The following is a 43,897-nucleotide window of genomic DNA, read 5'->3' as shown; positions in this document are numbered from 1 at the left end:
GCGCCTGGGCGGGGATGAGCCTGCCCGCAGTGGGCGCCTGGGGGCTGGAGGCCGGCCTGCGCATTCCCTACCTGCACGTCCTCCTCCTCGGTGGCGCCACTCTTGGGTTGTGGGCCGCCGCGCGATCGGCCTGGGGCGCACGGGCCACCCCCGGTCACGCTTTCTTCGTGGCGGCGGCGGTGCTCCTCCTCGTTTCCCTCTGGCCGCTGACCGGCCTCTTTCCCGGCGCCTGGCGTGGAAGCTGGGGGATGGATGCCGTCCTCACGGGCGCGGCCGCCCCCGTCGTCGTGGCGGCCATCACGGTACTCCGGCTGGCGATATCCAAGCGAACTGCACCCACGGGGCATTGAGCCGGCCCGTCGATAGGCCGGTTGCTGCTTTTCCTCCCGAAAACCGTGTGCGCAGCTACGCCGCTTCGGCCACCGCGGTCGATTCCACAGCGGCATGCAGGCTCCACACGCCGAGGACGCTCAGCACGGCGAGGTCGACGAACAGCAGGGGCGCGAAGACGGGTGCGCCGAAGACGATTTGATCCCATAGCGAAGCGCCGCTCGGTTCGGTCCAGATCGGAGCGATATGAAGGATGAAGCCGAGCACCCCGACCGCGGCATTCAGGCCGAGGACGAGGTAGGAGAACTGAATGTCGCGATCGTTCGGGCGTTGTACGAGAAGCATGGCCAGGGCGCCGACCGCGAGCGCGCTGCTACCAACCGGGATCCATTCGGTCGCGTAGAAGAACGCGTTCTGCGCGTGATCGATGAGGCTGAGAGCGAAGTTGCCGACCCAGCCGCCCCAGGCCATAAAGACGACCCACTGCGCCCAGTCCACCGTCGAACTGCCGATGCGCCGGTTCATGATCAGGAGAAGACCCAGTCCGGCGAAGGCCAGCGGGGCCACGAACGGCGCCGAATAGACAAGGCTCTTCAGCGTGGTGGCTTCGAAAAACCATGCCTCCAGGTGCCAGCCCAGACCGATCACGCCGACCGCCACGCCGGCCCAGCCGACGATTTCGCCCGTCCACCAGGAGGCATTCGGGAATCCGCCACTGCGCCCCCACTGCAGCACCACGCTTACGGCCAGGGCAACGGTTCCGGCCGCCGCGTAGTAGAGCGGCACGTACTCGCCCCAGTGCGCGAAGTCGTTGAGCGAGTGCGCGACGTAGATGTCGGCGATCAGAAACGCAATGTTCGACAGCACGAACGCCTCGAGAAGAAACGTCCGGTCCGTCAGCAGCGGGTGATCGAGCAGGGACAATCGATCGGACATGGGGTCTGCAGGCGGATTTCAGGGACGCGGGAGCCGGGGAGCACGCACACAGCGGCTACTTCGATGACGAAGCGGACGGCGTTTTGTAGCCGATGTCGTATTCGTCGACCGAGATACCGTTTTTCTTCGCTGCATCCCGCAGTTTCACCCAGTAATGCAGGAGCTCGTAGTTTCCGTGCCACTGCACGTAGTCGGCGCCGTTCATGAAGGCGCCGTGCTTCGCCGTCCGGCCGTAGTAGTGCCAGTAGTCGAAGATGACGAACTCGAGCTCTTCGTCGAACGGTTGCTCGGACAGAACGCCCTCGTCCCGGAGCTTCTGCGCGAGGTCCATGAACGTCTCCACCTTGTCGTTCGTCGCCCGGACGACCGCCTCGGCGTCTTCGTAATATTCGTTCGTATGATCTTGCGTATGGCAGTTGGAGCAGGCCTCCTTCATCGCCGCCTGACCCTGCAAGTACGTCGGGCGCTTGTCCGAGACCGGCGCGAAGAGATACCAGGAGAGGCGTTCGGTGACGTCGTGCGTTGCCGACAGGTTGCCCTGTCCGCTCATATGGCAGGTAGCGCAGGTCGGGGCCGGCATGTCCTCGACGGTGAGCTCGGACGGGTCGGCGTCCATGTTGAACTCGTCCTTGTAGGTCGAATAGATCACGCCGTGCTTCGACTCGCGGTAGATCTCAAGCTGCGAGTGGTCCGGCCCCATGTGGCAGGAGCCGCAGGTTCGCGGCTGACGTGCGAACTCGACCGATGCCCGGTGCCGGGTGTGGCACTGCGTGCACTGGCCGATCGACCCGTCTGGGTTCGGTTTTCCGATCGAGTGGCAGCCCTCACACCCGACGTTCGTGGCCGCCTCCCCCTCCAGCGTGGCCAGCACGTTCGGCGGGCGCTCGACCGCTCCCTCGTGGAATTTCTCCGCCCGCTCGATTTGCTCCTCCGTGAAGTCCTTGCTCCCGTTCACAGCGGCCCAGGCCGGAGCGCCGTGGCGGCTGCGCGTGAACTGGCGGTAGGCATCGGCGTGGCACTGCTGGCAGTTCTTCGACGTCAGCGACTCGGCGATCTCGAAGCCCCGGTGCTCAAGGACGTCCTGCTCCTTCTGCGGGCGGTGGCAGTCCAGGCAATTGACGCCCTCCTGCACGTGGGGGCTGCGCTCGTGGGCGGTCACGATGGCCGGGGTTTCCTGCCGGTGGCACGACGCGCACTTGCCCGTCGCCTTGACGAGCTCCGCCGTGGGCTGCTCGGTTTCGACCGCCGGCCGTCGGGCTGACAGGAAGAAGGCGGCGATAACCAGGCCGCCGGCAATGACGACGGCCAGGAAGATGGAGCGGAACGAGCGCATGGCGAGGGCGGGCTGGCGGACAGAAATACACGCGAGCAACCGGCGATGCCGAATGAGACCGTTCCCGGGCAAGCGGCGGCCCCGAAGTTGAAACCGGAGGGAGGGTGCTGCTGGTGAGGGGCCTTAATGTATGAGGTTCGTTGCAGAAATGCAGACTCTGAGAAGGCGGTGGGGCCAGTTTAGAATCGGTTTATGGGAAAGGTTCAGCGTTCAGAGTTCAAGGTTCAGAGATTGTGGGAGACCGATCCTTTCGTTCCTATTCCGCGATTGTTGATTTAGAGCCGCACGCGGTACCCGACGTTCATCTCATCCTTCGATGTTCGTATTGCCAGGCCTATGACAACAAACCGTCATAGCCCGTCGGCGATAGATGTGGCGCCGAGATCACGTCGGTGACGAGATGGCAGGAGCAGGTACGCGGCGGAAAAAGGGCCTTACGCCCGCCAGGGCCGGACTTGCCGAAGGGGCGGTTGCGTTTTCGAGGCGTGACTGACATAATGCGGTAGGGATGACCCCGCGCAAGCGGGGATAGACTCGAGGTGAGGTGTGGGGAATGGGGAAGGGGTGAAAGAGGGCGGAAGCCCGAGGGGCTTGCTCCGTCAGAGGGTGTCCGCTGTGACGTGTGCGCTGATCCGTTGCGAGATTGATCACTGCATGAGATTGAGGTGCGCCCTCGACCGCGCCGTCCATCGCGTCCGACGGATCTCGCGTGTTCTACGACCAGACGTCCACTCGTGACTGCGCTTTTCGACGGTTGCACTGAACCAGGACTCGAATCAGCTGGGAGAACGTCGGCCCGAGGTGTGGAGCGCTCAGGGTTGAGCGTTCAGGGTTCGAAGAGTACTCCTCGGGCACAGGGTGAGCAGATCTGTTCCACGAAAGAGACGCCAAGCGGCAGGGCGTAGTGGGAAATGCGAAGGCCGAAGCGGCTTAGGGTTCAGCGTGCTCGATCACGACTGTCCTGAATTCTCAACTCTCAATCCCCAACGGATCAAGGAACCAACGCATGACCGCATCAACGCCGCTGAAAGCGGTGCCGATTGCGCGGAAATGCCGGATCGGGGTCCGGTGTGACGTGCTACGCAGACGGGACGCCGTTTCCCCAATCCGCAATCCCCAATCCGCAATCGTCTAGTCCTAATCCCCTGTCGCTTCGAAGCGCACCGCCAGGCCGCCGCCGGGGGCGAGGTCGATGGTGAGGCGATCGGCGGCGGTCACCTCCTGCGTGTCGATTTCGTAGGCAACCGGGTTGGTCTGCCAGTCCGCATCGTCAGCGTCGCGGTAGACGGTGGCAATATATGTCCGGTCGGTGGTGAGGAAGTCGAGCGATACGTCGACGGTGCGCGCCGTGCCGTCCGTTTTGGCGCCCAAGTACCAGTCGGCCGAGTTCCAGTCCCGGCGGGCGATCGTGACGTGGTCGCCGATCCGACCCTCGAGAACATGCGTCTCCGCCCAGTTCACCGGGACGTCCTTAATGAACTGGAAGGCATCCATGTGCGGCGAGTAGTTCTCGGGCAGGTCCGCCGCCATCTGCAGCGGGCTGTACAGCACGACGTAGAGCGCGAGCTGTCCCGCGAGGGTCGTGGGGACATCGTTGGCACCGTCGCCGTCGGCCGTCAGGTCGAAGATGCCTGGCGTAAAGTCCATGGGGCCTTCCAGCAATCGGGTAAAGACGAGCGTGGGGACATGATCGGGACCGTTGCCGCCGCCCCAGGGCGCGTTAAACTCCTGCCCGCGAGCGCCCTCTCGGGTCAGCAGGTTCGGATAGGTGCGCCGGAGGCCGGTACCCTTCATCGGTTCGTGAATGTTCAGGGCGATCTCGTGCTCGGCCGCCGCTTCCAGCGATCGGCGGTAGTGATTGACCATGTACTGTCCGTAGTTCCACTCGCGTGCGGTGTCACTTTCCGCGGTGATGCGGGGGAAGTTCATGCCGTAGTTCACGTAGCCGGTCTTGATGACGGACACGTCGTGCGATGCCATGAGCGCATAAGCGGTGTCCATCTCCGCCTCGTACACGGGCGCATTCCCGCCCGTCTCGTGATGTCCGATCAGGCGCGTGCCGTTCTCCCGCGCATAGGCCGCGACGGCGGCAAGGTCGAAATCGGGGTAGGGTGTTGTAAATGAAAAATCCCAGCCGCTCGCCGCCCAGGTACCGTCCCAGCCCTCGTTCCACCCCTCCACGAGGACGCCGCTGAATCCGTGCTCGGCGGCAAAATCGATGTAGCGCTTTGCATGCGCGGTGGTCGCACCGTGGCGCGGGCCGCTGCCCCACGTCCATTCGCCGAGATGCATCGCCCACCAGATGCCGATGTATTTCCCGGGCTGGATCCAGGACGGGTCATCAATCCGGCTTGGTGGGCTCAGGTTTAGCGCCATGTTGTTGGTCACCAAATCGCCGGCCGTGTCCCCCACGAGCACCGTTCGCCACGGGGAGACGAACGGCGTCCGGGCGTAGACCCGCGTGCCGGTAGACCAGGGGGCGAGATCAGCTTCAAACGCGGTCGGTCCAACGCGGCGAAGCGACATGGCCGCGTAGTCGAGCAGGGCCGCTTCGTGGACCGCGACGTGCGGGCCGGCCTCCGGCGTGCCTGTATGATCGGAAAAGGCAAGCGTGAGCGGTGTGTGCAGGGCGTATCCGGCGTCGCTCAGGCGCGTCTCCTGGTATAGCTGCTCGTATCGATCGGCCTCGTACGCCCGAATCCACCACGCGGTCGGGTTGCCGGCGAAGCGAAAGGTTGTCAGCTCATCCTCAATCTGAAATCGACCGAGACCCGTCTGCTCGGGCCATTCGTATCGAAGGCCGAGTCCCTCGTTGAACATGCGGAGGACGAGGACCATCCGACGCGAGTCCGGTTGGTCGGCGGATTCGGTCAGCCGAATGCGTGCCTGGCGGTGATGATCTCGAACCGTACGCGTCGCTCCCCAGGGTTGCGTCCACGTTCGGTCGCGCGTCACCGTGTCGACCCCGGCGATCGTCATATCGACGCCGAGCGTGTCACCGTCTGCGAGTACGACGCCAAGGCGGGAAGGGGCGATGATCCGACGGCCGTCCCGGGTAAGTTCATACCGCAGGGCGCCGTCCGACTCGGTACTGACGATAGCTTCGAGCCGTCCATCCGGCGAGGCCAAGACGACGCGACCCGCCTGGGCATCGGCGCAATCCGGCGTGTACCCCATCGCAATCATTAGAACGAGAAGGAGAGACGAGATGAGACGCATGGTGAGCGATCAATTGGCAGGGAGACTGGGGGCTTAATGTCGAATACCGACATACGAAAGTCGAATGATGTGCGCTGAATCGTGATTGTCGACGTGAGGAACAGGGAAGGAAACGGGGGAGGAACCAGCGCTCCGGGCGTTCGCGTCACGGTCCCTGCCATCGACGATGGTGAACGGTGGTTTTCAATTCCCGAATCCATCCCAGCACCCATCCCTGAATCCATCCCCCATCCGGTTCGTAAGGGCGATTGCACGCCGGCTGGACCGATTCGTGTCCCGGTTCCAGCGTCGATCCCTTTCTGTGAATCCAGACGTTCTTATGGCTCCTTCCCCCAACACCCCACCCCCACTGAGCCACGAAGAGGAAACCATTATCGCGTTCTCCCACCTGCTGGAAGAGGAAGAATTGCCTCCTGAGGCCCGCGCCTCCGTACCGGTGCCGCCGCCGTCGACGGACGATGTCGTGACGCGCGGTGTGGACGAGCTAAGCGCGCAGATCTGGGACTGGGCCGAGCAGTTCCCTGCTGTGGATCAGGCCCTGACGGATCGTCTGGCGGAAATGGATCCTGGAGAAGAGGATGACTCGTCCGTGGCCGGCATGGACGCTGGCGATATCTCGCTCCCCGGAGAGGGGGCGGGAGGGCCCGCGAAGGCTCCAGAAGCGGATCGGCCCGGTGTTGACGAGCCCGGCACGAGTCAGGTCGGAGGCCAGGGCTTCCGGCAGCCTGGACAGGGGGGACGCGGCACACGCAGCGGGCGGAGTGGAATGACGGGCGATCGCCCGGGCTCTCCCCGTGACGCCGCCGCTTCGGATCTCGAGGATACGGAAGGGCTGTACGTCCTCCGAAACGCCGTCAACCTCGCCCGCGACCTGGCCCGGGGCATGCGCGACCGCGGGTAGCCAAGGATCTGTACCCCGTCAGGCGGGCCACAAACTCCGAATCACCCCGGCACCTTTCTACCTCACCCCGCGCGCACGCATCTCCGCCGTTTCTTCCTGCACCTTCTCCTCAGTCTTCCCCTTTCCGTCCTCGTTCCCGGCCTTGCCACGTCGTCGGACCTGCCGGAAGGGCGCTGGACCGGCACACTCACGCCGATGAATCACCCGGAGATGAACATGCCCATCGGATATGACGTGGCGACCCGGGAAGGGAGCCTGCACATCGACGTAATCACCGCGGAGGATCGAGCTCTGCCGGCCAACGACGTTCGGATAAAGAGGATACCCTTCTGTTTTGCTTTCGCGAGCCGGAAAAACGGATCATACTCTCGTGACGCCCGGGTCGAATCGGCGCGGATTCGATTGCCTTCGCCGGGAGGTGCCGCGATGCTAACGGGAAATGGGCGCGATTCACGATGCGCCTGCCGGGACTGGCAGGCTCCGATGAGAGCTGACGCACCCCGTCCGCGACGAGTCATGCATCCACACCCCCCCGGCCGGCCCAGAAAACCCAAACACCTGAACCCCCAACCCACCCGCAGTTTCTACTTCGATGCCGGATTCGAATGTACATCCAGCGGACTGTTTCAGGTAAAAAATACCGATTTGAGTGATGTTCAATGCATAGAGAGGCGGATTTTCCACCATCCTCTTCGGTCTTCGGATGAATCCAGGCGTGGCAGGAATGTTGAACCTGTGTCGGGCGACTCTCTCCGTGTAGACTTACGCCGCGCTTTGTATGTCCCGTTCGACGTCGTCCTCCGAGTCACAGACTTCTCGCTCCGTGCCGTCTGAAGGCTGGCGCAGATACGTGCCGCCGATCCTTCGGTCAACCGACGGACTGCTCCGGTACTACGTGGCGGTGCTACCGCTCGTCGTACCCGCGGCGCTGCTGCTGGTGATCGGTGGGGAATACGCCCTGTACGGAGCGTATGCGACCGTGGCGATCTTCGTGGGGGTCTCGATCGCGTACTCCGTGTGGCTCTGGCGCTCGCTTCGCGCAGTGCAGGACCCCGACGAGGCACAGCGGTCGCGTGGGCGAATACGAAACGACCGGCCGGGACACCCTTCATCGCCCCGAGGCCCGGGCGATCGGCCGCGCGTCCGACAGTAGCAACGGCATCCACCGCTACGAGACTCATCCAAACCTCCATAGCCACGGTAGAGAAATGGACTAAGCCTGTGATCCGGAAGGATGATGCTCGAGGTCCGCGGGCAGGGGATGTTAGAGGCAGTTTCCCCCCTCGCCCCCCTGAAGCATCCCCCCTTCGGCCATGTCCGCTTCTGCCGCTTCGCGGTCGCGATCCTCGGACGCGTCCCGCCGCACGCTCTGGCCCGACCCTCCCGCCTCTGCCGTTCGGTCCGTGCCCGTACGCACGGGCACGAATCCATCGGTCGCCCGAACGGCAACCGCCCGTTCTGGCACTGCTCCGGCCGTCGGCGCCTCTCCCGAGGCGTCGCCGTCATCCTTCCTGCATGACGATCCGAGTCAGCGGTCGTCTGCGCTCCTGCTGATGTCCGTTCCTAAAATCATTCGCCGGCTTCCCGGGCTTTCGGATCGCCAGCGGGAGACGTACCCGAGATGGGCTGTCGAATACCTTCGGTGGCTGGCGTGGCAGGACGAGGTGCCCGGGTCCGCAACCACGGAGACATTCCTCCGGCGAATGCGGACGCGTGGCGCGATTGAGGACGCCATTCTGGCTGCACGCGAGGCGCTTACGTTTCTCCACGACGTGGTGCTCCGCGTTCCGTCGCGGCGACCGTCCGTGCCGGCGCACAAGGACGAGTGGAGCCGGGACGCGCGCGAGATCGTGCTACGGCAACTCAACAGACCGTATCGGCTGATGGCGAGGCTCATTTTCGAGGCCGGGCTCTCCCCCACGGAGGCGGCGCATCTTCGAACGGGTGACGTTCACGTGCAGCCGGCCATGGGCGGCGACGCGGAAATAGTGGTCCGCGATGTCCGCGGGCGGTGCGACCGGATCGTAAGGATCAGTTCCGAACTGGCCGACGCCCTGCGCGTGCAGCTATCCCGTGTTCGCACGCTGCACCGGGACGACCGCGAGGCCGGCCACGGATGGGCTCCCGTGCCGCCCAGCGTGGAAGCGCATTTTCCCGGTACAGGCGACGGGTGGGAGTGGCAGTTCGTCTTTCCTCACGACCGCCGCGAGATGAATCCGGCGACCGGCCGGGAGGAACGGGGCACCGTCGGTTCGCGGCACGTCGTCGCGACGATGGAGGCGGTGCTGCATGCCGAAACCCGGGCAATCAAGGTCGACGCGTAAGAAGGATCATACCCGGGATGCCGCCCCAGTCCTAACGCATGCTCCAGGCGGAGCGTGGCCGTCGTGTGAGGCATTATTCGCGCTGCCACATGCGCGTCAGTCGATATCGATTTTGACCTTGATCCCGCTGCGTTTGAGCTGCTTCTGCAGATCCTCCGCGATCTTCTTCTCGACGGTCCCGGTAAAGATCTTGCTGAAGAGCCAGGTCATGATCCCCTGCTTCCGGGCGGCACGACTGGTGTCTTTCAGGTCAATTTTGATCCGGTTCGCCCCGCTGGGCGTCACGTCGGCTTCAATATCACCGGATTCCAGGCTCTGTTTCAGCCGTTTGGCGATCTCGTTGCGCACACGGCCGCCGATGTCGACGCCCATCGACTGCCCGGCCGACACGGACACGTGCCCGGAGTGACGGTTGGCGATCTCTTTAATATTGCGGATGGTTAGCTCAATCATGCGGACGTACGGCAGGAAGAGTCGAAATCGGGAACGATGATGTCACGCGCATCCGGGAGATGCGTTCGGACGGTCCTTCTCTACGCAGCGTTTTGACGGCGGATTCGCGTCCAGACCGCGACGGGCCGCCTGTGTCTTCAGGCGACAACGGCGGCGTACCGGAATCGCGGCGTAGAGCGACGCGGAACGGAATCCAGAAGTGCGTAGGGCATGCTCCAAACCCCTTGTCTTCGAGCCCTTTGGCCGATTTGTTACCGATTCTCGGTGAACGCGCGCGGGTACCCTGCGTGTATATGCTACCAGCGTTCTGCGCACCGTCCAGTCCCACTGTCCCCGGGGAAGGAAGCGCCTTCGTGTCGCTCGGTCGACTCTGCACACTCACTGGGCGCAACCGTTTCTATGCCTCGTTCGACCACGCGGAACGCGATTACGTTTGGCGGCCTCATTCAAGGGTCCGACGACTACCAGTGGCTGATCGCAGATGCGATCCGCGATGTCGACACGGGTGGCCGTGGAGGGGTCCCGCTGCACCGGTGGACGGTCACCACGGAGTCCGAGCACACCGCCTCCGTATACTATGTGGCCCGTGCTCACGGTGCGCGATGGCACGCCTTCGCTCCCACCCCGCACCTTCTCGCACATGCCATCCGCGTCGGCTTCCCACGCGCCATGCGCCGGCAGCTTCGTCCCGACGTCGCAGAAACCGGTCGCCCCGGCGGCGACGGAGGCAAGGCGACGGACGCGCCACCGCACGTCGCGCCCTGACCGCTCCCGCTCCGTCTCACCGTCTGAACGAACGTCTCGGTACATTCAGTACCGAGGCGTTTTCTTATGTCGCGTCTACGCCGTTGGCACGGAGCTCCACCGCCCGTTCGTACGGGCCGCGAATGGCTACGCCGCGTCCCTGAATGACCGTCGAGACCCGGGGAAACGTTTCCCCGGGCGAACGTTCGACGCCTATAGCTTTCCTGTCGCGCACACCGTACCTATTCACGCGTTCGCCTCAATGTCCGACGCCGCCCCGGACGACGATTCCGTGCACGAGTCCTCCGCGTCCCAGGAATCCGTGTCGCAGGAATACAAGGCGCAGGACAGCACATCTCCGTGGAGCACCGCTCCGTCGTCGGCCACGCCGGTGAAGCGGTCCGTGCCCCAGGGTCAGAGAGAACCCGACTGGCGAACCCGACTTCGCAACCGGTGGCGAGAGGTGACGCCCCCACAGTTCTTCGTCGGGTCCTTCCTGCTTCTCATTGTGCTGGGGACCGTCGGGTTCCAGGTGCTTCCGGGGCTGTACACCGGTTCGGGGCTGTCCTGGCTCGACGCCCTGTTCACAGCAACCAGCGCCGTCTGTGTGACCGGCCTGATCGTCGTCGACACGGCGACCTACTTCACCACATGGGGGCAGGCCTACATTCTGATTCTGATTCAGCTCGGCGGCCTCGGAATCATTTCGTTTACGTCGATTATCATCGTGGCGCTCGGCAAACGCATGTCGCTGCGCCAGGAGTCGATCGCCACCGGCCCGTCGAGCGTCGTTCGCGACATCGACTATCGCGACCTGACGCGCGCGGTCTTCCGCTTTACGCTCGGGATCGAAATGGTCGGTGCCCTCGGCCTGTATGCCGCGTGGGTGCCGCAATTCGGGTGGGGCGGCGCCGTCTGGCCGTCGATCTTTCATTCCGTCAGCGCCTTCTGCAACGCCGGCTTCTCGACGTTCACGACGTCGCTAATGGGGTTTCAGATGAACGTACCCCTGCTTATCATTGTGATGATTCTCATCATCGTCGGCGGGCTTGGCTTTCTCACCCTCGAGGAGCTCTACCTCTGGAACCGAGGCCGTTCGCCCGACGGCGGACGGTTCCGCCTGTCGATTCACTCGCAACTGGTCCTCGGCACGTCCGCTCTGTTGATTGTCGCCGGCTGGTTTGCGTTCACCGTGTTCGAGTGGCACAACACCCTCGCCGACCTCCCCTCCTGGGCTCGGGTGACGAACGGTCTCTTCGCCAGCGTGACGACACGAACGGCCGGGTTCAACACGATCGACTACGCTGACACGCGAGCTCATACCAATTTCCTCACGATCCTCTTCATGTCGATCGGCGGGTCGCCGGGGTCGACGGCAGGGGGGCTCAAGACCACGACGTTCGCCATCCTGGGCCTCGTGGCCTGGGCTCGCCTGCGGGGGATGGCCACGGTGAGCATCTCAAACCGCTCGATCCCGGAGCCCACCATTCAAAAAGCGGTTGGACTGTTCGTGACCGGCCTCGCGATTCTGACCGTGAGCATCTTCCTCTTCTCCATTTTCGAAATGAAAGGCATCGGCGAGGCAGTGTCACACGGCACCTTTCTGGCCGTGCTGTTCGAGGCGGTGAGTGCGTTCAACACGGTCGGTCTCTCCGCCGGCATAACCGGCGACCTCACGATTTCCGGTCGGTGGACGACCATCGTCCTCATGTTTATCGGCCGCGTGGGCCCGCTCACCGTCGCCGCAGCGATGTCGCAGCCCCGGAAACCCATCGTCGGCGGCTTCCGGTACGCCCACGAAGACGTCGCCGTCGGGTAGTCCTTTTAGGTGTGAATGTATGAATGTGCTAATGTGTGGATGCTTGTAGATTATTGTTCTGGCTCGTCCGTTTCGGCCGCAACGCCCAAACGCCCCAACGCCTAAACGCCCCAACGCCCCAACGCATCAACGCCCAACCGCCCACCTATGAAGCGATTCGTCATTGTCGGTCTCGGAAATTTCGGATCGGGCGTCGCAGAGGCGCTGTATCGGCGTGGGCATGATGTGATTGCGATCGATGTCAACGAGGATGCAGTCGACCGGATCGCGCCGCATGCGTCCCGTCCTGCGGTGGGCGATGCGCGGCAGAGCGAGGTCCTCAAGCAGGCGGGTGCGGCCGATGCCGACACAGCGATCGTGAGCACGGGCGACGACATGACGGCATCGATGCTCGCCGTGCTGGCGCTGAAGGACCTGGGCGTGGACGATATTTACGTGAAGGTCGTTTCCGGGGACCATGCCCGCATCATGACAGCGCTCGGGGTCTCCGAGACGATTTTTCCCGAGCGTGAATCGGCCTTCAATCTGGCCAGCCGGGTGTCGGAGTACGGCGTGCTCAACTACGTCCGGATGGCGGGCGACGTGTCGGTGCAGGAGATGGTGGTGCTGGACGAGTGGCGGGGCAGGACGCTCCGCGAGATCGGCGTTCGCAACCGGTTTCACCTGACCGTCGTCGCGATCCACGACACGGAGAACGACGAGGTGTCCATCCCACCTGACCCCGATGAGCCGCTGGCGGCCACCGACACGCTGCTTCTGGCGGGAACGGAAGAACGGCTCGAAGAACTGGCCAACATGGCCGACGAGGAGATCCGAAACCGCCTGGAGGAGTGACTCGGGTCGGGATCTGCCTGTGCCGCGAGATCGCGAGAGAGGATGTATGGAAAATTGAACGGAGCCGAAGGGCGTTCGTTGGCGTTTGGACGCATCGTCATCTTTTTTGCAGACCGGTCCGGCGTCCGCGGGCCGCGATTCTCTCCAGCAAGCCCTGTCCGATCGTCCATGCAAACCATTGTCGTAGGTGCCGGCGAAGTCGGCTTCGACGTTGCCCATCTCCTCGCCCTCGAGCAGCACGACGTGACCGTCATCGATGTTGAGAACGACGTCCTCCAGCGCGTTCGCAACAAGCTCGACGTGATGACGATCCAGGGCAACGGGACGTCGGCGATGGTGCTGGAGGAGGCCGGCATCCGCGACGCCGACATGCTGATCGCGGTGACGGCCATCGATGAAGTCAACCTGATCGCCTGCATGATGGCCGACCGGCTGGGGGTCCCGACAACCGTGGCCCGCACCCGGTCTGACGAGCTCGCGCGGACGCATTCCGTACTGGAGGCGGAAGACTTCGGGATCGACGTCGTGATTCACCCAGAGGAAAGCGCGGCGGCCGAGGTGGCCCGCCTGATCAAGCGGGCCGGCGCAACGGACCTGCTCACGTTCTGCGACGGACACCTGAACCTCGTCGGCATGCGACTGGACGAGGACGCGCCGGTCGTCGGGAAACAGCTTCGAGATGTCGTGCACGAGCACCCGGAGCTCGACTTTCGGGTGCAGGCGATTGTCCGGGGTCTGCATACCGTGCTACCGGGCGGCGACGAGGTGCTCCGCGCCAACGACCAGGTGTTCGTGCTGACGCGGCCGAAGTACGTCACGCCGGTTGCCCGGGTGATGGGGAAAGGCAACGTGAGCATGAAGAACGTCATGATCCTGGGCGGGACGCGCGTGGGCGCAGCCGTGGCGGATCGCCTGTCGAGCCACGGTGGCATGCGGATCAAGCTGATCGAGCCGGATCAGGCAACCGCCGAACGGCTGGCCGAGCGCCTGAACGACGTCCTCGTGCTTCAGGGCGACCCGACCGACATGGACCTGCTCGTTCGTGAGGGTCTGGGTGAGATGGACGCCTGTGTGGCCGTGACCGATGATGAGGAGTCCAACCTCGTGGCCTGTCTCATGGCCAAGCACCTGGGCGTCTACAAGACCGTCGGTTTGCTGTCGAAAGTGGCGTACATTCCGATCAGTCAGGCGATCGGCCTCGACGCGGCTGTGAGTAAAAAGCTCGCCGTCTCGCGCGAGATTCGCCGCTACCTGCGGGGCAAGCACGTCCTGAGCGTCGCCACCGTCCATGGCCTCGACGCCGAGGTGCTCGAGATCAAAGCTGAACCCGGATCGCGGGCCACCAAAAGAGCCCTCCGCGAGCTCGACCTGCCCCGTGGAATCATGATCAGCGCCGTCGAACACACCGACAAGACGGAGATCGCTACCGGAGACACACACATCCAGGCTGGCGACACGGCCATTGTCTTTGTGCTTCCCCAGAACGTGACCGCGGCCGAGAAGCTCTTCAGTGCGTGATCCCCGCGTCGCGCACAAACCCTCTTCCTCACCGATTGCCCGTCCGCTCGTGGTCCTGAACTGGAATGTCGTCGCCCGAACGCTCGGTGGACTGCTCCTTTTCCTGTCCGTCGCCCTTCTCATGCCGGCGGCCGTAGGCGCGATCTACGGGGAGCCGTCCGCATGGAGCTTTCTGGTGAGCGCCGCCATCGCCGTATCGATCGGCGGCGTATCGTGGTACACGCTCGGGACGCCGGGGCGGGAAGACGTGGGCGCGCGGGAAGGGTTTGCTATTGTCGCGTTGTCGTGGATCGTGCTCTCACTCATCGGCGCGCTGCCGTTTGTGCTCGGCGGTGTGCTGGAGTCGTACACGGATGCTTACTTCGAAACGGTCAGCGGATTTACGACGACGGGTGCCACTATCTTCGGCGGGGAGAACACACCGCCGATCGAGTCGATGCCGAACGCCTTTCTCTTCTGGCGCAGCCTCGCCCACTGGCTCGGCGGCATGGGGATTATCGTGCTAACGCTTGCGATCTTGCCCATCCTCGGCGTCGGCGGCATGCAGCTCTTCAAGGCGGAGGTGCCCGGACCGTCCGCAGACAAGCTGACGCCTCGTGTGCGGGAGACGGCACGCCGCCTGTGGCTCATCTACGTCGGCATCACCGCCGTCGAGGTGCTGGCCCTCCTGCCGGTAATGAACCTGTTCGATGCCGTCAACCACGCCTTCGCGACGATGGCTACAGGCGGGTTTTCGACGGAGAACGGCTCCATCGGGCAATACGATTCCGCCTACGTGGACGGCGTGATCACGCTCTTCATGTTTCTGGCGGGGATGAACTTCGCGCTGCACTACCGCATGCTTCGCGGCAAAGCCATCACGGTTTTTCGGGACGAGGAGCTCCGGGTCTACGCCGGCATCACCCTGGGTGCGACGACGCTCATCGCCCTTGCGACCTGGTCCCCGACCGCAGGCTGGTTCGCGGCCGATGCAGCGGCTACGGCGTACTCGTCGATCGGCGAGGCCATCCGGTATGCGTCCTTCCAGTCGGTCGCCATTATCACGACCACGGGTTTCGGAACGGCCGACTACGAGTTGTGGCCCACGCTGGCGATCGGCACGGTCTTCCTGCTGTTCTTCATCGGCGGCATGGCGGGGTCGACCGGCGGCGGCGTGAAGGTCGTCCGTCACGTGCTGCTCGTCAAGAACTCGTTCCGGGAGGTCAAGCAGCTCGTTCACCCGCAGGCCATCCTTCCGATCCGCCTCAACGGCAAGGTCGTCCCGAAGGACGTGATGGGAAATGTGCTCTCGTTTATCGTCCTCTACCTCGGTCTGTTCTTCGCCGGGACGCTCGTCATGGCCGCGCTCGGGCTCGATCTCATGAGCGCGTTCGGGGCAGCGCTTTCCTGCATCGGCAACATCGGCCCGGCCTTCGGCACGATGGGACCCACGGAGAACTACGCCCACGTCCCGGCGCTCGGAAAATGGGTACTGTCCTTCCTCATGGTCGCCGGCCGCCTGGAAATCTACACCATCCTGATCCTCCTCGCCCCGACGTTCTGGCGACGGTAGGGGTGGGTTTGCGAATTGAGGATTGGGAAGTGGGGATCGGGGGTTGCGTACATTGATGCGTTGGTACGTTGATGCGTTGGTACGTTAGCACACGCTAACACATTCAGACCTTAACACATTCACAGGTTAACACATCCGTAACGCCGGACGGTTACTGACTCTTGGCGTTGCCCCCTACCATTCTCTCGAACCAGTAGACAGAGTCCCGGCTGCGTCCTATACTTGCTATCACCCAGCCATGCGGGCCGGTAGATGTGTCCGCGGGGCCGTCGCCACTTTCTTTCGACATCCGACCCGTCCCTCATCGTGATTCGATCGTTTGCGTCCCATCGCCTTCTCTCCGCGGTCTTCGCCGTCGTCGTGACCGCGCTCCTGATCGCCGGCTGCGGCGGACAGGACACCGACCCCGCTGCCGAGACACCGTCTGAACAGCCGGCGTCCACGCCGCTCGACATTACCGCAGATGCCGGTGTCGGCGAACCGGAATGGGTCGACGACGTCGTGATGTACGAGATCTTCGTCCCGGACTTCTCCGAGGAAGGGACGTTTCAGGGCGTGGTCAATCGACTGGACTCGCTCAAGGCCATGGGCGTCAATACGCTCTGGCTGATGCCCATTCATCCGGTGGGGGAAGAGCGGGCCAAGACCGACATCGGGCCGCTGGGCTCGCCGTACGCGGTCAAAGACTACAAAGCAGCCAATCCCGACTACGGCGGAGATGAAGGCTTCCGCACCCTCGTCGAGGAGGTGCACAGCCGCGACATGTACATCATCATCGACTGGGTCGCCAACCATACCGCGTGGGATCATCCGTGGGTCAGCGAGCACCCGGAGTACTACACCGAGGGGCCCGTCGACGGCCGCTTTACGTATCCGTTGCTGGACGGAGACACGACGGACTGGACCGACGTCGTCGACCTCAACTTCGAAAACCGCGAGATGCGGACGAAGATGATCGACGCCATGAAGTTTTGGGTCGAGGAGTACAACGTTGACGGGTTCCGGTGCGACGTCGCCCACCAGGTGCCGCTCGACTTCTGGAATGCGGCCATCGACACGCTGGAGACGGTACGCCCCGTCCTCATGCTGGCCGAGGCCGCCGAGCCGGAGATGCACAGCGTCGGCTTCGACCTGACCTACGCCTGGCCGTTCTACGGCGCCATCAAGCGCGTCTGGGAAGAGGACGCCCCGACATCCGAGCTTCTCACTCAGGTCGACACGACGCTCGAGGATCTGCCCGGCGCCAGCCGTAGACTCCGCTTTACCACCAACCACGATGAGACCGCCTGGGACGCATCACCGCTCGACATCTTCGGGGGCGAAGAAGGATCGGAGGCGGCCTTCGTGCTCGCAACCAGCTTCCCCGGCGTTCCGCTCGTCTACAACGGACAGGAGCTCGGCGTGGAAGACACCATCTCCTTCTTCGAAGCCACGCCGTACGACTGGTCGAAGCAAAGCGAGCTACGTGACTTCTATCGTGACTACCTGCAGTTCTACAGCACGTCCGATGTGATGAAGAACGGGGACTTCGACATCCTCACGCCGGATGCGGAGGACGCGGTGGTCTTTTCCCGGGCCACGGAGGAAGACGAGCTGCTCGTTGTCGTGAACGTCCGCGGCGAGGAGGTCTCGCTCACCCTGCCGTCCGAGTACGCCGAGCAGTCTCTGGTCGATGTGATGACGGACGCATCGGTCAGTGGGCCGGAGCTAACGCTGGAGCCGTACGGGTACCACCTTCTGCGCGTCGGCGAATAGCGCCCGGTGCATCTCGAAGGCGACGTGGCCATTCTGAAACGGACGGATGCCCGTTGCGACCGAATCCAGGCGTCCCGCCCCGCTCACCCGGGCCGGGACGCTTTTTTGTTGGAGCACCGAGCGAACCGAGCGACGTTTTCACGGACCGCCCACCCGACAACCACAACACCAAAAGAGTCCGACAACGCTGACCCCTGAACATATTCTACACGCGACATCGTTACGCATCGGCAACGGCGGGCGGTGGCGGCCCCGCCCGATGCACTGTATGTTCTGGACGTGCATTGCCTCCCGATGTGGATCGGCAGTGTTGACGGCTTCCCCTTGATGACGGCTCCCGCTTATGCCTCGATGGAAAGGACTCGACCTCGAAACCGAAGGAACCGGCATTTCGCGCCCCCTCAGCCGGCAGGTCAACCTGGTGGGCGGGATGCTCGGAAAGATTGCCCGAGAGCAAATGGGGGACGACGTGTTCGAGCGCGTCGAGTCGCTCCGGCTGCTGTGTAAGCGGGCCGAGCGAAACGACGACCCCCAGCTTCGCAAGGAGGCGGCGGAGCGAATTTCCGAGATGACGCTCGAGGAGATCGTCCAGGTCCTTCACGTTTACACCTCCTTCTTTCACCTGGTAAACCAGGCCGAGCAGCAGGAGATCATCCGGATCAACCGGGAGCGGGCGCGACGGTCTGGTCCGGGGGACTGGCCGCTCGGCTCCGGGGACGGCCACGTAGATGAAACGCCGCGGTCGGAGTCGATCGATGAGGCGATCTACCGGCTCAAGCAGGGCGGCGCGACGATCGACGAGGTGCTGGACTGGTTTCATCGCCTCGACATTGCGCCCACGCTCACGGCCCATCCGACCGAGGCGCGGCGCCGGACGGTGCTCCAGAAGCAGCAGCGCATCGCCGGGCTCCTTGCGACGCTGCAGAGTCCGGACGCGACGCCCGACGAGCGGTCCACAACGCTCGACGAGCTCTACGATCAGATCGCCTTCCTCCTCGGGACGGACGAAATTCGCTCCGAGCGCCCGACGGTTCAAGAGGAGGTCGAACAGGGCCATTACTTCGTCCACGGCGGTATTTGGGACACGATTCCTCGCATCCACCAGGACGTGCAGCAGGCCCTGCGTCGCCACTACGACACGACGGCGGACGTTCCGGCTTTTCTGACGTACCGGTCGTGGATCGGGAGCGACCGGGACGGCAACCCGAACGTCACCCCGAACGTGACGCGCTGGACCTTCGCGCGCCAGCGACGAACCACGCTCGACCATCTCCTGGAGGAACTCGACGACCTGCGAGACGACCTCAGCCAGTCGCGCAACCAGACCGACGTGTCCGATGCGCTGCTTGCCTCCATCGAGGCGGACGCACGGCAGATCACCCTCGACGGCGACACGCTCCACCGCTACCGGAATGAGCCCTACCGCCTGAAGCTTGCCTACATCGAACATCGACTCCGCGCCCTCCGCGACGCCGTCCCCACGGGCGAAACAGTGGATGCCGCCGACATCGCTCGCCTGATTGCCGGCCCCCCCGAGCATGCCTACGACGCGAATGCGCTGGCCGACGATCTGCAACTGATTGCCGAAAGCCTGGAGCAGCACGGCGTGCAGGACGCGGGCCGGACGGGTCGCCTCCATCGCCTCCGGGTGCTCGTGGACACGTTCGGCTTTCACCTGGCCGCTCTGGACGTGCGCCAGCACTCGGGCGTGCACGAGGAGGCGCTGACCCAGATGCTTCGCCATGCCGGCGTGACGGATGATTATGCGGCACTGTCCGAGGAGGAAAAGCTGACGATTCTCCGCGCAGAGCTGTCCAACCCGCGCCCGCTGGTCCCGCGAGGCGCCGACCTGCCGCATCCGGCCGGCACGCTCCTCGAGGTGTTTCGCACCCTTCGCATCATGCTGAAGGTCGACCCCGATGCCGTTGGGGCGTACATCGTGAGCATGACGCACTCGGTCAGCGACCTGCTGGAGCCGATGTTGCTGGCGAAGGAGGCCGGCATCGGCCGCGTGGAGTCGGTGGATGCCGATACCGACGCGTTCGTGTGCCCGATGGACTTTGTCCCGCTTTTCGAGACGATCGAAGATCTCGACGCCGCCGACGATCGCATGGAGGCGCTCTTCACGGACGACCTGTACGCCGCCCACCTCGCCCGCCGCGACGGCTTTCAGGAGATCATGCTCGGCTACTCCGATTCGAATAAAGACGGCGGCTACTGGATGGCCAACTGGGCGCTGCACAAGGCCATTTACCGGCTCGGCGTCGTCTGCGACGACTACGACATCGACCTCTGCCTCTTCCACGGTCGCGGTGGGACGGTCGGGCGCGGCGGCGGCCACACGTACCAGGCCATCCGCTCCCTGCCGGCCAACGTGCACAACGGGAAGATCCGCTTCACCGAGCAAGGGGAGATCATCTCCTTCCGGTATGCCCTGCCCGAACTTGCCCGCCGACACGTCGAGCAGCTCGTCAGCGCGACGCTCACGGCGACGGCGCGGTCCGCGGGCGATCGCGCATCCGACGGGCCGGTGGGGCTGGCTGAACGGGAGACGGAGATTGCCGCGTTGCTGGATGAGCTGGCCGCACGCGCCATGGAAACCTATCGGGCCATGATCGACGACCCGGACTGGTGGCCGTGGTATACGGAGGTAACCCCGATCGAGCACATCTCCCGCCTTCCGATCGCCTCCCGGCCCGTCTCCAGGTCCAGCGACGAAGAAGTCCACTTCGAGGACCTGCGCGCCATCCCCTGGGTCTTTGCCTGGACGCAGGCGCGCTACATCGTGCCGGGCTGGTACGGGACGGGGGCCGCGCTGGCCGATGTCCTCGCGGAGGTGGACGGGGCGCTGGACATGCTCCGGCACTGCTACCGCGAATGGCCCTTCTTTACCGCCGTTCTCGACAGCGCACAGCGGGAGATGGCCCGCGCGCGGCTTTCCATTGCACGGCACTACGACACGTCGCTTCGGACCGGGCCGACGTCGTTTCACGAATCGATTGAAACCGATTTTCAGCGGGGGCGGGACGCCATCCTCACGATCACCGGACAGGATGAGTTGTTCGACAACACGCCGGTGTTGCAAAAGTCCATTCGCCTCCGTAACCCGTATACGGACGTGCTGAATCTCCTGCAGGTCGAGCTCATCGAGCGGGATCGCGCAACCGCATCAGAGAACGGGCACAGTAAGGCGCACCGCGAATCCCTCCGGACGGCGCTCTTTCTAAGCATCAACGGCATCGCCGCCGCCATGCAGAGCACCGGCTGAGGCGTCCGGACCGGCCGACGGCATCGCTGCTCGCAACAGGCCGGAACAAGCCGCTCAACCGTGCGCTACAACGGGCCAAATTACACCGCCGGCGAGAGGGGTCGCGCACGTAGAGCCCGCCGCCAGCGGTTCCCATATCCTGCCCGTCTTCCGATTGTTGCCAACCATTGACGAGGGTGGAGCCATGTCCGATGACCCGACGCCAGGAGGAAGCGAGCGCCAGCCCGATCCGGCCTCGCCCGACGTTTCAAAACCAAGGCCCGAGGCCGTCCCGACAATAGCTTACGGCACGGCGGCCTTCGCGGACGCGGTCAACCAGCTACCATCCGTCTCGTCCGGGCACGGGGAGCACGGTATCATGATCGTGTTTCATGATGGAGACCGGCCCAGCCGCCAGCAGGCGCTGGCGCATCTCACCGAGCACGCCACGCCGACGGTTCATCAGTTTCAGGTGCCCATGCTTCTGGGAGAACGGCGCATTCACACGCAGAATGCGCTGCGCAAGGCCTTTGACCATGCCGCCGAAGAAGACGCGGTGCTTTACTTTGAAAACGTGGACGCGCTGTTTGCCCACGTGCATTCCGAAGGCCCGGACATCGACGGCGAGGCCGAGCCGACGACGGTCGAGTACTTTCTGGACCGGGTCGATGCGTACTATGGCCTCGTGATTCTCTGCGTCGATCATCCGGACCATGAGACGAGGATTCGGCGGTACACGCCCCCGGACCTCGTCGTCACCTTCGGCGACGAGGCGTGAGCGACGCGAGCCGTCGATCGATGGCCTCCTGCAACCCTCACGGTCTCTGATACGTAGTGCGGTCGAACCGACGACACATCCCGCGATGCTGATGGACGCGGAGAGGTCCCTTCCTTCTTTCCCTCACATATCGACTCGACTCGATGCGTAGCAAAGGAACGATTGTTCTCGTCATCCTCGGTCTCCTGCTTCTGGTGGGCGGCTGCGGCGGCGTGAGTTCGTATAACAGCATGGTGCAGCAGCAGGAATCAGTGCGCCAGGCCTGGGCCAACGTGGAGTCCAATTACCAGCGGCGGGCCGACCTTATCCCGAACCTCGTCAACACCGTGCAGGGCGCGGCCGACTTCGAGCAGGAGACGCTGACGGAGGTCACGGAGGCGCGTGCTCGGGCGACGTCGGTCCAGATCGACGCCGAGGATCTCGACAACCCGGAAAAAATCCGGCAGTATCAGCAGGCGCAGGGCGAACTCGGGCAGGCGCTGGGCCGGCTCTTGATGGTGTCGGAAAACTACCCGACGCTCCGGGCGACCGAGCAATTCCAGACCCTGCAGGCGCAGCTCGAGGGGACGGAAAACCGCATCAACGTGGCACGCCGGGACTACAATGCGGCGGTGTCGACCTATAACACGGAGATCCGCTCCTTCCCGACGAACATCATCGCAGGAATCACCGGATTCCAGCCGCGTCAGCCGTTTGAGGCCGAGTCCGGCGCGGAGGACGCACCGACGGTCGACTTCAATTAGGGTTGCGTTCGTGCCGTCGCCCCGGCAGGTTGCGGGTCGGCCTCTGCCGGCCCCGCAGGCTCTGCTGTTCGTTCATATCGTGCTCCCCGCCCCGCCTCACCGTGCTTCGCCTTCTTCGTACCACCGGCCTGTTGCTGCTCCTGGTCTGGCTTCTCCAGCCCGCGACCGGGTTCGGGCAGCGGTTCGATATTCCGGCGCGTCCCTCCGGCCCCGTGCTGGACCGCGCGGGACTGCTCTCGGACACCGAAGAGCGGCAGCTGTCCCAGAAACTCCGCACCTACGAGTCGGAGACGTCCACGGCCATTGTCGTCATAGCCCTCCCAACCCTGGACGGAGCACCCATCGCCGACTACGCCGTGGAACTGGGGCGTGAGTGGGGTGTCGGGCAGGGAGGAAAAGACAACGGAGCCGTGATCCTGATTTCGCGGGACGAGCGGCAGATGTTCATTGCGACCGGATACGGGCTGGAGGGCAGCATCCCGGACGCCGTTGCGTCCGACCTCGTCCGTAACGTTATGCGCCCCGCTTTTCGGAAAGGCAACTTCTACGAGGGGATCGACCGGACGACCAGCTCCCTGATGCTTGCCGCCCGGGGCGAATACACCGCTTCGGAGAGGCCCGCGCGGGAGACAGGGGATGACGACGGCTCCGGTGCGCTCTTTTTTGTCCTGCTCATCATCCTTTACTTCGTGTTCACCTCCGGACGAGGCGATTCCGACGACCGTGACGGCCGGAGGCGTCGCCGCGGCGACGTGTTTATCTGGGGATCTCCCGGCGGCTTTGGCGGAGGCGGAGGAGGCGGCTTCGGCGGCGGAGGATTCGGTGGCTTCGGCGGCGGGAGCTTCGGCGGCGGCGGGGCCGGCGGTTCGTGGTGAAACGGACGCCGACCCTGCGAGCCCGCGATCCCCGTCCGATGGCGCAGCGGCGCCCTCGTGCGTGAGCGTGTCGAAACGTTCCGTGTACGGGACGCGATGATCGGAACGGACGATCCCGCGTGCGCTTTTCCTTCTACCGCTCCCGTTCCGCTCACCGACCGGTCCCGCCATGCCCGATCGTCTCGACCAGCTTCTGGACTTCTACGAGGAAGACCCGGACGACAACTTCGTGCGCTTTGCGCTCGCCCAGGAATACCTGAAGCGCGACCAGCCGGAAAAAGCCTTGGCTCTGTTCGAGGAGCTCGTGGATACGGACCCGGATTACGTCGGCACGTACTACCATCTCGGGAAGCTCTACGAGCAGCTCGGCCGCACGCCCGACGCGATCGAGACGTACGATCAGGGAATTGAGGTCGCCCGGGATCAGCGTGACACCAAGAACCTGTCCGAGCTCCAGGATGCCAAGCTGAAGGCGGAAGGCGTCGGCTTCGATTCATAACCCGGATCGGAGAAGCCGGCCCATCTGAAGGGGACGAGGACGAACCACTGCTTTCCGCCGGGCGCCGCAATTTCACGGACGCTGATACGAACGACGTTCATGCCGCCGTCTGCTATCATACGACGTTGCGTTTTGCTCGCCACGGGTGCTATGTTCGCGCTGCTGGTCGGGACTGCCGGGCCCGTTCAGGCTCAGGAACCGCAGGCGGAGTCGCCGACCTACACCGTTCAGGAGGGCGACACGCTGTTCGGGATCGCGCGACGGTTTGGCACGTCCGTCCGGGCGTTGCGGGAATGGAATGATCTGGACGGCTCCGGCATTCAGATCGGACAAACGCTCCGGGTGCGTCCTCCGTCGCCGGCGAGGTTCACGGGGGACGACACGCCCGCCCCGCAGGAAAGCGGGCAGGAGCCCTCGAGTCGACCGCCGGACACGACGGCTGCTGCTGTCGACTCCGACGGGGACCCCGGTGGCAGGGCGGCAGACTCCACATCTGCTTCCGGACGGACGACGGCGAAGTCGGGCGATACGCTCATCGACATCGCTCTCCGGTTCGGTACCACGGCCGACACCCTCTACGCCATGAACGACAGCCTCCGGGCGCCGCTGGAGCCGGGACGGACGGTCTTTCTTCCCTCGCGATTCGGCGCGCCCTCTCACACCGTTCAGCCGGGCGAGACGCTGTACAGCATCGCAGGGTCGTACGGAGTGAGCGTTCGGGCGCTGCAGACGGAAAACGACCTGGACGGGGCGACGATTCAGCCCGGGCAGCAACTGGTCATTCCCGGTCGCGCGGCCCGGGGCAACGCCGAGCCACCGGCCCCCGACACTGCCGGCGCCGTAGCCGTTTATCCGAATGCGTTTTCCGGTCGCCTCACCGCAAGCGGCGAGACCTACGATCCGGAGGCGTTCGTTGGAAGTCATCCCACGCTCCCGTACGGATCCGTGGTCCTGTTGTCGCACCCCGGTGCCCGACGGCACAGTTTCGTCCGCATCATCGATCGCGGACCGGTAGAGGACGACGTCGTCATGGACGTATCCCGTGCCGTCGCCGCACGACTCGGGCTCGATGAGAAGGATCGAACGAGCCTTCAGTTTCGTATCGTCTGGGTTGAGACCGGCCGGTAGTGAAGGGGTTGTCAGGGGGCGGCGGGTAACATCGCTCGTCTCTTCCTCGTCCGTCTCCTTCCATCCCCCGCTTCCTCCTTTACGCGCTGCTTCCTCCGTGCCTTCTTCGTCCTCAGCCGCTGATCGGACGCTTCGGTCCGCCTACTGGGCTGCGACGCGTACCGGTACCTACGGCTTTCTGAGCACGCTCCCGCTGCTTGTCGCCTACGAGGTGATGATTGCCGTGGCGAATTACGGGTCGGGGCGCCCGGTGCGGATCGGTGCGGACGTGTGGATGAAGCAGATCGTCGCTCTCTTCGGCGGGCCGGCGCCGTGGGTGCTTGCCGGTGTCGTCGTCGCCATCGGCATTGGCATTCTGGTGTATGAACGCGGATCCAACATCCCGCTACGGGCCCGGTACTTTGCCGGTATTATCGCGGAAAGCGCCGTGTACGCCCTTCTCGTGGCCGGACTCGTCGGGCAGATGGTCGCCGCCGTCTTTGCCGCCTGGCCGAGCCCGCAGATGGCGCACGATCTGTGGACGCAGCTGGCCCTCTCCATCGGGGCTGGTCTGTATGAGGAGCTCGTGTTTCGCGTGTTGCTCGTCGGTGGGCTGTTTCTGCTGTTTCGCTGGATGTTTTCCGGAGAAACGACGGCTTACGTTGCCGCGGCCGTCATCGGTGCCGGCATCTTCAGCTTCGTCCACTACGTCGGGGCGCTCGGCGACCCCTTCGCGCTGGACTCCTTCACGTTTCGCTTCCTCTTCGGCCTTGCGCTCAACGTTCTCTTTCTGCTCCGAGGCTTCGGCGTGGCCGCATGGACGCATGCGCTTTACGACATTTACTTCACGCTGGGCGTCTTCGGGTAACGGGCGGCTGTCAGATCGGCAGATGCCCGCCGCGCGGCACGGGTGTTGTCCCTCGATACCATGAAGTGGAGTACGACTCGTGGCTGCGAACTCGACAGGGTTCATCGCCCGGCCCACACTGACTCTGAGAAACCGTCTACCTTCTGTGAACACCTTCCGCACCACCGCCCTGATGGCGGTCATGATCGTGCTCTTCGCCCTGGTCGGCCGCGCTCTGGCCGGACCGGGTGGCATGATGATCGCCCTCATCTTCGCTGTTCTCATGAATGGCGTCAGCTACTGGTTCAGTTCGTCGATCGTGCTCAAGATGCACGGCGCCGAACCCATTGAACGGAGCGATGCCCCGGAGCTGTACGACATGGTCGACCGGCTGCGGCGAAATGCCGGCCTGCCCATGCCGAAGGTAGCGATCGTTCCGTCCGACCAGCCCAATGCGTTCGCCACCGGCCGCAACCCGGACCATGCCGTCGTAGCCGTGACGCGCGGCCTCATGCGCACCCTGGACCACGACGAACTCGCCGGGGTGATCGCCCACGAGCTGGCGCACGTCGAAAACCGGGACATTCTCACGTCGACTGTCGCCGCCACCCTTGCGGCTGGCGTCACGCTCCTCGCGCGATTCGGGATCTTCTTCGATCGCGGGGACCGAAACGGAATGATCACATCCCTTCTGATGCTGATCCTCGCCCCGCTCGCCGCCATGCTGATCCAGGCCGCGATCTCGCGCTCGCGCGAGTTTGCTGCCGACCGCGACGGCGCACGGATTGCCGGCTCCCCGCACGGACTGGCCAGCGCTCTTCGCAAGATCGACCGCGCAGCCTCCCACCAGCCGATGAGCAATGCCAGCGAGTCGACCTCCCACATGTTCATCATCAACCCCTTCTCCGGCGGCTTGTCCGGGCTCAAATCGCTGTTCTCTACGCACCCGCCAACGGAAGAGCGCGTCGAGCAGCTGGAGTCGATGGCGTAGCGCAGACGACCGTGCGCCTTACGGTTTGATGCGCCAGAAACACTGCGAGAGTGGGCGCGAGGAGTTCACCGGGGCGGGGCGGGCGCGCGTCCTTTCGGGCACGGGAAAATCTCTGCTGTGCGGTCCCCCTTCGCAGCGGCCCCGTCTGCCATCGCCCACGTTTCCTCCGGTGCCATGCGTCTCCCCGCGCTTTTGATCGCCACGGCCCTGGTCTTTCTCGGCGTGCTCGGGTTTAACGGGTGCACGCGCACGTCCTCGTCGCCGGAGGACCAGCAGGCTCGGGATCAGGAACGACAGATCACGCAGTTGCAGGACTGGAATCAGCGCCTCCTCGTTGCGGGGCGGCAGAAGGACGATCGGCTCCGCTCCATGACGCGCCTCGTATATAAGATGATCGACGACGTGGCCGGTGTTTCGACCCGGCAGGGGCTGGTCCGCGGCATTCGCGTGGATCAGCCGGTCTACCTGCAGTCGGAGTTTCCCCGCACGGAGCGCTCCATTCGGGCCGCAGAACGGCAATTCCTGATGTACCTGTCCGTCCTCGAGTCGACACTGCAGGAAGGGGAGCAGAAGGCGGAGCGCCTGCGACACCAGAATGAGGAAGAGGCACCACCGCCGGATCTGACCGGGGTTGTAGCGTCGCTGCGCGAAGAACTCACCGAAGCCGAGGCGCACGCCGAACGGTGGACTGCCGTGGTGGACTCGCTCTCATACGTAGCGGATTCACTCCGTCATCATCAGGCGGACGTGGAGAAGGAGAAGCGGACGCTGTTCTCGACGGTTTCGTCCCTGCAACGGGCGTACGTGCTGGCAGAGTCGGCCGCGACCCTCGAGGCAAAGGGAGTGATCGACCAGCGCTTCCTGCGCACGTCGTCGCTTCGCTCCATTCAGCCCGACCTGTTTGACGAGGTCACGATCGAAACGACGGTCGTGTCTTTCGGGGGAAGGGCGGCCACCATGCTCTCGACGCACCGGCACGCCCCGGACCTCTACACGATTGAGTCGGGCCGACTCCTTATCCACGATCCCGATGCGTTCTGGGCCCTGTCCCGATACGTCGTGCTGGAGGTGGATGCCTGACGCGAGTATGCGCGACGAACACGTGCCGGCGACCTTGCCCGTGCTTTCCTTCGAGGGCGGTAACCGGGCGTCAGTAGCTCGCCGTCAGGGAAAGCGTGGGCAACCGACCGGGGAGGGTTCGCGGTCGCATGTCGTAGCCGAACGTCGCCGGGAGGAGGCTGCGGTCGATGATATTGCGACGGTTGAGGACGTTCGAGACCTGCAGCAGGGCTCCGAGCTCCACGTTTCCAAAGGTCCGGTTGTAGCCGAGTCCCGCGTCGATATTCAGGAACGCGGGCAGGCGATCGGTGGAGGGGCGATTGAAGTTCGGCGTCGACGGGCGCTCGATGAAGCTGGCCACCCGGTTGTAGCCGACGGTCGTCCGGGCGGGGCGCGGTCCCGTCAGGTAGTCGTAGTAGGCCTTTCGGAATCCCCAGGCACGCCCCCAGATGCCCGTCCAGCTTGTCTGGAGGGAGAACCCGGCGCCGACGTCCACCTCGGCCTGCGCGTCCACGCGATGAGGCTCATTCCAGGGCGTCGGGACGCGGCGTTCGTCGAACCGGTTCGGAAACGTCCGCTCCGATCGACTGATGTGGTAGGAGACCGAGGCCTCGACGTCTTCCGATTCGTAGGCGACCCGGAGGCCGGCGCCCACAGCACGGCCGTTGCTCGACGAGATGAACCGGCTCTGGTCCGGTGTACCGGTCCCGTAGACGGCGATGCCGGACCGGAGGGCGGGATAGTCGATCGCGAGGAGGTGCGGTTGGAATTTCGCGTACGTCTCCAGGTTCACGCGCCAACCGGGCGCCGGCGTCCAGAGCCCGTCGGCGGAGAGGTGGTAGGCACGTGGGGGCGCGAGCGAGTGGTCGGTTGGCAGCCACACGCTTGCCGTCGGGACAACCGCCGAGGCTCCGTCACGGCTGATGTCGAACTGGCTGGTAAACTGCCGGTAGATGCCGCCGGCGAGCCGAACGGAATAGCCGCCAATCGGTGTGTCCGGGGCGTCGTAGCGGATGGCGAGTCGCGGCTCGGTGTAGACCGTCTGCCGGGAGGTGACGTAGGTGAGCCGGGTACCGGCCTCCAGGAACGTAGAGGTGTTCAATGCCCACTCGGCATTGGCCGCCAGAATGGCGCGCGTCGCCTCGAGGTCGTGCCGGAGGGTCGGGATAAAGGCGTTGCTGACGCGAAACTGGCTGCGAAGATACTCGACGCCCGCCTCCACGTCGATGCGGCGGTGGGCTGAGAGCCCGATGTCCAGCCGCGTTTTGGCTCCGAATTCCGCGATCCGGTTCCGGTCGTCCGGGCGCCAGAGCCCGGTGAGACCATAGGAGCCTGGGCCGCCGTCGACCGTGTCCTGCACCTCCAGCTCGCCGACGCGATACCGCGACCGCGCGTCGTAGTGGCTGCCGTACGCTTGCACGGACCCGATCGTCCGGTCTCCAATCAGCCACTCGAGCCGGGCCTGGCCGACGGTGTTATTCCAGTGATACCGGTCGTACGACGGCGCAGGTGCGGTCTGGGTGGTGCCATCGCTTGTTGGGCTCGTGCTCGTCGGGTTGTTCGGTGCCGAGGGTTCGCTGCCGACATCCGTCAGGAGGCTGGCGCCGATCGTGCTTCGCCCGTGGTACCCTGAGACGAACAGGTAGCGATACGGCGTGATCTCAACGCGCGCTGCGGCGTGCCAGTCCGAGAACTGAGCCGTCGGCTGGTGGCTGTAGCTGCTACCCGAGGCCGCCGTGCTCAGGAAGGACGCGTCGCTGGAGGGGAGCGCCGGGTAGGCCCATGCGCGCGCCAGAAGCGGGTCCAGGGACGACCAGTCCCGGATCATCTCGTGAAGCGCCGGATCCTGGTACACCTGCCACATCCCGATCCGCGCTGTCCCCATCGCGGTGACGGGGCGGCCGTAGATCGTGGTCGTCCCCTGAGCGCGTGCGTTCGTGCTCACCGGGTCCGCGCTCATGCTGACCCAGCGGGTATCCCGCCGCGTGAGGTCGTGCTCCAGCTCCACCACGCCGGACAGAAAGCTGCCTTCCATGGCCCCGTACCCGGCCTTGTGCGTGGTCAGCCGCCCGAGTGCCAGCGGGCTGAAGGCGCTGATCAGGCGACCCACGCTCACGGGGTTGCGGACCGGTGCGCCGTCCAGCACCATCTCGTGCTCGCCCGAGGCGCCGCCCTGGATGTGGAGGTCGGCGAGAGGGCTCTGCGTGGCCACGCCCATCAGGGTCCCTGCGGTCCGCGCGATGTCGCCGGTCCCGGTCCCGGCGGACGGCTGCTCCAGGTCGCCCGCTTTTGCCTCCTCGCGTCCCAGCGAGGAGGACGGCAGACGCGGCTGGAGGCCATCCACGATCACCGGCTCTGTCAGCAGCGGGCGGGGCGTGAGCTCGATCCGGCGCTTTGTCTTTTCGCCCGGTTCGACATCGACGCGTACGACGGCCATTTCATACCCGACGTACGACACCATCACCTCATGCGGGCCTTCGACAAGATCCGACAGGTGGAAGAGCCCCGATGGGTTCGTGGACGTCCCGGTCGAGGCGTCCGCGAGGATCACGTTGGCGTCGGGCAGGGGCTCGCCCGTGCTTTCGTCGACCACGACCCCGGCGATTTGCCCGTACCGCGGCTGCTGACGGGCCGAGCCGACGACGACGTAGGTGCCATTGGACGTGAGGACGTAGTCGAGACCCGTGCCGTCCAGGATGCAGCGTAGAAGCTCCCGCGGGGGCGCAGACCGGCGGGTGCAGAAAGACCGTTGGCCTCGAACCAGGTCCGTATCGTATGCGATCGAGGCCCGGGTGACGGCCGCAAACCGTTCGAGAGCGCGCGGGAGGGAGACGCCGCGCAGGGCAATGCTGTAGAGCGAATCCGTATCGGCGGCGGCGAGCGGCGGCGCGGTGTCCGACGTGTCCTGCGCCATAGCTGATCCGGCCGGTCGGACCAGGAGCCCGAGCACGGCGGCGACGAGAAGCCACGGAATGGAGGACCGAAAAGCCATCGGGACCAGTGTACGCCGAATGCGTCGGATACGGGGCGAGCGATGGAGGGGGCAGACGTCGGGCCGATGCAGATGTGCGGGCCTGGCCCTGCGGCCGCGGCGAGAAGGCGGAGTACCCGTTCGTGTTCAGAACCTGTGAACCCGCTAAAATCGAAACAGATCCCTCGGTATGCTCCCCGTCGCCGTTTACCGGTTGACCGGATCGTCCGCGTAAATTTCGTACCCGTCGCTGATCGGCCGGTACGAGAGGCCGCGCGCTGTGCATAGATCGTGGATGATCGTTTCCGGGCGTACCTCGCCGCTGTAGTAGAGCGACAACGAGCCTCCGAGCGCACGCGCCGATGGCGCAAGACGCACCTGCAGGTCGTAGCGACGCTCCAGTTCGTTGACGATCGCTGCGAGCGGCAGGTCTGTCACGGCGAAGCCGGCATGGCGCCAGGCGAGCACGCGGGAGACGTCGACGGTCGACGGCGGTTCGACGTCCCGCGTTACGCGACTGCGCTGCCCCGGGCCATCTAGCACCACGCTGACTGCGCTGGCCTCGCTGTCGCGGGTTGCATCACCCGGGTTCGGCACGGACTCGACCCGGACGCTTCCGGAGGCGACGACGACTTCCGTAGCCCCGCCGCTGTCGGAGCGGCCGCGCACGTTGAATTCGGTCCCCAGCACTTCCACGCGTGTATTGAACGTCCGGACCTCGAACGGGCGGTCGCCGTGCGTCACGGAGAAGTACGCTTCCCCATCCAGTTCGACGGATCGCCGTGCGGCCTGAAGACCCGGAAGGAACGCAAAGCCGCGCTGATATCTCAGCGTCGTGCCGCTGTTCAGCTCGACGGTCGACCCGTCCGGCAGCTGAGCGGAGATCTGCTGACCGGAGGCCGAGCGCACCGTCACGGGTTGCTGCCACCAGACGGTTAGTCCGATTGCCAGGAGGACAATCGCCAGCGCCACGCTTCCGAACAGGATCCGCCGGCGCGGGCGCGTTCCCGATCTCGGACCCCGGGCCGAGCGGTCGCGACGGCCCCGCGTGACCGGCGGTGCATCCGAGAGGTCGTCGCCGAACGCACGCTGACGGACGGTTTCCCACGCGGCGTCCACGCCGTCCTCACGCTCCTCGGATGCCGGCGGATCAGCGACGACTCCGAGAAGACGCCAGACGGACGCGAGCGACCCGCGGTCCGCTTCGTCCTTCAGATGCTCCTTCAGGTGTTCGGGAAAAGGCAAGCGATTGCGGCTCATGCGTCTAACAAACTGGGTTCATACGTACGGATCCGTTCACGAAGCGAGCGGAGGGCGCGCACGATGTGATTGTTCACGGTGCGCGGGGAGATTTCCATCACTTCGGCGACATCCTCGTGACTGAGCCCCTCGAAGCGGCTGAGCTTGAGGGCCTCGCGCTGTCGGTTGGGAAGCTCGTCGATCCAGGCCTCCAGGTGTCGTTCCAGATCCCGAGCGTCCATGGCGTCGTCAGGGGAAGGCGGCCGGGACAGGTTGCCGACCGGTTCGGTCTGCACGTCTTCCTGCTTGTCCGACCGAGTGCGCCGGTTTCGGTGCAAATTATACGCGCGATTGCGCACCGATCGGTAGAGGTACGCCTCCAGCGACTGCGACGGGTCGAGCCTGGAGCGCGACTCCCACAGTCGGACGAAGACGTCCTGTACGATGTCGGCCGCGCTCGCCCGGCTTTTCGTGATCGAACACGCATAGCGAACCAGCGGCTCGTACATCTCACGAAAAACCTGCTCGTACGCAGACCGGTCGGACTCCGTCAGGCGCCGGCACCACTCATCGAAAGAAACGTCGTTCATGGATGAAGGACGGGCGACGGCGACGGACACGGGAAGAGCGGACGAGTTCGAGGCAGTGTCATCGTGGGTACACGCAGCGCCTGGGCGATGACTACACGTTGGGTCCGTGCGGGGATGGGCTACGAGACAGCTTCCTCGACGCAGTCCGCGTGGGTTCTGCGAAAGGTGCCGGGCGTCGTTCCCGTTATCTCACGAAAGGTACGCGTAAAGTGCGGCTGGTCGTAAAATCCGGCGTCCAGCGCGACGGCGGCAAGAGGACGATCCGTCGAGACGAGAAGATCCTTTGCCCGTTCGATACGGGAGGTGAGCACGTACTGCCACGGTGTTGTGTCCCGGACCGACCGGAACGAGCGTCCCAGCGTCGACACGCTCACGTTCGCCGCGTCTGCCAGGCACTGCAGATCCAGGTTCGGATCCGCGAGGTGCTCGTCGAGGAACGTCTCTGCACGCCCTACCACCACGTCCGGTGCGACCGCCCGGCCCGCAATGGGGAGGCGGGTACGACGAACGCCCCCGTGAACGGTCCGGCGCTTCGACCGCCGACCCGAATAAAGGTCGGGGGCAGACGTCCGAATTGCCGGTTTCGTGTTGGCTCGAAACGATGCCGGATACAAGATAACAGCCATGGCCGGAAGGATTGATGAGCATCGGGCGGTGGACCGGGACCGGCCATCTACGCCGGTTCTACACGTCCGGTGGACCGCTCCCGTTCCTGCATCGAAGATCGCTGTACGGCGAAGTCGAACGATTGCAGGATGTCGTCAGGCGCACGAGATTGGACACCGGATTGGGCGAAATCAGGGCGTGGGGACCGCGCAAAGCGATTGAATCTTTAGACGACAGGCGAGGTTCACGGCAAGCGTCCCTTTTTGCCGTCGAATTGCTCAGCCCATGTCTACATCGGATGCCGTTCATGTGGAAACCCAGGGGTCGGTGTATACCGTCATTCTCGACCGTCCCGACCGGCGCAACGCGATTGATCCCCGGACCGCCGGCGACCTTGCAGACGCCTTCCGCGCGTTCGAAGCAGACGACGGCGCGTCGGTAGCCGTCCTCTACGGTGACGGCGGCCATTTCTGCGCGGGGGCGGACCTGAAGGCGCTCGCCGACGGCGATGTGCACACAGTCGACCCCGACCCTGCGACGGACGGCCCGCTCGGCTGCACGCGCATGAAATTGTCGAAGCCCGTGATCGCTGCCGTAGAAGGCTACGCCGTGGCCGGGGGGCTGGAGCTGGCGTGCTGGTGTGACCTTCGCATCGTGGCGGAGGATGCTATTTTCGGTGTCTTCTGCCGCCGGGTTGGCGTTCCGCTGGTGGACGGCGGGACGCAGCGGCTCCCAAAGATCGTCGGCCTGGGGCGCGCGCTCGATCTGATTCTGACCGGCCGTCAGGTGTCTGCGAGCGAGGCCCACGCGATGGGACTGGCGACACGCGTCGTCCCGTCCGGCAGCGCACGTGACGAGGCGGAATCGCTCGCGCTGTCCCTGGCGTCGATGCCGCAGGCGTGTATGCGGTCGGACCGGCGGGCCGTGTACGAGGGACTGGGATTGTCGGAACGTGCTGGACTGGCCCGGGAGGCGGAGTTGGGCCGTCAGGTACTGGATTCAGGCGAGCCGCTTGAGGGCGCCGAACGATTTGCCCGGCGACGCCGCGCCGCCCGGGAAGCGGGCGCCTCCGAGGAGCAGGACTGAGATCGTACCTCAAGGGGGCGCGACGCTCAGGTCTGGGGCCGGACCCGGCTCGTCGGTGTGGCAGAGTATGGGTCCTCGGGCCAGTAGTGTTTGGGGTAGCGTCCGCGCATGTCCTTCGCAACCTCGTGGTACGTGTGATCCCAGAAATTTTCCAGGTCCTGCGTGATCTGAACGGGTCGCTGGGCGGGAGAGAGCAGGTGTACAGTCAGCGGGACCCGTCCGCCGGCGATGCGTGGTGTCTGCGTCTGGCCGAACATTTCCTGGAGGCGAACGGCGAGGACAGGTGCATCCGGATCCGAGTAGTCGATCGGCCGTCGGGATCCGCTCGGGACCGTGACATGCGTCGGCGCAAGCTCGTCGAGCTCGTTGCGCTGGTCCCACGTCAGTAGCTCGTTCAGCAGCTGCGTGACGTGCAGGCCGTTCAGCTCGTCGGCTCGTCGCATGCCGTAGACGTGCGGTTTCAGCCAGTCGTCCAGGCGGTCCATGAGCGCCTCGTCGCTCACGTCCGGCCATTCCCCGCCGAGATGGTGGTGCAGAAAGGAGATCCGTTCCTGAAGCTGCCGGGCGTTTTTGGTCCACTTGAGGAGGTCGAGGCCGTGCTCCCGAACGCCGTCGAGCATGGCGTCGGCCATGGCCTCCGCGTCGGGGTGTTCGACCGGCCCATCCTTTAAAATAATGGCGCCGAGGCGCGTCTGCTCGCGGGCTCGAACACGCCGGGCCCCGGCATCCCAGGCGATGTGGGTGTCGGTTTCCATGTGGCCGGGAAAGTAGGATGTGAGGTCGTCCTTACTGATCGGAGCGGCGAGAAAGACGCGGCTCTCGCGCCGCCGGCCGTCCACGTGCGCGGCGACGATGTAGTCGGCGTCCGACAGGAGTTGCGGCGAAGGAAGGGCCGCGGCGCGCCCGTTGCGCAGCCGGAAGCGACCGTTCGAGCCGTCCCGGTGTTCGGCGATGCGATCGGGGTAGGCAAAGGCCGTGAGCAGTCCACAGGCCTCGACGTCGCCATCGCGGTCGCGCGGCGTCCTCGTCTTGCGGCGCCAGTGGTCGGCGACTGACCGGACGTGCTCTGCGGCCCCGTACGGGACGACGTAGTTGCGGGCATGATTTGGCGTCGGCCGATCCCCGCGACGGAGGCGGCGCAGGGCTTCGAGGCGAAGGCGCAGGTCGACGTCCGGCGCGGCGCCCTGACCGCGGAAGATGTCGCGTTCGCTGAGGAGGGCGGCCAGGTCGCAGGCGACGGGTCCGTGCCCGAGGCTTTGCCCGTTTACCAGCATGTGCGCGAGCCGTGGGTGCAGCCCCAGGGCGGCCATCTCACGGCCGTGGTCCGTGATCGCTCCCTCCTCGTCGAGCGCATCGAGCCGTTGCAGCAGGTCGCGCGCCTGATCGTACGCGCCCTCCGGCGGCGGGTCGAGCCAGCGAAGGTCGGTCGGGTCCGCTGCGCCCCACATCGCCAGCTCCAGCGCTACCGGCGCCAGATCGGCATTGACGATCTCCGGCGGCGTGTGTGCCTTCAGGTGCTGATGGGCGTGCTGCGTCCAGAGCCGGTAACAGGTACCGGGGCTGAGTCGACCCGCGCGGCCGGCCCGCTGGTCCGCAGAAGCTTTTGACACCTTTACCGTATCCAGCCGCGTCATGCCGCTCTGCGGGTCGAATCGTGGGGTTCGTACCCGGCCGCTGTCGATCACCACGCGGATGCCCTCGATCGTGAGAGAGGTCTCGGCAATGTCGGTAGACAGCACCACTTTGCGCTTCCCGTCCGGGCTCGGCTCGATGGCTGCATCTTGCTTCTTCGTCGGCAAGTTGCCGAACAGGGGGCGAACCTGCACGTCGGACGGCAACCCGCGATCCTTCAGCGACGACGCCACGCGACGGATTTCGCCGGCCCCGGGAAGAAAGACGAGCAGGTCTCCATCATCCTCCCGAAGAACCTCGCTGACCGTATCGGTGACGTGCGGTTCGATGTAGTCGTCCGGCGTTTCGTCGGCGTAGTGAATGTCGACCGGGTAGCTTCGCCCCTCGCTCTCGATGAGCGGGGCGTCCAGGAGCCCAGCGATCGGCCCGGTGTCCAGTGTCGCGGACATGACGAGAAGGCGAAGGTCGGGCCGGAAGACGTCCCGCGTTTCCAGGGTGAGGGCCAGTCCCAGGTCCGCCTGCAGGTTGCGCTCGTGAAACTCGTCGAAGATGACGCAGCCGACGCCGTCAAGGCTCGGATCGTCCTGGATCATGCGGGTCAGAATTCCCTCGGTGACGACCTCGATTCGGGTCCGGCGACCGACTTTCGTGTCCATGCGCACGCGATACCCGACGGTTTGGCCGGCCCGCTCGCCGAGCGTGTGGGCCATGCGGCGGGCGGCGGCCCGGGCTGCGAGCCGGCGCGGCTCCAACATGATGATTTTGTCGCTGCCGAGCCAGTCTTCATTTAGCAGCGCGAGCGGGACTCGCGTCGTCTTACCGGCACCCGTCGGGGCCTGCAGAACGGCCTCGGGCTGACGGCGAAGGGCCTGCCGGAGGTCTGGCAGGGCCTCCTCGATGGGCAGGTCGGACGGCGGAATCTTCCGGTTGGACATGAAGGGATGGCGAGAGCGAAACGTGACAACGGACAAGGGATTTCACGCATCCTCGCGCCGGGCGGTTCGCTTCTTGGGAAAGGGAGAGCGGGGGAATGGGAGAAAGGGGGAGTGGGAGAAAGGGGGAGAGTTGAGGGGATCGTTTGTATGTCTGTACGTCTGTAGGCTCTCGGTATGTGGCCGGGTGGTTTTGACTGAGAAATTCCCGATCCCCAATTCGCAATTCCCAATTCGCAATCCACAATCCCTATCTTCGCGCTTGCCTAGTGGACGATGTTTCTGGAGCGGAGGTGACGTGCAACCGGGTGCAGGACCATGGGGCGGACGCGGTACCGGACCCCGGGTTCGACGCCGTCGAAGGCAAAGGTGCCCGGGACGCCGATCGTTTCGGCCGGTGCGATCAACTGCGCATTCCCGATGCTCTCCATCACGGTTCGTGCTTCCGCCTCGGAAATCTGAAGGACGTCGGAAAGTTCGCCGACGGTCAGGCTTGCGTGTTCGAGAAAGGCCTTCAGGGTGAAGGACTGGCGCAGCGAAAACGTCTCGAGGAAATCGAATCGAATGGGTCGGACCGGGGCGACCGACACGCCGGTTCCTTCCGCGTCCAGCTGTACGGATCGAAACCAGTGGAAGAGGGCGAGCATCACGTTCTGCCCGCAGAGCGAATGCAGCCGGTCGTAGTATTCGGCGCGGAGAATGGCCTGTCGGTCCTCGTCGGTCTCCGCGCGGGCCAAGCGTCGCGTGAGCAGCGGCTGAGCCGATTCCTCCGGGGCTTCGAACGTGAGGCCCAGCCCGCTTCGTCGGTGGCGCCGGATGATGAGTTCTTCGAGCGTCTCACGGTTGACCGGGGTGAGTGTGTGTTGCACTGCGAGGCGGCCGGCTTCCGGCTCGTGGGCTTGAAGGATCTGCCACCCGAAGCCCGACATGGTGCCGATCCAGATGACATGCGAGTCGGTAGCCGACATGAACTCGAGGACGCGGCCGAGCAGGCGGGTGCCGTGGACGGCGCGGAGGAAAAGGTGCTCAAGATGTTCGACGAAGACGACCCGGTGTCGTTGCCCGGGCGGCTGAGACCGGATGCGTGCTGCCAGGTCGTCGAGTGAGGCCGGGTCCCCGTTTCGGGTTAGACCGAGAACGCGCCCGAAGATCCGCGCCACCTCCGCTTCGTCGCGATACCGCTCGTTGAGGTCGACCGTGTAGCGGCGCGCCCGTCGGAGCGTCGTGGCCGAGAGCACGTTGAGCAGGCTCGTCATCCCGCTGCCCGGGTCGGCCGTCAGGATGAGCGCATTCGGCAGGCCGTCGTTCCACTGTTGAACGTGCTGATCCACGCGCTGGATGTCGGCGTCCCGGCCGACCAGCAGGTCCGGGTCGCGCACCGGGCGGAGGGAGAACAGCCGGCGATAGACCAGCGGCATCTCGCTGAGCTCGTCCTCGAGGCCGACGACCGCTTCGACGGTTTCGCGGACGACGGCATCATCCACTTCTCCCGTGCCGACGGCCGACTGGCCCAGTCGAACGATGCGTTCGGCGCGACGACGGCCCAACTGCAACGTGCGCTGAAGGCGGATTCGGAGCTCCCGTCCGGTGGCCTGGCTCCATTCGGTCGCGGATCGGAGGTAGGACTCCGTCAGCGCCCGGGCGCGGAGAACCTGCTCTCGTGCTTGGCCGGCGGCGCGAACCCGTTCGTGGATGCGTGCCCAGGCCGTTGTGGTGGTCGAGCGTACGGCCCGGACCACGGGCACCCCGGCGTCGGTCAGCGGGCGCTCGCCTTCGGAAAGAAGTGCCATGGCGCGGTCCAGGCCGTCCAGGGCAAGCTCGCGGGCGGCGTCCAGGTGCGTCTGGTCGAGTTCGTCGGTGCTTTCCTCCCGGCGACGTGCCACGAGCAGGTCCTGCAGTTCCTCAATGGCCGCGCCGACGTTGAACCGAACGATCCCAATCACCTCATCGGCCGTTTCCGTCGTGTCGGTGACAGTCTTCGCAATGGGAGGAAGCAACGCACGCCATGCATCGAAGAGGAGGACGGACGTCGTCTCGCCGAGGATGGTGCGCCACTGGACGGTGTGGGAAGGCGCCTCGGGCGAGATTGGGGCCTCCGGATCGGACGGTAGGGCGTGAATGACGAATGATTCCGGCTGAGCCTCGATAGCAGCTCGAACGGTGTCGATGCGTGTCTGCACGACGGCCTCTGTGTCCCGGCGCACCGTCGTCTGCCGGAGGGCGCCGGCAAGGTCGGTGTCCAGCATCTCGAGGATTTGCTCGAGAATGTCGTCAAGGGACTGGACGAGGTGACGCTCGGTGCCCGGCGGTGGGACGTCGAGCAGGGAGTCCACGTCCTCGCGAAACGCCTGCAGCCTGCGCAGCGTGTCGCGAATGATCTGCCGGGCGGGAGCGACGCCGGCATCCACGACGGCACCGGCCAGCGACTCCTGCTCGGTGTGGATCCGGTCGCGGATGTCGGACAGGTGGCATACGATGGCGAGATGGGCAGTTACCTGGCGGTACCAGTCGACCCATCGCCCGGGCACGTCGTCGGGGGGCGTGAGCAGGGGGCGATGCTCGCTCATGAACGACCCAGCGGTGAAGGCGTCCTCCTCCAGGGCGGCGTGCGCCCGGTCGGCGGCCCTCTGAAGCCGCGCTGCGCCGGTCTTGAGGCGGAGCTCTGCCGAGGACTCGAGCACGTCGAGAAGCGCCTCCTCGGCGGTTTCCATCCGGTGGAGCTGCCGGTCGATCTCCTCTTCCGGCCGGGCCTTCGCTTCGGCGTCGAGGTCGGGATGGGGTACCCGCGGCTCCGCCGCTTCGAGCGGGTCGAACGATGCTTCGGCACGCAACGACGCGTGGGCCCACTCCGTCGCGGCCCGTTCGAGGCGTGCCGTCCACCCGGCCAGCCGTTGCTCCATCTCCCGCACGATGCCTTCTTCTGCTTCCGGAAGGCGACGGTACAAGTGAAAACGGACCAGCCGGTCGATCGGTACGGCCTGATTCCGCGCTGGCGGGGAAGTGATCCATGATTGAAGGCGGCGTGTCGTCCGCGTCCACGCCTTGCGCGTCCGCCGCACGAATCCGTCGTCGGCATCTGCGGCAAAGAGGGCCTCGGGCTCGGGACGAGACACGGTATCCGGCTGCCGGGCGGCCAGGGACGAACGGTCTTCTGCCAGTCCCTGGCGCGCACTGCGAAGGACGACGCCCGTATCGACAAAGCGGAGCTTCTCCCGGAGCGGCGTGAGGACGGCCTGCACGACGGTCTCGCGATATTCCTGGACGATGTCTCCGGCGTCGGTCGGGACGGCGCCGTCTCGATCCTCGTCCCGGAGCGCGTCCAGTTGTTCTGCTCGTGCCTCCTGTGCCGCATTCAGACGCCGGGCCGTCTCCGCTGCTGTGGCCTGGACTTCCTCCAGAACCCCCGATCGGAGGGCGTCGAGCAGGTCCTGGTGCTGCGCGTCGACGGCTGTGCGGATCGATGTGAGGATCGCCTCGACGGTCTCGGGGGCGTCCGCGCCGGTGCCGGGCTCGGCGGCTTCGGAGGGAGCGGCGGATGGCCGGGGATGCGGAGACGAGGGGTCGGGCACGGCGGTACGTCGGTCAGGCGAGAGTGGCGAGAGGCGGTCGGCGCATCAGTCGGGCGATCGGTCGGGGGCTCCGTCGCCGGACCGGGCGGGGTTAGGCCCCGATGCCACGTCGATGAAGGCACGGGTGGCCGGGGTCAGCAGCCCCTCGCGGCGGAAGACCCGGCGTGCGCGCTCGGTCACGTCACTCGCCAGCAGAAACTCGAACCGCGTGTCGAGCACGTAGGCCTTGACCTTCAGGTGCAGCACGTGGCCGTCGTCGTACTCGTCCTTGACGATCACCGCGATCGGCTTCTTCAGATACGTGTAACTTGAACTCGCTGCCGCTTCGTAGGCGATCCGTTTGGCCTGGCTCTCGTCGACCCAGCCGGGGAGGTAGAGGTCGGTGACGACCTGGCAATCGAGAGCCCCGGCGTTTGCGTTCGAGACCTGGCCGTCCACGATCTGCGCATTCGGCACGGTGACGAGGTTGTCGTCCGGCGTCACGATCCGCGTGGACCGGAGTCCAATCGATACCACCTCACCATACGTGCCGCCAACGGAGATCTTGTCGCCGGCCTGGAAGGGCTGGTCGAAGATGATAACGAGGCCGCCGAAGATGTTTTTGAGGATGTCCTGCGCGGCGAAACCGACGGCGACACCGATGGCGGTGGCCGCGGCCAGCAGGTTGCGCGCGCTCACGTTAAAGACGCCCTGGAGGACCACAACGAGCGCCAGCGACCACAGCACGATACGGGCGATCGGGATGACCCGCTTGTAGAGGAGCCGTCGCTCGGCGCTCCGTTCGGCAAGCGTCTCCAGGACAAAGACGACCCCCTTGATCGTAAAGAAGGCCAGCAAGAACACGAGAATGGCGACCGCCAGCCGGAAGCCGAAGCTGCGGACGTCCTCCAGGGTTTCCCGATCGAGGGGGCCATCGGTGTCCGCTTCCGTCCCCGTGCTCTCGGCGGCGGTATCGGCGACTGCGGCCTGACTTCCGCCGGTCGTGTCTGCCGGCACGGATCCGCCACTATCGGTCCCGTCCGCACCGGCTACGACCGTGTCGATGACGGCAACGGTGACCGTGTCGGTGCGCGTCGCTTCGGCAGCGGGGTCGTCGGAGGAGAACAGGTCCGTGCACCCACTCGACAGCAGAACGACCGCGAGCACGAGGGCGACAGGGGAGAGATGAGCACGGAGCATCAGCCGTGGGTCGACAGGCGGAAGGCGGTGAGGCTGTAAGATAAACCACGAGCCGGCACAATGCGAAGTCGTGCCGGATCATGATTCATTCCGCGCTGCCGGGCGGTGGTCCGGATGCGTGCGTTACCGCAGCAGATAGAGGGCGTGTTGCGTGTAGAAGGCTCGGACCTCGAACTCCTTGAAGTACTTTGGAGGCGTGGCGTCGAGGGCGCGGAGGGTGCGGTCCTTCGACCAGTTCCCCTCGCGGAAGAACGTACTCCAGATGTCTCCCTGTCGTGCCCAGAACCCGGTACTATCGGGCAAGGCGTATTCGCGGGCGATGTCCTGGTAGCAGTGCGGGTAGGCGACGGAGAGTGCCGGTGCCGTGAGATCCCCGCAGTCCGCCACGCCCCGGCAGATCGCCTTGCGGGATGGCGCCTTTCGGGATGGCGCCTTTCGGGATGGTAGGTCTTGGCGAACCGCTTCCCCGGACAGGCGATGCTCGTACAGGGCGTCGATCAGGCTCCGGTACCCTTGCCGCGACACGTTCGGAAGTGCACCGCTGTCGAGCAGGTTGGCCTCCACCGCGTTCAGCCCGGCATAAACGTCAACCTGCAGCCCGGCATTCTCCTGGACACACTGCGGCAACTGATTCCGCCGCTGAATCTCACGCCACTCGCAGCCGCTGAAGGCGAGTGTGACGAGCAGGATGCCGAGTGCAATTGCAGGGGAGCGGCTTCGCACAGGGAGATGTTGGTAGGTATGTGTGTATGTATCTCTTCTTTAGCCGGGTGGCGAGGTCAGGAATGCAGGGGTGGGAGCTTTGTTGGGCGAAGGCATCCGGCCGAAAACGTGCGGCTACTCACCTTCCCTCGTGAGAAAAATCTCTCAGACAGAAAAGACAAGCCTCGACGCCCGCCCTCGCCGGCCTCCTCGAACTCGCTCCAACGCCCTGGGCTCGACGTCCGACACAGGCACATACACACGTTCATGCTTATCTACGCATCCACGGGCTCGACGGGCTCCAGGACCTGTAGCTCTTCGTCGGTGAAAAGGCGCGACTTGATGACGAAGCGTTTGCCGGTGGGGATTTCGAGTGAGAAGCTTGCGCCGCGGCCGTCTTTGACGTCGAGTGTGAGCTGCATGTGTTTCCAGTACTCGAACTGGTCTTTCGCCATGTAGAACGGGCAGTCGTAGATCTCGCCGAGTTTGACGTCGCTTTTTCCAAGTCGGAAGTCGCCCTGCTGGAAGCACATCGGAGAGGAGCCGTCGCAGCATCCGCCGCTCTGGTGAAACATGAGATCGCCGTGCCGCTCGCGAAGGTCGTCGATGATGGCTTTCGCATCGTCGGTAATGGTGACGCGGGGAACCGTGTATTCCATGGTCTCGGAAGCTAAAAGGAAAAGGACAGCCAGGGGCGGCCCGTGTGCAGCGCTACGCCATGCCGTTCGCGATGTCGAGCACGACGCGGCCGTTGATGTTGCCGGCGCGCATGCGGTCGAAGACCTCGTTGATGTGATCCAGCGATTCCGTGGTGTCGATATGGACGGACACATCGCCGTTGGTTGCGAAGTCGATGCTTTCCTGCAGGTCGATGCGGGTGCCGACGATGGATCCGCGGATCGTGGTGCCGTTGAGCACGGTGTCGAAGATCGGCAAGGGAAAATCGCCGGGTGGGAGGCCGTTCAGGACAAGCGTTCCTCTCCGGCGCATCGTATCCAGCGCCTGCCGGAAGGCCGGTGTAGACACGGCGGTTACAAGCGCCCCATGAACGCCACCGATCGCCTTCTTAACGGCTTGACCCGGATCTTCGTTCGCCGCGTTGACGGTGACGTCGGCCCCGAGCTCCTCCGCAAGGGTTAGCTTTTCATCGGCAATGTCGACCGCGGCAACACGCATTCCCATGGCACGGGCGTACTGAACAGCGAGATGACCGAGCCCGCCGATCCCGGAGATCAGCACCGATTGACCGGGGCGGACCTCCGTCATTTTCAGCCCCTTGTAGACCGTCACGCCCGCGCACAGGATCGGGGCCATCGACACGAAGTCCACGTCGTCGGGTAGGTGGCCGACGTAGTCCGGGTCCGCCAGCACGTATTCCGCGTAGCCACCGTCGACGCTATAGCCGGCGTTGTCCTGGCTTTCGCAGAGGGTTTCCCAACCGCCGTGACAGTGCTCACACGACCCGCAGGCGCTGTAGAGCCACGGCACGCCGACGGCATCGCCCTCCTTCACGGTGTTCACGTTGCG

33 protein-coding genes and 1 pseudogene are annotated in these 43,897 nt (G+C 65.0%); 20 read left to right on the top strand and 14 right to left on the bottom strand.

What is annotated here, in order from left to right; genetic code table 11:
* Positions 1 to 350, top strand: a pseudogene (locus ACFCU0_RS01375) (hypothetical protein); the annotation flags it as partial.
* 55 nt (positions 351 to 405) lie between these two features.
* Here the strand turns inward: ACFCU0_RS01375 and ACFCU0_RS01370 are convergent.
* The 3 genes from ACFCU0_RS01370 to ACFCU0_RS01360 form a co-directional block, all read right to left on the bottom strand.
* Positions 406 to 1,266, bottom strand: coding sequence for a hypothetical protein (locus ACFCU0_RS01370; protein WP_434971863.1), 861 nt, complete (start codon positions 1,264 to 1,266; stop codon positions 406 to 408).
* Positions 1,267 to 1,321: 55 nt separating this feature from the next.
* Positions 1,322 to 2,599, bottom strand: a complete 1,278-nt coding sequence (locus ACFCU0_RS01365) for an ammonia-forming cytochrome c nitrite reductase subunit c552 (protein ID WP_434971862.1) — start codon at positions 2,597 to 2,599, stop codon at positions 1,322 to 1,324.
* A 1,137-nt stretch (positions 2,600 to 3,736) separates the two neighbouring features.
* Positions 3,737 to 5,818, bottom strand: a complete 2,082-nt coding sequence (locus ACFCU0_RS01360) for a glycoside hydrolase family 97 protein (protein WP_434971861.1) — start codon at positions 5,816 to 5,818, stop codon at positions 3,737 to 3,739.
* 319 nt (positions 5,819 to 6,137) lie between these two features.
* Between ACFCU0_RS01360 and ACFCU0_RS01355 the strand changes: the two genes are divergently transcribed.
* From ACFCU0_RS01355 to ACFCU0_RS01345, 3 genes are all read left to right on the top strand, one after another.
* The gene (locus ACFCU0_RS01355; protein WP_434971860.1) at positions 6,138 to 6,719 is read left to right on the top strand and encodes a hypothetical protein; all 582 of its coding nucleotides are present in this window, start codon (positions 6,138 to 6,140) and stop codon (positions 6,717 to 6,719) included.
* Between the two features lie 823 nt (positions 6,720 to 7,542).
* Positions 7,543 to 7,872 carry a hypothetical protein gene (locus ACFCU0_RS01350; RefSeq protein ID WP_434971859.1) on the top strand — a complete coding sequence of 110 codons (330 nt, stop codon included), beginning with the start codon at positions 7,543 to 7,545 and terminating at the stop codon, positions 7,870 to 7,872.
* A 160-nt stretch (positions 7,873 to 8,032) separates the two neighbouring features.
* Positions 8,033 to 9,043, top strand: a complete 1,011-nt coding sequence (locus ACFCU0_RS01345; protein WP_434971858.1) for a hypothetical protein — start codon at positions 8,033 to 8,035, stop codon at positions 9,041 to 9,043.
* Positions 9,044 to 9,139: 96 nt separating this feature from the next.
* On the opposite strand, the gene ACFCU0_RS01340 is transcribed toward ACFCU0_RS01345, so the two are convergent.
* Entirely contained in the window at positions 9,140 to 9,496 is a 357-nt protein-coding gene (locus ACFCU0_RS01340; RefSeq protein ID WP_434971857.1) for a hypothetical protein, read from the bottom strand.
* 399 nt (positions 9,497 to 9,895) lie between these two features.
* On the opposite strand from ACFCU0_RS01340, the gene ACFCU0_RS01335 reads away from it, so the two are divergent.
* The 15 genes from ACFCU0_RS01335 (at position 9,896) to ACFCU0_RS01265 (ending at position 27,885) form a co-directional block, all read left to right on the top strand.
* Positions 9,896 to 10,261, top strand: coding sequence for a hypothetical protein (locus ACFCU0_RS01335; RefSeq protein WP_434971856.1), 366 nt, complete (start codon positions 9,896 to 9,898; stop codon positions 10,259 to 10,261).
* A gap of 241 nt (positions 10,262 to 10,502) precedes the next feature.
* Positions 10,503 to 12,059 carry a TrkH family potassium uptake protein gene (locus tag ACFCU0_RS01330; RefSeq protein WP_434971855.1) on the top strand — a complete coding sequence of 519 codons (1,557 nt, stop codon included), beginning with the start codon at positions 10,503 to 10,505 and terminating at the stop codon, positions 12,057 to 12,059.
* A 147-nt stretch (positions 12,060 to 12,206) separates the two neighbouring features.
* Positions 12,207 to 12,893, top strand: coding sequence for a potassium channel family protein (locus tag ACFCU0_RS01325; protein WP_434971854.1), 687 nt, complete (start codon positions 12,207 to 12,209; stop codon positions 12,891 to 12,893).
* 168 nt (positions 12,894 to 13,061) lie between these two features.
* On the top strand, positions 13,062 to 14,411 hold the full coding sequence (gene trkA, locus ACFCU0_RS01320; protein ID WP_434971853.1) for a Trk system potassium transporter TrkA: 1,350 nt from the start codon (positions 13,062 to 13,064) through the stop codon (positions 14,409 to 14,411).
* A 49-nt stretch (positions 14,412 to 14,460) separates the two neighbouring features.
* Complete coding sequence (locus tag ACFCU0_RS01315) at positions 14,461 to 15,963, top strand: TrkH family potassium uptake protein (RefSeq protein WP_434971852.1); 1,503 nt, start codon at positions 14,461 to 14,463, stop codon at positions 15,961 to 15,963.
* 306 nt (positions 15,964 to 16,269) lie between these two features.
* Entirely contained in the window at positions 16,270 to 17,718 is a 1,449-nt protein-coding gene (locus ACFCU0_RS01310) for an alpha-amylase family glycosyl hydrolase (RefSeq protein WP_434971851.1), read from the top strand.
* Positions 17,719 to 18,061: 343 nt separating this feature from the next.
* Complete coding sequence (gene ppc / locus ACFCU0_RS01305; protein ID WP_434971850.1) at positions 18,062 to 20,986, top strand: phosphoenolpyruvate carboxylase; 2,925 nt, start codon at positions 18,062 to 18,064, stop codon at positions 20,984 to 20,986.
* A gap of 184 nt (positions 20,987 to 21,170) precedes the next feature.
* On the top strand, positions 21,171 to 21,743 hold the full coding sequence (locus ACFCU0_RS01300; protein ID WP_434971849.1) for a hypothetical protein: 573 nt from the start codon (positions 21,171 to 21,173) through the stop codon (positions 21,741 to 21,743).
* A gap of 143 nt (positions 21,744 to 21,886) precedes the next feature.
* Positions 21,887 to 22,486, top strand: coding sequence for a LemA family protein (locus ACFCU0_RS01295; RefSeq protein ID WP_434971848.1), 600 nt, complete (start codon positions 21,887 to 21,889; stop codon positions 22,484 to 22,486).
* Between the two features lie 101 nt (positions 22,487 to 22,587).
* Positions 22,588 to 23,361: a TPM domain-containing protein gene (locus ACFCU0_RS01290; RefSeq protein ID WP_434971847.1), complete on the top strand. Its 774-nt coding sequence runs from the start codon at positions 22,588 to 22,590 to the stop codon at positions 23,359 to 23,361.
* A gap of 169 nt (positions 23,362 to 23,530) precedes the next feature.
* Positions 23,531 to 23,860 (top strand): tetratricopeptide repeat protein, encoded by a 330-nt coding sequence (locus ACFCU0_RS01285; RefSeq protein WP_434971846.1) that lies wholly within the window; start codon positions 23,531 to 23,533, stop codon positions 23,858 to 23,860.
* Between the two features lie 99 nt (positions 23,861 to 23,959).
* Positions 23,960 to 24,988 carry a LysM peptidoglycan-binding domain-containing protein gene (locus ACFCU0_RS01280; protein ID WP_434971845.1) on the top strand — a complete coding sequence of 343 codons (1,029 nt, stop codon included), beginning with the start codon at positions 23,960 to 23,962 and terminating at the stop codon, positions 24,986 to 24,988.
* A 97-nt stretch (positions 24,989 to 25,085) separates the two neighbouring features.
* Positions 25,086 to 25,835 carry a CPBP family glutamic-type intramembrane protease gene (locus ACFCU0_RS01275; protein ID WP_434971844.1) on the top strand — a complete coding sequence of 250 codons (750 nt, stop codon included), beginning with the start codon at positions 25,086 to 25,088 and terminating at the stop codon, positions 25,833 to 25,835.
* 145 nt (positions 25,836 to 25,980) lie between these two features.
* Entirely contained in the window at positions 25,981 to 26,805 is an 825-nt protein-coding gene (locus ACFCU0_RS01270; RefSeq protein WP_434971843.1) for a zinc metalloprotease HtpX, read from the top strand.
* Between the two features lie 174 nt (positions 26,806 to 26,979).
* The gene (locus tag ACFCU0_RS01265) at positions 26,980 to 27,885 is read left to right on the top strand and encodes a hypothetical protein (protein WP_434971842.1); all 906 of its coding nucleotides are present in this window, start codon (positions 26,980 to 26,982) and stop codon (positions 27,883 to 27,885) included.
* Between the two features lie 70 nt (positions 27,886 to 27,955).
* On the opposite strand, the gene ACFCU0_RS01260 is transcribed toward ACFCU0_RS01265, so the two are convergent.
* From ACFCU0_RS01260 to ACFCU0_RS01245, 4 genes are all read right to left on the bottom strand, one after another.
* Positions 27,956 to 30,856, bottom strand: coding sequence for a carboxypeptidase-like regulatory domain-containing protein (locus ACFCU0_RS01260; RefSeq protein WP_434971841.1), 2,901 nt, complete (start codon positions 30,854 to 30,856; stop codon positions 27,956 to 27,958).
* Between the two features lie 186 nt (positions 30,857 to 31,042).
* A complete protein-coding gene (locus ACFCU0_RS01255) occupies positions 31,043 to 32,080 on the bottom strand; it encodes a FecR family protein (RefSeq protein WP_434971840.1) in 1,038 nt (345 codons plus the stop codon).
* Between the two features lie 11 nt (positions 32,081 to 32,091).
* Entirely contained in the window at positions 32,092 to 32,664 is a 573-nt protein-coding gene (locus tag ACFCU0_RS01250; RefSeq protein WP_434971839.1) for an RNA polymerase sigma-70 factor, read from the bottom strand.
* A 119-nt stretch (positions 32,665 to 32,783) separates the two neighbouring features.
* Positions 32,784 to 33,290 (bottom strand): helix-turn-helix transcriptional regulator, encoded by a 507-nt coding sequence (locus ACFCU0_RS01245; protein ID WP_434971838.1) that lies wholly within the window; start codon positions 33,288 to 33,290, stop codon positions 32,784 to 32,786.
* 265 nt (positions 33,291 to 33,555) lie between these two features.
* Between ACFCU0_RS01245 and ACFCU0_RS01240 the strand changes: the two genes are divergently transcribed.
* A complete protein-coding gene (locus tag ACFCU0_RS01240) occupies positions 33,556 to 34,356 on the top strand; it encodes a crotonase/enoyl-CoA hydratase family protein (protein ID WP_434971837.1) in 801 nt (266 codons plus the stop codon).
* A 26-nt stretch (positions 34,357 to 34,382) separates the two neighbouring features.
* Here ACFCU0_RS01240 and hrpB read toward each other — a convergent pair whose 3' ends face one another.
* The 6 genes from hrpB to ACFCU0_RS01210 form a co-directional block, all read right to left on the bottom strand.
* A complete protein-coding gene (gene hrpB, locus ACFCU0_RS01235) occupies positions 34,383 to 36,923 on the bottom strand; it encodes an ATP-dependent helicase HrpB (protein WP_434971836.1) in 2,541 nt (846 codons plus the stop codon).
* Between the two features lie 263 nt (positions 36,924 to 37,186).
* Positions 37,187 to 40,489 carry a hypothetical protein gene (locus ACFCU0_RS01230; protein WP_434971835.1) on the bottom strand — a complete coding sequence of 1,101 codons (3,303 nt, stop codon included), beginning with the start codon at positions 40,487 to 40,489 and terminating at the stop codon, positions 37,187 to 37,189.
* Positions 40,490 to 40,534: 45 nt separating this feature from the next.
* Complete coding sequence (locus ACFCU0_RS01225) at positions 40,535 to 41,668, bottom strand: mechanosensitive ion channel family protein (RefSeq protein WP_434971834.1); 1,134 nt, start codon at positions 41,666 to 41,668, stop codon at positions 40,535 to 40,537.
* Between the two features lie 123 nt (positions 41,669 to 41,791).
* On the bottom strand, positions 41,792 to 42,391 hold the full coding sequence (locus ACFCU0_RS01220) for a hypothetical protein (RefSeq protein WP_434971833.1): 600 nt from the start codon (positions 42,389 to 42,391) through the stop codon (positions 41,792 to 41,794).
* A gap of 254 nt (positions 42,392 to 42,645) precedes the next feature.
* Complete coding sequence (locus tag ACFCU0_RS01215; RefSeq protein ID WP_434971832.1) at positions 42,646 to 43,029, bottom strand: DUF779 domain-containing protein; 384 nt, start codon at positions 43,027 to 43,029, stop codon at positions 42,646 to 42,648.
* A 52-nt stretch (positions 43,030 to 43,081) separates the two neighbouring features.
* A partial coding sequence (locus ACFCU0_RS01210) for a zinc-dependent alcohol dehydrogenase (RefSeq protein ID WP_434971831.1) occupies positions 43,082 to 43,897 on the bottom strand: 816 nt, incomplete at its 5' end.

It is taken from the genome of Longibacter sp. (assembly GCF_051155795.1).
Taxonomy (GTDB): Bacteria; Bacteroidota; Rhodothermia; order Rhodothermales; family Salinibacteraceae; genus Longibacter.
Note: the sequence above shows the minus strand (reverse complement) of the source record. Positions and strands in the feature narration are given on the sequence as shown.

What these genes read in the sequence shown, in the direction of transcription:
- ACFCU0_RS01370 (WP_434971863.1), bottom strand. Translation starts at nt 1,266, where the DNA reads ATGTCCGATCGATTGTCCCTGCTCGATCACCCGCTGCTGACGGACCGG.
- ACFCU0_RS01365 (WP_434971862.1), bottom strand. Translation starts at nt 2,599, where the DNA reads ATGCGCTCGTTCCGCTCCATCTTCCTGGCCGTCGTCATTGCCGGCGGC.
- ACFCU0_RS01360 (WP_434971861.1), bottom strand. Translation starts at nt 5,818, where the DNA reads ATGCGTCTCATCTCGTCTCTCCTTCTCGTTCTAATGATTGCGATGGGG.
- ACFCU0_RS01355 (WP_434971860.1), top strand. Translation starts at nt 6,138, where the DNA reads ATGGCTCCTTCCCCCAACACCCCACCCCCACTGAGCCACGAAGAGGAA.
- ACFCU0_RS01345 (WP_434971858.1), top strand. Translation starts at nt 8,033, where the DNA reads ATGTCCGCTTCTGCCGCTTCGCGGTCGCGATCCTCGGACGCGTCCCGC.
- ACFCU0_RS01340 (WP_434971857.1), bottom strand. Translation starts at nt 9,496, where the DNA reads ATGATTGAGCTAACCATCCGCAATATTAAAGAGATCGCCAACCGTCAC.
- ACFCU0_RS01335 (WP_434971856.1), top strand. Translation starts at nt 9,896, where the DNA reads ATGCCTCGTTCGACCACGCGGAACGCGATTACGTTTGGCGGCCTCATT.
- ACFCU0_RS01330 (WP_434971855.1), top strand. Translation starts at nt 10,503, where the DNA reads ATGTCCGACGCCGCCCCGGACGACGATTCCGTGCACGAGTCCTCCGCG.
- ACFCU0_RS01325 (WP_434971854.1), top strand. Translation starts at nt 12,207, where the DNA reads ATGAAGCGATTCGTCATTGTCGGTCTCGGAAATTTCGGATCGGGCGTC.
- trkA (WP_434971853.1), top strand. Translation starts at nt 13,062, where the DNA reads ATGCAAACCATTGTCGTAGGTGCCGGCGAAGTCGGCTTCGACGTTGCC.
- ppc (WP_434971850.1), top strand. Translation starts at nt 18,062, where the DNA reads ATGCCTCGATGGAAAGGACTCGACCTCGAAACCGAAGGAACCGGCATT.
- ACFCU0_RS01300 (WP_434971849.1), top strand. Translation starts at nt 21,171, where the DNA reads ATGTCCGATGACCCGACGCCAGGAGGAAGCGAGCGCCAGCCCGATCCG.
- ACFCU0_RS01295 (WP_434971848.1), top strand. Translation starts at nt 21,887, where the DNA reads ATGCGTAGCAAAGGAACGATTGTTCTCGTCATCCTCGGTCTCCTGCTT.
- ACFCU0_RS01285 (WP_434971846.1), top strand. Translation starts at nt 23,531, where the DNA reads ATGCCCGATCGTCTCGACCAGCTTCTGGACTTCTACGAGGAAGACCCG.
- ACFCU0_RS01280 (WP_434971845.1), top strand. Translation starts at nt 23,960, where the DNA reads ATGCCGCCGTCTGCTATCATACGACGTTGCGTTTTGCTCGCCACGGGT.
- ACFCU0_RS01265 (WP_434971842.1), top strand. Translation starts at nt 26,980, where the DNA reads ATGCGTCTCCCCGCGCTTTTGATCGCCACGGCCCTGGTCTTTCTCGGC.
- ACFCU0_RS01260 (WP_434971841.1), bottom strand. Translation starts at nt 30,856, where the DNA reads ATGGCTTTTCGGTCCTCCATTCCGTGGCTTCTCGTCGCCGCCGTGCTC.
- ACFCU0_RS01250 (WP_434971839.1), bottom strand. Translation starts at nt 32,664, where the DNA reads ATGAACGACGTTTCTTTCGATGAGTGGTGCCGGCGCCTGACGGAGTCC.
- ACFCU0_RS01245 (WP_434971838.1), bottom strand. Translation starts at nt 33,290, where the DNA reads ATGGCTGTTATCTTGTATCCGGCATCGTTTCGAGCCAACACGAAACCG.
- ACFCU0_RS01240 (WP_434971837.1), top strand. Translation starts at nt 33,556, where the DNA reads ATGTCTACATCGGATGCCGTTCATGTGGAAACCCAGGGGTCGGTGTAT.
- hrpB (WP_434971836.1), bottom strand. Translation starts at nt 36,923, where the DNA reads ATGTCCAACCGGAAGATTCCGCCGTCCGACCTGCCCATCGAGGAGGCC.
- ACFCU0_RS01225 (WP_434971834.1), bottom strand. Translation starts at nt 41,668, where the DNA reads ATGCTCCGTGCTCATCTCTCCCCTGTCGCCCTCGTGCTCGCGGTCGTT.
- ACFCU0_RS01215 (WP_434971832.1), bottom strand. Translation starts at nt 43,029, where the DNA reads ATGGAATACACGGTTCCCCGCGTCACCATTACCGACGATGCGAAAGCC.